46 protein-coding genes and 6 pseudogenes are annotated in these 41,269 nt (G+C 53.5%); 41 read left to right on the top strand and 11 right to left on the bottom strand.

Going from position 1 to position 41,269, the window contains the following annotated elements; genetic code table 11:
• The 12 genes and pseudogenes from ACESYO_RS13330 to ACESYO_RS13270 form a co-directional block, all read left to right on the top strand.
• Positions 1-199, top strand: a 199-nt coding sequence (locus ACESYO_RS13330; RefSeq protein WP_373210350.1) for a hypothetical protein, incomplete at its 5' end; no start/stop codon positions are given.
• A gap of 381 nt (positions 200-580) precedes the next feature.
• Positions 581-2,500: a tetracycline resistance ribosomal protection protein Tet(W) gene (gene tet(W), locus ACESYO_RS13325; protein WP_373210352.1), complete on the top strand. Its 1,920-nt coding sequence runs from the start codon at positions 581-583 to the stop codon at positions 2,498-2,500.
• Positions 2,501-2,724: 224 nt separating this feature from the next.
• Positions 2,725-2,862 (top strand): hypothetical protein, encoded by a 138-nt coding sequence (locus ACESYO_RS13320; protein ID WP_207654896.1) that lies wholly within the window; start codon positions 2,725-2,727, stop codon positions 2,860-2,862.
• 70 nt (positions 2,863-2,932) lie between these two features.
• A complete protein-coding gene (locus tag ACESYO_RS13315) occupies positions 2,933-3,016 on the top strand; it encodes a 23S rRNA methyltransferase attenuation leader peptide (protein WP_001814874.1) in 84 nt (27 codons plus the stop codon).
• A gap of 124 nt (positions 3,017-3,140) precedes the next feature.
• A complete protein-coding gene (gene erm(B) / locus ACESYO_RS13310; protein ID WP_001038795.1) occupies positions 3,141-3,878 on the top strand; it encodes a 23S rRNA (adenine(2058)-N(6))-methyltransferase Erm(B) in 738 nt (245 codons plus the stop codon).
• A 145-nt stretch (positions 3,879-4,023) separates the two neighbouring features.
• Positions 4,024-4,359: a topoisomerase DNA-binding C4 zinc finger domain-containing protein gene (locus ACESYO_RS13300; protein ID WP_096920757.1), complete on the top strand. Its 336-nt coding sequence runs from the start codon at positions 4,024-4,026 to the stop codon at positions 4,357-4,359.
• The gene (locus tag ACESYO_RS13295; RefSeq protein WP_002586615.1) at positions 4,352-4,564 is read left to right on the top strand and encodes a helix-turn-helix domain-containing protein; all 213 of its coding nucleotides are present in this window, start codon (positions 4,352-4,354) and stop codon (positions 4,562-4,564) included. The genes ACESYO_RS13300 and ACESYO_RS13295 overlap by 8 nt, the downstream gene beginning before the upstream one ends.
• A gap of 497 nt (positions 4,565-5,061) precedes the next feature.
• On the top strand, positions 5,062-5,460 hold the full coding sequence (locus tag ACESYO_RS13290) for a plasmid mobilization protein (protein ID WP_002596229.1): 399 nt from the start codon (positions 5,062-5,064) through the stop codon (positions 5,458-5,460).
• Positions 5,432-6,544 (top strand): annotated as a pseudogene (locus tag ACESYO_RS13285) (relaxase/mobilization nuclease domain-containing protein); the annotation flags it as partial. The gene ACESYO_RS13290 and the pseudogene ACESYO_RS13285, both read left to right, overlap by 29 nt.
• Positions 6,540-6,674: pseudogene (locus tag ACESYO_RS13280) on the top strand (replication initiator protein A); the annotation flags it as partial. The pseudogenes ACESYO_RS13285 and ACESYO_RS13280, both read left to right, overlap by 5 nt.
• Positions 6,671-7,513 (top strand): ATP-binding protein, encoded by an 843-nt coding sequence (locus ACESYO_RS13275; protein ID WP_002596233.1) that lies wholly within the window; start codon positions 6,671-6,673, stop codon positions 7,511-7,513. The pseudogene ACESYO_RS13280 and the gene ACESYO_RS13275, both read left to right, overlap by 4 nt.
• A gap of 14 nt (positions 7,514-7,527) precedes the next feature.
• Positions 7,528-7,722: a transposon-encoded TnpW family protein gene (locus ACESYO_RS13270; RefSeq protein WP_002596234.1), complete on the top strand. Its 195-nt coding sequence runs from the start codon at positions 7,528-7,530 to the stop codon at positions 7,720-7,722.
• A gap of 64 nt (positions 7,723-7,786) precedes the next feature.
• Here the strand turns inward: ACESYO_RS13270 and ACESYO_RS13265 are convergent, their stop codons facing one another.
• Positions 7,787-7,987 carry a hypothetical protein gene (locus ACESYO_RS13265; protein WP_002596235.1) on the bottom strand — a complete coding sequence of 67 codons (201 nt, stop codon included), beginning with the start codon at positions 7,985-7,987 and terminating at the stop codon, positions 7,787-7,789.
• 225 nt (positions 7,988-8,212) lie between these two features.
• Here ACESYO_RS13265 and ACESYO_RS13260 point away from each other — a divergent pair, with 225 nt between their 5' ends.
• The 10 genes and pseudogenes from ACESYO_RS13260 to ACESYO_RS16470 all read left to right on the top strand — a co-directional run.
• Entirely contained in the window at positions 8,213-9,829 is a 1,617-nt protein-coding gene (locus ACESYO_RS13260) for a recombinase family protein (RefSeq protein ID WP_002596236.1), read from the top strand.
• A gap of 87 nt (positions 9,830-9,916) precedes the next feature.
• Positions 9,917-10,012, top strand: a pseudogene (locus ACESYO_RS13255) (Maff2 family mobile element protein); the annotation flags it as partial.
• A gap of 66 nt (positions 10,013-10,078) precedes the next feature.
• On the top strand, positions 10,079-10,945 hold the full coding sequence (locus tag ACESYO_RS13250) for a VirB6/TrbL-like conjugal transfer protein, CD1112 family (protein WP_373210355.1): 867 nt from the start codon (positions 10,079-10,081) through the stop codon (positions 10,943-10,945).
• 12 nt (positions 10,946-10,957) lie between these two features.
• Positions 10,958-11,860, top strand: a complete 903-nt coding sequence (locus tag ACESYO_RS13245) for a radical SAM protein (protein WP_302608843.1) — start codon at positions 10,958-10,960, stop codon at positions 11,858-11,860.
• A complete protein-coding gene (locus tag ACESYO_RS13240; RefSeq protein ID WP_302608842.1) occupies positions 11,861-12,262 on the top strand; it encodes a PrgI family protein in 402 nt (133 codons plus the stop codon).
• On the top strand, positions 12,213-14,654 hold the full coding sequence (locus ACESYO_RS13235) for a VirB4-like conjugal transfer ATPase, CD1110 family (protein WP_373210357.1): 2,442 nt from the start codon (positions 12,213-12,215) through the stop codon (positions 14,652-14,654). Before ACESYO_RS13240 ends, ACESYO_RS13235 begins: the two co-directional genes overlap by 50 nt.
• A 2-nt stretch (positions 14,655-14,656) precedes the next feature.
• Positions 14,657-15,292, top strand: a complete 636-nt coding sequence (locus ACESYO_RS13230) for a hypothetical protein (RefSeq protein WP_373210359.1) — start codon at positions 14,657-14,659, stop codon at positions 15,290-15,292.
• Positions 15,280-16,296, top strand: a complete 1,017-nt coding sequence (locus ACESYO_RS13225) for a DNA cytosine methyltransferase (protein WP_373210360.1) — start codon at positions 15,280-15,282, stop codon at positions 16,294-16,296. The genes ACESYO_RS13230 and ACESYO_RS13225 overlap by 13 nt, the downstream gene beginning before the upstream one ends.
• A complete protein-coding gene (locus ACESYO_RS13220) occupies positions 16,297-18,195 on the top strand; it encodes a C40 family peptidase (protein ID WP_373210361.1) in 1,899 nt (632 codons plus the stop codon).
• A gap of 22 nt (positions 18,196-18,217) precedes the next feature.
• Positions 18,218-18,913, top strand: a pseudogene (locus tag ACESYO_RS16470) (phosphoadenosine phosphosulfate reductase); the annotation flags it as partial.
• Here the strand turns inward: ACESYO_RS16470 and ACESYO_RS13215 are convergent.
• From ACESYO_RS13215 to ACESYO_RS13200, 4 genes and pseudogenes are all read right to left on the bottom strand, one after another.
• Complete coding sequence (locus ACESYO_RS13215; protein ID WP_373210363.1) at positions 18,795-20,945, bottom strand: type IA DNA topoisomerase; 2,151 nt, start codon at positions 20,943-20,945, stop codon at positions 18,795-18,797. The pseudogene ACESYO_RS16470 and the gene ACESYO_RS13215 overlap by 119 nt on opposite strands.
• A pseudogene (locus tag ACESYO_RS13210) lies at positions 20,942-21,496 on the bottom strand (DUF4366 domain-containing protein); the annotation flags it as partial. The gene ACESYO_RS13215 and the pseudogene ACESYO_RS13210, both read right to left, overlap by 4 nt.
• A 111-nt stretch (positions 21,497-21,607) precedes the next feature.
• A pseudogene (locus tag ACESYO_RS13205) lies at positions 21,608-22,108 on the bottom strand (SH3 domain-containing protein); the annotation flags it as partial.
• Positions 22,098-22,379, bottom strand: a complete 282-nt coding sequence (locus tag ACESYO_RS13200; protein ID WP_071430338.1) for a DUF4315 family protein — start codon at positions 22,377-22,379, stop codon at positions 22,098-22,100. The pseudogene ACESYO_RS13205 and the gene ACESYO_RS13200, both read right to left, overlap by 11 nt.
• A 79-nt stretch (positions 22,380-22,458) precedes the next feature.
• Between ACESYO_RS13200 and ACESYO_RS13195 the strand changes: the two genes are divergently transcribed.
• From ACESYO_RS13195 to ACESYO_RS13185, 3 genes are read left to right on the top strand one after another with little or no spacing between them, the layout of a single operon-like run.
• Positions 22,459-22,995 (top strand): hypothetical protein, encoded by a 537-nt coding sequence (locus tag ACESYO_RS13195; protein WP_173827680.1) that lies wholly within the window; start codon positions 22,459-22,461, stop codon positions 22,993-22,995.
• 12 nt (positions 22,996-23,007) lie between these two features.
• Positions 23,008-24,861 (top strand): antirestriction protein ArdA, encoded by a 1,854-nt coding sequence (locus tag ACESYO_RS13190; protein WP_373210365.1) that lies wholly within the window; start codon positions 23,008-23,010, stop codon positions 24,859-24,861.
• On the top strand, positions 24,858-25,040 hold the full coding sequence (locus ACESYO_RS13185) for a hypothetical protein (protein WP_243282496.1): 183 nt from the start codon (positions 24,858-24,860) through the stop codon (positions 25,038-25,040). The genes ACESYO_RS13190 and ACESYO_RS13185 overlap by 4 nt, the downstream gene beginning before the upstream one ends.
• 388 nt (positions 25,041-25,428) lie before the next feature.
• Here the strand turns inward: ACESYO_RS13185 and ACESYO_RS13180 are convergent, their stop codons facing one another.
• The 4 genes from ACESYO_RS13180 to ACESYO_RS13165 form a co-directional block, all read right to left on the bottom strand.
• Positions 25,429-25,761: a DUF6050 family protein gene (locus tag ACESYO_RS13180; RefSeq protein WP_201309592.1), complete on the bottom strand. Its 333-nt coding sequence runs from the start codon at positions 25,759-25,761 to the stop codon at positions 25,429-25,431.
• Between the two features lie 93 nt (positions 25,762-25,854).
• On the bottom strand, positions 25,855-27,204 hold the full coding sequence (locus ACESYO_RS13175; RefSeq protein ID WP_201309577.1) for a relaxase/mobilization nuclease domain-containing protein: 1,350 nt from the start codon (positions 27,202-27,204) through the stop codon (positions 25,855-25,857).
• On the bottom strand, positions 27,165-27,494 hold the full coding sequence (locus ACESYO_RS13170) for a plasmid mobilization protein (protein WP_373210367.1): 330 nt from the start codon (positions 27,492-27,494) through the stop codon (positions 27,165-27,167). The genes ACESYO_RS13175 and ACESYO_RS13170 overlap by 40 nt, the downstream gene beginning before the upstream one ends.
• Positions 27,495-27,746: 252 nt before the next feature.
• A complete protein-coding gene (locus tag ACESYO_RS13165; protein WP_373210368.1) occupies positions 27,747-28,106 on the bottom strand; it encodes a transcriptional regulator in 360 nt (119 codons plus the stop codon).
• Between the two features lie 171 nt (positions 28,107-28,277).
• On the opposite strand from ACESYO_RS13165, the gene ACESYO_RS13160 reads away from it, so the two are divergent.
• From ACESYO_RS13160 to ACESYO_RS13090, 15 genes are all read left to right on the top strand, one after another.
• Positions 28,278-28,445, top strand: coding sequence for a helix-turn-helix domain-containing protein (locus ACESYO_RS13160; RefSeq protein ID WP_373210370.1), 168 nt, complete (start codon positions 28,278-28,280; stop codon positions 28,443-28,445).
• Positions 28,446-28,526: 81 nt separating this feature from the next.
• On the top strand, positions 28,527-29,216 hold the full coding sequence (locus ACESYO_RS13155; RefSeq protein ID WP_373210371.1) for a response regulator transcription factor: 690 nt from the start codon (positions 28,527-28,529) through the stop codon (positions 29,214-29,216).
• Entirely contained in the window at positions 29,213-30,244 is a 1,032-nt protein-coding gene (locus ACESYO_RS13150; protein WP_373210373.1) for a sensor histidine kinase, read from the top strand. Before ACESYO_RS13155 ends, ACESYO_RS13150 begins: the two co-directional genes overlap by 4 nt.
• Positions 30,245-30,364: 120 nt before the next feature.
• Positions 30,365-30,625: a hypothetical protein gene (locus ACESYO_RS13145; protein ID WP_373210374.1), complete on the top strand. Its 261-nt coding sequence runs from the start codon at positions 30,365-30,367 to the stop codon at positions 30,623-30,625.
• Positions 30,626-30,736: 111 nt separating this feature from the next.
• On the top strand, positions 30,737-31,402 hold the full coding sequence (locus ACESYO_RS13140) for an ABC transporter ATP-binding protein (RefSeq protein WP_373210376.1): 666 nt from the start codon (positions 30,737-30,739) through the stop codon (positions 31,400-31,402).
• 13 nt (positions 31,403-31,415) lie between these two features.
• The gene (locus tag ACESYO_RS13135; protein WP_373210378.1) at positions 31,416-33,833 is read left to right on the top strand and encodes an FtsX-like permease family protein; all 2,418 of its coding nucleotides are present in this window, start codon (positions 31,416-31,418) and stop codon (positions 33,831-33,833) included.
• Between the two features lie 164 nt (positions 33,834-33,997).
• Positions 33,998-34,381: a GntR family transcriptional regulator gene (locus ACESYO_RS13130; RefSeq protein WP_087308502.1), complete on the top strand. Its 384-nt coding sequence runs from the start codon at positions 33,998-34,000 to the stop codon at positions 34,379-34,381.
• Positions 34,374-35,234 (top strand): ABC transporter ATP-binding protein, encoded by an 861-nt coding sequence (locus ACESYO_RS13125; RefSeq protein WP_373210380.1) that lies wholly within the window; start codon positions 34,374-34,376, stop codon positions 35,232-35,234. Before ACESYO_RS13130 ends, ACESYO_RS13125 begins: the two co-directional genes overlap by 8 nt.
• Positions 35,227-35,874, top strand: a complete 648-nt coding sequence (locus ACESYO_RS13120) for an ABC-2 transporter permease (protein ID WP_122790088.1) — start codon at positions 35,227-35,229, stop codon at positions 35,872-35,874. Before ACESYO_RS13125 ends, ACESYO_RS13120 begins: the two co-directional genes overlap by 8 nt.
• Positions 35,875-35,884: 10 nt before the next feature.
• Complete coding sequence (locus tag ACESYO_RS13115) at positions 35,885-36,007, top strand: hypothetical protein (protein WP_016147279.1); 123 nt, start codon at positions 35,885-35,887, stop codon at positions 36,005-36,007.
• Positions 36,004-36,201, top strand: a complete 198-nt coding sequence (locus ACESYO_RS13110; protein WP_122790087.1) for a cysteine-rich KTR domain-containing protein — start codon at positions 36,004-36,006, stop codon at positions 36,199-36,201. The genes ACESYO_RS13115 and ACESYO_RS13110 overlap by 4 nt, the downstream gene beginning before the upstream one ends.
• Before the next feature lie 733 nt (positions 36,202-36,934).
• Positions 36,935-37,369, top strand: a complete 435-nt coding sequence (locus tag ACESYO_RS13105; protein ID WP_373210382.1) for a sigma-70 family RNA polymerase sigma factor — start codon at positions 36,935-36,937, stop codon at positions 37,367-37,369.
• Entirely contained in the window at positions 37,354-37,593 is a 240-nt protein-coding gene (locus tag ACESYO_RS13100) for a helix-turn-helix domain-containing protein (protein WP_122790084.1), read from the top strand. Before ACESYO_RS13105 ends, ACESYO_RS13100 begins: the two co-directional genes overlap by 16 nt.
• A gap of 406 nt (positions 37,594-37,999) precedes the next feature.
• Positions 38,000-38,173 carry a transposon-encoded TnpW family protein gene (locus ACESYO_RS13095; protein ID WP_164706713.1) on the top strand — a complete coding sequence of 58 codons (174 nt, stop codon included), beginning with the start codon at positions 38,000-38,002 and terminating at the stop codon, positions 38,171-38,173.
• Between the two features lie 91 nt (positions 38,174-38,264).
• Positions 38,265-39,947 (top strand): recombinase family protein, encoded by a 1,683-nt coding sequence (locus tag ACESYO_RS13090; protein WP_243115207.1) that lies wholly within the window; start codon positions 38,265-38,267, stop codon positions 39,945-39,947.
• Positions 39,948-40,057: 110 nt separating this feature from the next.
• Here ACESYO_RS13090 and ACESYO_RS13085 read toward each other — a convergent pair whose 3' ends face one another.
• Both ACESYO_RS13085 and ACESYO_RS13080 read right to left on the bottom strand, forming a co-directional pair.
• Positions 40,058-40,357, bottom strand: coding sequence for a hypothetical protein (locus tag ACESYO_RS13085; protein WP_373210383.1), 300 nt, complete (start codon positions 40,355-40,357; stop codon positions 40,058-40,060).
• 462 nt (positions 40,358-40,819) lie between these two features.
• Positions 40,820-40,996 (bottom strand): hypothetical protein, encoded by a 177-nt coding sequence (locus ACESYO_RS13080; RefSeq protein WP_373210384.1) that lies wholly within the window; start codon positions 40,994-40,996, stop codon positions 40,820-40,822.
• Between the two features lie 87 nt (positions 40,997-41,083).
• Between ACESYO_RS13080 and ACESYO_RS13075 the strand changes: the two genes are divergently transcribed.
• Positions 41,084-41,269 (top strand): hypothetical protein (locus tag ACESYO_RS13075; protein ID WP_373211294.1); only part of this gene is annotated, 186 nt, incomplete at its 3' end.

Here is a 41,269-nt window from a genome sequence, read left to right as displayed (position 1 = left end):
TTTTGTGCTGCTGTTTTTCTCCCTCCCTACATCTACAAATTTCGCTCAATTTTTGCTTGACTTTTTGTTTGCAGGCACTCCTTATATCTTTCTGTATACATTGAATTTGTATTTAGTAAAATGCAGACAACACCACGGATCGGCTTTTGGTTGGACAATTCCAACCAAACACCACAGCAGACAGCAGAAAACATTCTGAACGCTAGGAAGCCGGTATGATTGTTACATATAAGGGGAAGAAAAATTTCTTTTAGGTACTTGCTTTCCTAAAACTGATGTGATACAATGATTTAATCCAGAAAAGGAGTAAAAAATATGCGGCAAGGTATTCTTAAATAAAACTATAATCAAATAGTGGGAACAAAGGATTATGATAGCTCCTTTTGTAGGGGCTTAGTTTTTTGTACCCAATTTAAGAATACTTTTGCCTTATCAATTTTGACATATCCCCAAAAACAGCAATCACAAACAGGTGTATGCTGTATATGTGTATGTCCGCAACTTATAATCCCCAGTGGTAAAAGTATTTTACTGCTGGGGATTTTTATGCCCTTTGGGGCTGTAAAGGGAGGACAATCACATGAAAATAATCAATATTGGAATTCTTGCCCATGTAGACGCTGGAAAGACGACCTTGACGGAGAGCCTGCTATATGCCAGCGGAGCCATTTCAGAACCGGGGAGCGTCGAAAAAGGGACAACGAGGACGGACACCATGTTTTTGGAGCGGCAGCGTGGGATTACCATTCAAGCGGCAGTCACTTCCTTCCAGTGGCACAGATGTAAAGTTAACATTGTGGATACGCCCGGCCACATGGATTTTTTGGCGGAGGTGTACCGCTCTTTGGCTGTTTTAGATGGGGCCATCTTGGTGATCTCCGCTAAAGATGGCGTGCAGGCCCAGACCCGTATTCTGTTCCATGCCCTGCGGAAAATGAACATTCCCACCGTTATCTTTATCAACAAGATCGACCAGGCTGGCGTTGATTTGCAGAGCGTGGTTCAGTCTGTTCGGGATAAGCTCTCCGCCGATATTATCATCAAGCAGACGGTGTCGCTGTCCCCGGAAATAGTCCTGGAGGAAAATACCGACATAGAAGCATGGGATGCGGTCATCGAAAATAACGATAAATTATTGGAAAAGTATATCGCAGGAGAACCAATCAGCCGGGAAAAACTTGTGCGGGAGGAACAGCAGCGGGTTCAAGACGCCTCCCTGTTCCCGGTCTATTATGGCAGCGCCAAAAAGGGCCTTGGCATTCAACCGTTGATGGATGCGGTGACAGGGCTGTTCCAACCGATTGGGGAACAGGGGAGCGCCGCCCTATGCGGCAGCGTTTTCAAGGTGGAGTATACAGATTGCGGCCAGCGGCGTGTCTATCTACGGCTATACAGCGGAACGCTGCGCCTGCGGGATACGGTGGCCCTGGCCGGGAGAGAAAAGCTGAAAATCACAGAGATGCGTATTCCATCCAAAGGGGAAATTGTTCGGACAGACACCGCTTATCAGGGTGAAATTGTTATCCTTCCCAGCGACAGCGTGAGGTTAAACGATGTATTAGGGGACCAAACCCGGCTCCCTCGTAAAAGGTGGCGCGAGGACCCCCTCCCCATGCTGCGGACGACGATTGCGCCGAAAACGGCAGCGCAAAGAGAACGGCTGCTGGACGCTCTTACGCAACTTGCGGATACTGACCCGCTTTTGCGTTGCGAAGTGGATTCCATCACCCATGAGATCATTCTTTCTTTTTTGGGCCGGGTGCAGTTGGAGGTTGTTTCCGCTTTGCTGTCGGAAAAATACAAGCTTGAAACAGTGGTAAAGGAACCCTCCGTCATTTATATGGAGCGGCCGCTCAAAGCAGCCAGCCACACCATCCATATCGAGGTGCCGCCCAACCCGTTTTGGGCATCCATAGGACTGTCTGTTACACCACTCTCGCTTGGCTCCGGTGTACAATACGAGAGCCGGGTTTCGCTGGGATACTTGAACCAGAGTTTTCAAAACGCTGTCAGGGATGGTATCCGTTACGGGCTGGAGCAGGGCTTGTTCGGCTGGAACGTAACGGACTGTAAGATTTGCTTTGAATACGGGCTTTATTACAGTCCGGTCAGCACGCCGGCGGACTTCCGCTCATTGGCCCCGATTGTATTGGAACAGGCATTGAAGGAATCGGGGACGCAGCTGCTGGAACCTTATCTCTCCTTCATCCTCTATGCGCCCCAGGAATACCTTTCCAGGGCTTATCATGATGCACCGAAATACTGTGCCACCATCGAAACGGCCCAGGTAAAAAAGGATGAAGTTGTCTTTACTGGCGAGATTCCCGCCCGCTGTATACAGGCATACCGTACTGATCTGGCCTTTTACACCAACGGGCAGAGCGTATGCTTGACGGAACTGAAAGGGTATCAGGCCGCTGTCGGCGAGCCGGTCATCCAGCCCCGCCGTCCAAACAGCCGCCTGGATAAGGTGCGCCATATGTTCAGTAAGATCACTTGATACACCACAGCGAGGAAGGTTATTGTATTTCCCTGTCTTTCGTGGTAAAATGTAGTTGTAAACCACCAGAGAAACCAATCTAATTTTACCGTTGATAGCCATTTTCTTGATAGCCAAATGATAGCAAAAGTTCGGCAAGCCCATAGGATAAGGATAATAGGTATCAGGAAAAATCAAATGGTATCAAATCCCCCAAACAAAAGCGTTTAGAATTAAGTTTCATTTTGCGAGTTTTAGAAAATGACGAAGTGGTGGCTATTTTTAATGAGCAACAATATGCGCAAGATTTTATCGCTTACGAAAAGACAATTTCTGATAAGCAATTTGAAATTGAAAAAGTAGATATTGCTGCATTATCTTAAAATTTTGTATAATAGGAATTGAAGTTAAATTAGATGCTAAAAATTTGTAATTAAGAAGGAGGGATTCGTCATGTTGGTATTCCAAATGCGTAATGTAGATAAAACATCTACTGTTTTGAAACAGACTAAAAACAGTGATTACGCAGATAAATAAATACGTTAGATTAATTCCTACCAGTGACTAATCTTATGACTTTTTAAACAGATAACTAAAATTACAAACAAATCGTTTAACTTCTGTATTTGTTTATAGATGTAATCACTTCAGGAGAGATTACATGAACAAAAATATAAAATATTCTCAAAACTTTTTAACGAGTGAAAAAGTACTCAACCAAATAATAAAACAATTGAATTTAAAAGAAACCGATACCGTTTACGAAATTGGAACAGGTAAAGGGCATTTAACGACGAAACTGGCTAAAATAAGTAAACAGGTAACGTCTATTGAATTAGACAGTCATCTATTCAACTTATCGTCAGAAAAATTAAAACTGAATACTCGTGTCACTTTAATTCACCAAGATATTCTACAGTTTCAATTCCCTAACAAACAGAGGTATAAAATTGTTGGGAATATTCCTTACCATTTAAGCACACAAATTATTAAAAAAGTGGTTTTTGAAAGCCGTGCGTCTGACATCTATCTGATTGTTGAAGAAGGATTCTACAAGCGTACCTTGGATATTCACCGAACACTAGGGTTGCTCTTGCACACTCAAGTCTCGATTCAGCAATTGCTTAAGCTGCCAGCGGAATGCTTTCATCCTAAACCAAAAGTAAACAGTGTCTTAATAAAACTTACCCGCCATACCACAGATGTTCCAGATAAATATTGGAAGCTATATACGTACTTTGTTTCAAAATGGGTCAATCGAGAATATCGTCAACTGTTTACTAAAAATCAGTTTCATCAAGCAATGAAACACGCCAAAGTAAACAATTTAAGTACCATTACTTATGAGCAAGTATTGTCTATTTTTAATAGTTATCTATTATTTAACGGGAGGAAATAATTCTATGAGTCGCTTTTTTAAATTTGGAAAGTTACACGTTACTAAAGGGAATGGAGATAAATTATTAGATATACTACTGACAGCTTCCAAGAAGCTAAAGAGGTCCCTAGCGCCTACGGGGAATTTGTATCGATAAGGGGTACAAATTCCCACTAAGCGCTCGGGACCCCTTGTAGGAAAATGTCCTAAGTGTGGCAACAATATTGTATTAAAAAAATCGTTTTATGGTTGTTCAAATTATCCTGAATACCCATTTACCGTCTGCGGTCAGACCGTCCTGCTCTGCAACGCCGCCCTTGCCGACGCGATCTCTGTTTTGCCGGAGCAGACGCGGGAAGAAATCCTGCGCTATTACTTTCTGCGCCAGCCGCAGCGCGTGATCGGCGCGTGTATTGGCCGGTCACGCAGCACAGCGGGGCGGCATATCCAGCTTGCCTTGCAGCGGCTACGCGAAGAAATGGGGGTGAGCCGGTATGAGTAGACTTCTCCCCTATGAAACAATCCTCAAAGCCCGTGAGGGCGACCCAGAAGCCGTGAACGCTGTCCTGCTCCACTACGCCGGATATATCCGCTATTTCTCAAAAGTGAACGGGCAGGTCAACGCCGAGGTGGAGGACTATGTAAAGCAGCGGTTAATTGACTGTCAATTCAAGTTCCGGCTTGACGAACCACCGGACAAGTCATAAAAACTGAATACCAGCCGCCACCGACGCGGCCAGCGAAAGCAGTAAGTCTTGAAAAAGATTTACTGCTTTTTTTGTTGTCCGGCTCCGCTCCCGGCCATTTTGCCCCCTGCCGGTTGTAGTAGTAAGCGAGGAGGGAATTTTTCTGCCCTGGTGTTTGGCATTTGGAGCATTTACCCGTAGTAGAGGGCAAAGAGAAAGGATTTCTCCAACACCGGGTAGAAACCACTGCGTCCGGTGTCATTTTAGCGAAAGCGGGCAGGAATGCCCTTTACAGGATTAGTAGTAGCAGAAAAAGAGAAACAAACTTTTGTGGTTGCAGTTTTCCAAAAAAGTGGCGGACGGAAGTGAGAGAAAGTTTGCAGTCACGGAGAGCAAGTTTCTACCACGGTGCCAAAATCCGCAATTCTGCAGTTTTGCCCCTCGCGGGAAACTTGTTGGGGAGTGCCTTCCCCAAACCCTGCTCATGCGCCCTTACGGGCGAGAAAGGAGGTCACACCATGCGAAAGAAATACAACACGCCCCACCGCAGCCGCGTTGTGAAAACCCGGCTGTCCGAAGATGAGTATGCCGACTTCACAGCGCGGCTTGCGCCCTATGGTATCAGCCAGTCCGAATTTCTCCGGCAGGCGATACGGCGGGCGACCATACGCCCGGTTGTCCATGTGTCGTCGGTCAATGACGAGTTGCTTTCCGCTGTCGGGAAGCTGACAGCCGAGTACGGCAGGATCGGCGGCAACCTCAATCAGATTGCCCGGTATCTGAACGAATACGGCGTACCCTACAACACCCTTTCCGGCGAGGTACGCGCCGCCATATCCGACCTTGCCGTCCTCAAGTATGAAGTCCTCAAGAAAGTAGGTGACGCGGTTGGCAACACTCAAGCATATCAACTCTAAAAACGCCGACTACGGAGCCGCCGAGCAATATCTTCTCTTTGAGCATGACGAGTTTACCATGAAGCCCGTCCTTGATGAAACCGGCAGGCTTATCCCCCGCGAGGACTACCGGCTGTCCACGCTGAACTGCGACGGGGAGGATTTTGCCGTTGCGTGTATGCGGGCCAATCTCCGCTATCAGAAAAACCAGCGGCGGGAAGATGTGAAAAGCCACCACTACATCATCAGCTTTGACCCGCGGGACGGGCCGGACAACGGCCTGACCGTAGACCGGGCGCAGGCGTTGGGGGAACAATTCTGTAAAGAGCATTTTCCCGGCCACCAGGCCCTTGTCTGCACCCACCCGGACGGGCATAACCACAGCGGCAACATTCATGTGCATATCGTCATAAACAGCCTGCGGATTGAGGAAGTGCCGTTCCTGCCCTACATGGACAGGCCGGCCGATACGAAAGTCGGCTGCAAGCACCGATGTACCGACGCTGCCCTGCGCTACTTCAAATCCGAAGTCATGGAGATGTGCCACCGGGAGGGGCTTTATCAAATCGACCTCTTGAACGGCAGCAAGAACCGCGTCACCGACCGGGAGTATTGGGCGCAGAAAAAGGGACAGGCCGCGCTGGACAAGCAGAACGCCCCCATGATTGCCGATAGTATCACGCCCCGGCAGACCAAGTTTGAAACGAACAAGGAGAAGCTGCGGCAGACCCTACGGAAAGCCCTTGCCACCGCCGCCAGCTTTGACGAGTTTTCCTCTCTGTTGCTGCAGGAGGGTGTGACCGTCAAGGAGAGCCGGGGGCGGCTTTCCTACCTCACGCCGGACAGGACAAAGCCAATTACCGCCCGGAAGCTGGGCGACGATTTTGACCGCGCCGCTGTCTTTGCCGTTTTAGAGCAAAACGCCGCCAGAGCAGCCGAAGCGCCAGCCAGATCCCCCGATCCCCCACGCACCATAAAAGACCGCTTGCAGGTTGCCAGAGCCGAGATAGCCGCCCCGAAACAGGACGGAGTGCAGCGGCTTGTGGACATTGAGCAGAAAATGGCCGAGGGCAAAGGCCGGGGCTATGAACGCTGGGCGAAGATACCTTGCCGCCAACGGGAAAAGCTACCAGAACTATGCCGCCGCCCTGCGGATATGGGCGGGGAACGACAAAAAGGAAGCCCCTAAAAAGGGCATACCAGACTACTCATGCAAGGAGGGCGAGAGTTTATGAAGAATGAAATCAACGCGGTTTTGGAGAATATGACGACCACCATCCCGGAGCCGGAGGACTACACCGGCGAGGACGGTTTACTGTACTGCGGCAAGTGCCGCAAGCCGAAAGAAGCCTATTTTGCGCCGGATAAGGCCGCTATCTTCGGGCGCGACCGCCACCCGGCAGAGTGCGACTGCCAGAGAACCGCCCGCGAGGAACGGGAAGCCGCCGAAAAGCGGCGCAGACACCTTGACACCGTGGAAGAACTGAAACGCCGGGGCTTTACCGACCCCACCATGCGGGACTGGACTTTCGAGAACGACAACGGCAGGAACCCGCAGACCGGGCTTGCCCGCCGGTATGTGGAGCATTGGGAAGATATGCGGACAGACAATATCGGCTGCCTGTTCTGGGGCGGCGTAGGCACCGGCAAAAGCTACCTTGCAGGCTGTATCGCAAACGCCCTCATGGAGAAAGAAATCCCCGTCCGCATGACGAACTTTGCTCTTATCCTCAATGACCTTGCCGCCAGCTTTGAGGGGCGCAACGAGTACATTTCCCGCCTTTGTCGTTATCCGCTGCTGATCCTTGACGACTTCGGCATGGAACGCGGGACGGAATACGGGCTGGAACAGGTGTTCAATGTGATTGACAGCCGTTACCGCAGCGGCAAGCCGCTGATCGTCACGACCAACCTTACGCTGGACGACCTGCACAACCCGGAGGACACCGCCCATTCCCGGATTTATGACCGCCTGCTTTCCATGTGCGTCCCGGTACGCTTTACCGGCGACAACTTCCGGCAGGAAACCGCCAAGCGGAAAATGGAGAGCATGAAGAAACTGATTACCGACTGAAAGGAGTATTGCCTATGGCAGATAACAAGCAGCACGACACCCGCACCACCCGCCGCCCTGACTGTGTGACGGAAATCCGCATGGGCAATTCCGTCCTTGTCGTGTCCGGCTATTTCAAGAAAGACACCACAACCACAGCCGCCGACAAAATGGCGCGGGTACTGGAAGCGGAAGCCGCTGCTACACAGGAGCCGACTTATCCGGCGTGAACCGGGGCATGGAAAAGCGGCCATGCCAGGGAGCATGACCGCTGGAACGAAAATCGGAAGTGCTTTAGCAATTCTTAATCTCATTCTCTATAAAATAATTTGCAATTTCAAAGGCTTTTATTCTTCTCTTTGCCAATGTGATTTGTGATTTATAACGCTCGGAATTATCCTTTGATTCAAATGTTTTTACTGTTTCTCTTAGCTTGTGCAGAGTTGAATCAATTTGCCTTTTGGCCGCGGTTAATTCATCTATTGTATACTTCATGTTTTCTCCTTTAACTTCTGATTTTTTTGTTAAATCAGAGTATACCACGGAGTTATGAACTTTTCTACTGCAAATATGGGACGACAACCCATACCATAAAAATCGGAAAATTGAAAAGCTGTAAAGAAGCAAATTTAACGCTTTTGCCGCTGTACAGCCCCCGCCGTTCCGTGGTACAATGAAACCACGGAATAGTGGGGCTGGCTGTCGGAAACGGAGGATTTTATGTTAAGACAAGCCACCCAAAACCTCATTACCGCCCTTTATCCGAGATTGTCCCACGAGGATGAATTGCAAGGCGAGAGTAATTCCATATCGAACCAAAAAAGGATACTCGAAACCTACGCAAAACAGAACGGCTTTACCAATCTGCGCTGGTACACCGACGACGGTTTTTCCGGCGCGAACTTCCAGCGGCCCGGATTTCAAGCCATGCTTGCGGACATTGAAGCCGGGAAAGTGGGTACGGTCATCGTCAAGGACATGAGCCGGTTAGGGCGAAACTACTTGCAGGTAGGGTTTTACACGGAAATGCTGTTCCCTCAAAAGGGTGTGCGTTTTATCGCTGTCAACGATAATGTGGACAGTGCCAGCGAGGGCATGGACAACGATTTTACCCCGCTGCGAAATCTGTTCAATGAATGGCTGGTGAGAGATACGAGCAAGAAAATCAAGGCAGTGAAAAAGTCAAAAGGCATGAGCGGCAAGCCTGTTACCAGCAAGCCGGTTTACGGCTATGTGATGGACGAGGACGAGAATTTTATTATAGACGAGGAAGCCGCCCCGGTGGTGCAGCAGATTTACCAGCTTTGCCTTGCCGGGAACGGCCCGACCAAGATTGCCCGTATGCTGACGGAGCAGCAAATCCCCACGCCGGGGACGCTGGAATATCAGCGGACAGGCAGCACCCGCCGTTATCACCCAGGCTATGAGTGCAAATGGGCGACCAACACCGTCGTTCATATCCTCGAAAACCGAGAGTACACCGGATGTCTGGTGAACTTCAAAACGGAAAAGCCTTCTTATAAGGTCAAGCACAGCATAGAGAACCCCGTCGAGAAGCAGGCCATTTTCGAGAACCACCATGAGCCGATCATCGACAAGGAAACATGGGAACGGGTGCAGGAGTTACGCAAACAGCGCAAACGCCCGAACCGCTACGATGAAGTGGGGCTGTTCTCCGGGATTTTGTTCTGCGCCGACTGCGGCCATGTGCTGTATCAGCAGCGGTATCAGAACAAAGACCGCAAACAGGACTGCTACATCTGCGGCAGCTACAAGAAGCGCACCCGCAACTGTACGGCGCACTTTATCCGCACCGATCTGTTGACCGCTGGTGTCCTGGCAAATCTCCGGCAAGTGACCGAATACGCAGCCAAGCATGAGAGCCGGTTTGTGAAACTACTTGTCCAGCAGAACGAGATCGGCGGCAAGCGAAAGACCGCCGCAGCCATCAAGCAGCTTGAACAGGCGCAGGAACGCATTTCTGAAATCAGCCGCATTATCAAGCGGCTGTATGAGGACAATGTAAACGGCAAAATCAGCGATGAGCGTTTCATGGAACTGTCGGCTGACTACGAAGCCGAGCAAGCGGAGCTGAAAAAGAGAGCCGCCGCCCTGCAAGCCGAACTGGACAAGTCACAGGCAGCTACCGTCAACGCCGAGAAATTTATGGGCATTGTCCGCAAGCACCTTGCCTTTGAAGAACTGACCCCCACTCTCTTGCGGGAAATGATCGAGAAAATTGTGGTGCATGAGTGCAGCTATGATGAGAACGGCACCCGCAGGCAGGACATTGAGATTTATTACAGCTTTGTCGGCAAGATTGACTTGCCCGAATAACCGCCCGACCTATCCGACACAATGGCCAAGTGTCGGATAGGAACGGCAAAATTTTTTGCACTTCTATTGCTTCTTTATCACACATAAGCAAAAAGCCAGGGCATCAAGCAGCTCATGGCCGGCGGGGGTGTCGCCCTCATCGGCGTGACCCTGATCCCGCTGCTGTCCGGCCTGCTGGGCTGATGGCTCCCCATAACACCCGCGGGAGGTCCCGGTACACGGGGCCTCCCGCAAAGGAGGTGATCCCCGTTGATCTTTGACGCGATACAGGAGTGGTTCCAGGAACTGCTCATTGACGGTATCATATCCAACCTGACCGGGATGTTTGATACCCTGAATGCCAAGGTGGGCGAGATCGCCGGGGAGGTGGGCATGACGCCCTCGGCGTGGAACAGCGGTATCTTCAACATGGTCCGTAACCTCTCGGAGACCGTCATTGTCCCCATCGCCAGCATCGTCCTCACCTTTGTCATGTGCTATGAGCTTATCCAGCTCATCATTGAAAAGAACAATCTCCATGACTTCGACACCTGGATCTTCTTCAAGTGGATCTTCAAGACCTTCTGCGCGGTGCTCATCGTCACCAACACCTGGAACATCGTCATGGCGGTGTTCGATGTGGCGCAGAATGTGGTGAGCCAGAGCGCCGGCGTCATTATTTCGGACGCGGGCATCGACATATCCAGCGTGACCGCCGACCTGGAGACCCAGCTCGCGGATTGGAGCATTGGCGCCCTGCTGGGGCTGTGGTTCCAGAGCATCTTCGTGGGGCTGTGTACGCAAATCCTCTCCATCTGTATCTTCCTGGTCATCTACGGCCGGATGATTGAGGTGTATTTGGTGACCTCGATAGGTCCCATCCCCTTTGCCACGATGGCGAACCGGGAATGGGGCAACACGGGGCAGAACTATCTCCGCTCCCTGCTGGCCCTGGGCTTCCAGGCGTTCCTCATTATGATCTGCGTGGGCATCTACGCGGTGCTGGTGGAGGGCATCTCCCTGAGCGGCGACAACATCTCCGGCGCTATCTGGGGGTGCATGGGGTACACGGTGCTCCTGTGCTTCACGCTTTTCAAGACCGGCAGCCTCGCTAAGTCCCTGTTCGGGGCGCATTGAGGAGGTGGCTGTTTGAAGATCGGATTGGTGGATGTGGACTCTCACAACTTTCCCAACCTCTGCCTGATGAAGCTCTCCGAGTATCATACACGGCGGGGCGACCGGGTGGAGTGGTGGAGCCCCAAAGGCCGCTATGACCTGGTTTACAAGAGCCGTGTATTCACGGACACCTACTCCAAGGACACCATCGTGGTGAACAATGCGGACCAGGTCATTCAGGGCGGTACGGGCTATGGGCCGGGTGGCAAGGACCTCCCCTATGAGATTGAGCACATCCGGCCGGACTACTTTTTGTATCCGCGGTTTTTGGGAACGGCCTACGGCTTTTTGAGCCGGGGCTGTCCGAGAAACTGCGGATTTTGCATTGTCAGCGGCAAGGAGGGGCGCAGGAGCGTCAAAGTCGCTGACCTCTCTGAATTTTGGCGCGGTGAGGACGAGATCAAACTGCTGGACCCCAACCTGCTGGCCTGCCCGGACCATGAGGCGCTGCTGGAACAGCTTGCCGCCAGCCGGGCGCTGGTGGACTTTACCCAGGGACTGGACATCCGGCTGACGAACCCGGACAACATCGCCCTGCTGAACAAGGTGCGGACCAAGGCGGTGCATTTCGCCTGGGACAACCCGGAGGAGGACCTGACGGAGCACTTCCGGCGCTTTGTGGCGCATACCGCCATCCGAAGCGACCGGAACCGGCGGGTGTATGTACTGACCAACTACGGCAGCACCCATGAGCAGGACCTCTACCGGGTGAACACCCTGCGGGCCCTGGGGTATGACCCCTATGTGATGATCTATGAGCGTCCCACCGCCCCCAAGATCACCCGCCATCTTCAACGGTGGGTGAACAACAAACGGATTTTCCACACGGTAAAAGATTTCAAGGACTATGCTCCCATGAAAAAGGAGGTGCATTGATTGGCCTATGTAACGATCCCAAAGGACCTGAGCCGGGTACAGAGCAAGGTTCTGTTCGGCCTGACCAAGCGGCAGGTGATTTGTTTTGGAGCGGCAGCGGTGATCGGCGTGCCGCTTTTCTTTCTGACCAAGGAGGCGCTGGGCACCACCACGGCGGCGCTCTGCATGATTCTGGTCATGCTGCCTTTTTTCCTGTTCGCCATGTACCAGCGCAACGGGCAGCCCCTGGAGGTGTTCCTGGGGCACCTTATTCAGAACAAGTTTATCCGCCCAAAGACACGGATCTACCAGACCAACAATCTCTATTCCGCCCTGGTGCGGCAATACAAACTGGAACAGGAGGTGAGAAAGATTGCAGGCAAAAACGGCAAGACAAGAAAAAACGGCAAAGCCCAGGCGTAAGCTGACCCGCGCCGAGCGAAAGCAGATCGAGGCGGTGGTCCGCAAGGCCAAGGGGGACGGGAAAGCCCATACGGTGCAGGACAGCATCCCCTTCCGCAATATGTTCCCGGACGGGCTGTGCCGGCTGGAGGGCGGGACCTTCTCCAAGACCATCGCCTTTGAGGATGTCAACTACCGCCTGGCTTCGCCGGAGGACCAGCGGGACATCTTTGAACATCTCTGCGACTTCTACAACGGCTATGACCCCTCCATCGGGGTGCAGATGACTTTGAGCAGCCGGTATGTGGAGCATGGGCCGGAGGAGGACCTGTTCGGCATCCATCCCCAGGGGGACGACCTGGACCCTGTCCGGGAGGACGCGGCCGGGATACTACGCTTCCAGTATGAGCGGGGCAGCAACGGCTATGTGAAAACCAAGTATGTCACCCTGACCATCGAGGCGGAGAACCTTCTGGCGGCGCGGGCGCGCTTCGCCCGCATTGAGACCGACACCCTCAACCGCTTCAAGGTCATGGGGGCCGCCGCCCATGTGCTGGACGGGAAGGAGCGGCTGGAACTGCTTCACGGTATCCTCCACCCGGCAGACGGCCGCCGTCCGGAGGGCGGGAAGTTCGCCTTTGACTGGGACTGGCTGGCGCCCAGCGGGCTGTCGGTCAAGGACTTCATCTCCCCGTCCTCCTTCCACTTCGGGGAGACCCGCACCTTCCGCATTGGCGAGATGTACGGGGCGGTGAGCTTTTTGCAGATTACCGCCCCGGAGATCCACGACCGCATTTTGGCGGAGTTCATGGAGACCGAGGGCAATATCCTGGTGACCATGCACATCCGGGGCATCAACCAGAATGAGGCCATCAAAATGGTCAAGCGGAAAATCACCGACCTGGACGCCATGAAAATTGCGGAGCAGAAGCGGGCGGTGCGCAGCGGATATGACATGGACATCCTTCCCAGCGACCTTGCCACCTACGGCGGTGCGGCAAAGACCATCCTCCAGGACCTGCAATCTCGCAACGAGAGAATGTTCAATTTGACCTTCCTGGTCATGCACATGGCGGAGACAAAGCAGAAGCTGGAGATCGCCGTGTCCCAGGCGGCCAGCGTCGCCCAGACCTACAACTGCCTTCTGACCCGGCTGGACTTCCAGCAGGAGGACGGGCTGATGAGCAGCCTTCCCCTGGGGCTCAACCGTATCAGGATCGAGAGAAGTCTCACCACTTCGGCGCTGGCGGTGTTCGTTCCCTTCGTCACCCAGGAGCTGTTCATGGGCGGGGACGCTATGTACTACGGCCTCAATGCTTTGAGCAACAACATGATCCTTCTGGACCGCAAACAGTCCAGAAGCCCCAACGGGCTGGTGTTCGGCACGCCGGGCAGCGGCAAGTCCATGAGCTGTAAGCGGGAGATCACCTTCATCATCCTGACCACCAAAGATAACGTCATCATCTGCGACCCGGAGGACGAGTATTCGCCCCTGGTGAAGCGGCTGGGCGGGCAGGTGATCCGGCTGTCCCCGTCCAGCACCGACTATGTGAACCCGCTGGACATCAACCTGAATTATTCGGATGAGGAGAACCCCCTGGCGCTGAAAAGTGACTTCGTGCTGTCCTTCTGCGAGCTCATCATGGGTAGCAAGACGGGGCTGGAGGCCATCGAGAAAACCGTCATCGACCGGGCTGTGCAGAAGATCTACCAGCCCTACTTCGCGGACCCCCGGCCGGAGAATATGCCCATCCTGGGCGACCTGATGGAGGCGCTGCTGGCGCAGGGCATCCCGGAGGCGGACCGTGTGGCGCAGGCATTGGATCTGTATGTCAACGGCTCCCTCAACTTCTTCAACCACCGCACCACGGTGGACATCCGCAACCGGCTGGTCTGCTTTGACATCAAGGGCCTGGGCAAAAACCTGAAAAAGCCGGGGATGCTCATTGTCCAGGACGCGGTGTGGAACACAGTCACCATCAACCGGGCCATCGGCCGCTCCACCTGGTATTTCGTGGATGAGTTCCACCTTCTGCTGAAGGAGGAGCAGACGGCGGCCTATTCGGCGGAGATCTGGAAGCGGTTTAGAAAATGGGGCGGGGTGCCTACCGGGGCGACCCAGAACCCCAAGGACCTGCTCTCCTCCCCGGAGATCGAGAACATCCTGGAGAACAGCGACTTCATCTATATGCTCAACCAGGCCGCCGGCGACCGGAAGATCCTGGCGGAGCGGCTGAACATCTCCTCGGAACAGCTTGCCTATGTGACCAATTCCGAGCCGGGCCACGGGCTGCTGTTCTTCAACAATGTGATCCTGCCCTTTGCGGACGACTTCCCCAAGGACACGGAGCTTTACAAGCTGCTCACCACCAAGCCCAGCGAAGTGGAGCACGCGGCGGAAACGGAGGCGTGAATATGAAGAACAAACTGTATATCATCGAAGGAAAAACCTATCTCGACCATATCAACGATGAGGTCCACCTGTACGGCCTTCTCCATCAGCTTGCCTTCCTGGCGGGCCGGATCAAGGACGAGGAGGATGTGTTCCATGTGCTGGACACGGCGAAGCGGTACGGCGAGATCGCCGAGGAGAAGTTCCAGGGCTGGGACATCCCCGGCCGCTACCTGGTGTTCGGCGACCCCAAGGATTTGAAGGGGCTCATGGACAAGGAGCTGGACGAGGTGGAAGTGGTTCCCGCAGAGGAGCCGGCGCCCAAGAAGTACAAGGACGAGTACATCATCCCCGGCAGCGGCTTCCGTATGCTGGTGGGCGACATCCACCACCTGATCGTCCTCTACTATTCGCTGGCCCGCCGCCTGTCCGAGGCGGAAACGGAGAAGGACTTCCTCCGCCTGAAGAAAAAGGCAGGCGGCTATGAGAAGGTGCTGAAAAAGCTCTACCGCAGCCTGGGCCTCCCGGAGGACAGCAACGCCGCCCAGGACATCCTGGAGGAGTCCATCATCAAGCGCCATAATCTGGTCCGCCTGGAGGATGTGGAGGAGCCCCAGGACGAGGGAGACCTTGAAGGGGACGAGGTATGGAGCGACTGACTCATGTGAGCCTGTTCTCCGGCATTGGCGGTCTGGACCTGGCGGCGGAGGCAGCTGGGTTCGAGACCGTCTGCCAGTGTGAATGGGCGGACTACCCCTATTCCATCCTGGAACGGCACTGGCCAGACGTGCCGAAGTTCCGGGACATCACCACATTCACGAAGGAGGCGTTTTTTGAGAAAACAGGACTTGAAACAGTCACCATTATCTCCGGCGGCTTCCCCTGCCAGCCCTTCTCCACCGCGGGAAAACGGAAGGGCTTTGCGGATGAACGCTACCTGTGGCCGGAGATGTGCCGCGTTATTGCCGAGCTGCGGCCCCGTTGGGTGCTTGGGGAAAATGTTGCTGGCTTCATCAATATGGGGCTCGACAAAACGATTTTTGACCTGGCAAAAGCGGGATACGCTGTTCTCCCATTCGTATTTCCGGCTTGCGGCGTCGGCGCGTGGCATGAGCGCCAGCGAACTTTTATCGTCGCGGCTGATGTTTCCCACGCCCCTTGCCTCCGACAAATCCACCTGCAGGGACGCGGCAAACCTGGATGTGTTCCTGTCGGACAATGGGATCTTCCGCAAGCGGAACAGGGACGGGACGATCTGGAGCCTGAGCCTTTCGGCGGCGGTGTTCTACCTGACGCCGGCGGCGTCGGAGGGCTACCGCTCCACCCTGAAACCGGAGGCCTTCCGGGGCAAGTCCCCGTCCAGCAACCTTTCGGCCCAGGTGATCCACCAGGAGCAGCCCCTGTCGGAGAAGGCGGCGCTGAACCCGGATTGGGTGGAATGGCTCATGGGCTTCCCGAAAGGATGGACGGCCGTATCCTCTGGGCCGGCGAGCCGGAGGGCGTCCCCCGCATAACCGAGGACACGAAGGACCGGGCCCTGCGGCTGAAAACCCTGGGCAACGCGGTCTGCCCGCCCCAGGCCTATCCCATTTTTCACTATATCGCGGCGATTGAAACCGGGGCGTGCGCCGGCATCTGCCCCTATGGAGGAGGTGACGGATAAATGCAGGAATGGAAAGCCTCCGAGAAGGAGGCCCAGAAGATGACCCGTGACGGGGCCATTTCGGTGAACCTGGTGACCGGCGAGGCCACCCATATTTCGGACCGTCCCTCGGAGCAGGACTATTCCTCCGCTGATGACACGGCGGAAACGTCTGGCCGGGTAGTGGATGAGATGGAGGGCCATGTGGAACGGCGCCAGGCGAAAAAAGTGCGGCACAAGCGGCGCGACACCTTCCGGGAGGGTGAGGCGGCCAGGGACCGCCCTTCCTCCCTTTTGCAGTTTTCGGAGGCAGACCGGGCGGCGCCGGAGCTGAAAAAGGCTGTCCGCAAGTCCGACAAGGCAGCGGATAAGCTGGACGCGGCAAAGGCCGCCGTCCCCGTGAAGCCGCCCGGCAAGGAACACGGCAACCCGCTGGCCCGGCCGATCCAGGAGGTCAAGTCTACCCTCCACGGCGAGGTGAGCAAGGTGGAGGGTGAAAACTCCGGCGTCCAGGCCGGCCACCTGGGGGAGCGGCAGATCGAGAAGGCTGTGGGCTATGGCGGCCGCCGCTTCCACCAGGCGCGGGCAGACCGCAAGCTGAAACCCTGGCGGGATGTATCAAAAGCGGAGCAGGCGGCGGTGAAAGCCAATGCGGATTTCTATTGGCAGAAATCCGTCATGGAGAACCCCCAGCTTGCGTCCAGCAATCCCATCTCCCGGCTGTGGCAGAAGAAGCGCCTGCAAAAGCAGTACGCCGCCGCACACCGGGCAGGGACCGGCGCGACCCAGGCCGCGGGCAAGGCGTCCCAGACCGCCGCCTCCGCAGCGAAGAAGGGCGGCGGGACCATCGCCCAGAAGCTGGGCGGCTTCGTTACCAAAAACAAGCACACCCTCCTCATCGTGGGCTGGATTGGGCTGATCCTCATGCTCATCATGGGGCTGATGCAGTCCTGCACCTCCATGTTCGGGGGCGGGACTTCCGGCCTGGTGGCCTCCTCCTATCTTTCGGAGGACTCAGACCTGACCGGGGCCGAGGCCGCCTACTGCGAGATGGAGGCGGAGCTGCAAGAATATCTGGACACCTACGAGGCCACCCACGACTACGACGAATATCACTTTGACCTGGACGAGATCGAGCATGACCCCTATGTGCTGCTGTCCATCCTGTCGGCGCTTCACGAGGGGGTGTTCACCCTGGACGAGGTGCAAGGGGATCTGGAAATGCTCTTTGACAAGCAGTACATCCTCACCGAGACCGTGACCACTGAAACACGGTATCGGACAGAAACGAGGACGGACAGCGAGGGCAACGAGTACGAGGTAGAGGTTCCCTACACCTGGTACATCTGCACCGTCACGCTGGAGAATTTCGACCTCTCCCATGTGCCGGTCTATATCATGGGCGAGGACCAGCTCTCCATGTACGCCGTGTATATGTCCACCCTGGGCAACCGGCCGGACCTGTTCCCGTCCTCCGGGTATGTGGGCAAGTACATTGAGAACCCGCCCACGGCCTGGGACATCCCCGCCGAGTATCTGACGGATGAGCGGTTCGCCACTCTCATCACCGAGGCGGAGAAATACCTGGGATACCCTTATGTCTGGGGCGGGAGCAGCCCGGAGACCTCCTTCGACTGTTCCGGCTTCGTGAGCTATGTGCTGACCAATACCGGGCTGTGCAACACCGGGCGGCTGGGCGCCCAGGGGCTCTACAATATCTCCACCCCGGTATCCGATCCCCAGCCGGGCGACCTGGTGTTTTTCGTGGGGACCTACGACACAAGCGGGATTTCCCATGTGGGCATTTATGTGGGCGACAATATGATGCTGCACTGTGGAGATCCGATCTCCTACACTAATTTGAACACCAGCTACTGGCAATCACACTTTTATGCCTACGGCCGGCCGCCGTACAACTGATGGGAGGTGGTAAAGCATCAATATGGTTTCCTACGGGGGCGGTGCCAACAGCACCGCCCTTTTGATTGGCCTGCACCAGCACCGTATCCCGGTGGACCTGATCCTCTTTGCGGATACCGGGGCGGAGCATCCCCACACCTATGCCTACCTGGACATCATGGACCGCTGGCTGAAGGACCACGGGATGCCGCCCATCACCAGAGTGTATAAGACCACGCGGGACGGAAAGCGGCTAACCTTGGAACAGGAGTGTTTGCAGAGCGGCACCCTGCCTTCTATGGCCTATGGCTTCAAGCGGTGTTCCCTGAAACACAAGATCGGGCCGCAGGAAAAGTTCTGCAACCGCTACCCGCCCTGCCGCAAGGTCTGGGCGGCTGGAAAGCGGGTGGTGAAGTTCATTGGATACGACGCCGGCGAGAGCTATCGCAGCGACAAGGTGCTGCTGGGCGACCTGGCCGACCCAAAATACAGCAAGTGGTATCCCCTGATGGAATGGGGATGGGACCGGGCAGCGTGTATGCAGGCCATTGAAAATGCGGGTCTGCCCCAGCCGGGCAAATCCTCCTGCTTCTTCTGCCCCAGCATGAGGGCGGAGGAGATCATCCACCTGCGGGACCACCACCCGGACCTGTTCCGAAGGGCCATCGCCCTGGAGGACAACGCCCGCCCCAATTTGAAAACGGTCCAGGGCCTGGGCCGTAACTATTCATGGAAAGAACGATATCATCCAGCACCACCACCGCGTCATAGGAGGCGCCCTTCTTTTCAGACCACATCCCCTTGACGGAGGTGCGGCCCTTTTTCAGCAGGTCGCCGGCCATTTTCTTGGTCAGTTCCTTTTTGCGGGAGGTCCAGAAGCGGTCATCCTTCCACAGCACAAACTGGCAGGAGCGGTCGGAGCAGTAAAAATTCTTCTTGCCCTCATACACCGGCTTGCCGCAGCGGGGACAGAGACCCACGGTCTCACGCTCCGGGGCAAACAGCTTCTGGCCCTCCTCGGAAATGTGGGAGTAGTTTTTCACAAGCTCCCGCGTCATTTCAGAAATTCCCGCCATAAATGAAACGGGGTCCGCCTCGCCCCTGGCAATGCCGGTCAGCTTCTGTTCCCACTCCGCCGTGAGCATGGGGGAGGTCAGGGTATCCGGCAGGACGGTGACCAGGTTGATCCCCGCCTTGGTGGGAATAAGGCTTTTGCCCTTGCGCTCCACAAATCCGGCCGCCACCAGCTTCTCCAGGATCGCCGCCCTGGTAGCCGGGGTGCCCAAGCCGCGCCGTTCCGCATCCTCCGGGATGTCCTCCTTGCCGGCGTTCTCCATGGCCGACAGGAGGGTGTCCTCCGTGTGCACCTTGGGCGGAGTGGTGAAGTGTTCGGTGACAGAGGCCTCCACCTGGTCAAAGGTCTGCCCCTCGGTGAAGTCCGGCAGGGCGGCGGGTTCCGCCTCGTCCTCCGGCTCCTCTTTCAGGGAAGCGCGGAAAATGCGGTCAATGTCCTTCCACCCCAGGGACAGCACATGGCGGCCCTTGGCGGTGAAGGTCTGCCCGCCGCAGGTAAAGGTCGCCGTGACAGTCTCGTACACAAAGGGCTCCGCAACCACGCACAGCAGCTCCCGGCACACCAGCAGAAGGATATTGCGCTCGCCCACGGGCAGAGCGGACAAGTCAGCCTTCTCCAGCTCCAGGGTGGGGATGATGGCGTGGTGGTCGGATACCTTCCCATCGTTCACCAGCAGGGACACATCCGGGAAGAACTCCCCGCACCCGTCAAAGGGCGGCACCTTGGCCGCCAGGTGGAGGACCGCCGCAGCGGTCTCCGCCATGTCGGCGGTCAAATACCGGCTGTCCGTCCGGGGATAGGTCAGCAGCTTCTTCTCGTACAGCGATTGCGCGTAGTCCAGCGTCTGCTTGGCCGTGTAGCCGAACAGGCGGTTGGCCTCCCGCTGGAGGGTGGTCAGGTCGTAGAGCTTGGGCGGCGCCTCTTTCTTCTGTTCGCGGGTGACGGAGGTGCAGACCGCCGGACCATCGGCGCAGGCCGCCCGCAGAGTCTCCGCCTCCTCCGGGGAAGTGATCCGCTCGCTGACCGCCTCGGTCCCGTCCAGGGCAAGGCGCACATGGTGGTACTTCTCCTTTTTGAAGCTGGTGACCTTCCAGTCCCGGTCTACCAGCATGGCAAGGGTGGGCGTCTGCACCCGCCCCACATTCAGGGTGCGGTGGTAGAGGACGGAGAACAGCCGTGTGGCGTTGATCCCGATGAGCCAGTCCGCTTTCTGGCGGCAGAGGGCAGACTGATACAGCGGATCATACTCCGCGCCGGGGCGCAGGTCGGCAAAGCCCTCCCGGATGGCCGTGTCCTCCATTGAGGAGATCCATAGCCGGGAGAAGGGCTTGGTGCAGCCCGCCATCTCATAGACCAGACGGAAAATGAGCTCCCCCTCCCGCCCGGCGTCGCAGGCGTTGACCAGTTCGGTGACATCGGGGCGTTCCATGAGGCGTTTCAAGTTCTGGAAGGCGTCCTCCTTGCCCTTCACCAGCACATAGCGGAAGGGCTCCGGCAGAATGGGCAGGTCATCATACCGCCATTTCTTGTAGCCGGGGTCATATCCCGCCGCGTCCATCGGGGACACCAGATGGCCCACGCACCAGGAAACGATGAACCCATTCCCCTCAAAACAGCCGCCGGCCCTGGATGTGACACCCAGGGCCGACGCGATGGATTTTGCAACACTCGGTTTCTCGCAGATCACCAGCTTCATTTCGTTTCCTCCGTTTCTTCTTCCTGTTCCGGTTCGTCCTCGTTGATGTAGTCCTCCTCGTCCTCAAAATCATAGTCGTCCGGGTCCGCGCTGGCTTTGGCCGCCTGCTTGGGCTTGATGAACTTGATGTAGGCGAAGGCTCCGCCGCCGCCCAGCACCAACAGCACCAGGACCAGCGCCAGGGCGCCGCCACCGCCGGACTCCTCCTCCGGCTCCGGTTCGGGTTCAGCCTCCGGCTCCACGCCGGCGCACTCGCTCATGTTGACAGAGCAGACCGGGCAGGAAGTGTTCACCGCCCCGGCCTGGCACTTCTCGGCACAGGTGCAGACCGCGGGTTCCTCCTCCTGGGTCTCCCCATCCTCGATTAAGGCCATAAGGTCAGCTTCATCCACCTGGTTGAGGAAGTGAACGGTCTGCGCCCCTTCATCATCCCGGTCGATGATGAGATAAAAAACATTCCCGCTTTTTGTCTCCGCCGTGATGAACTGCTTGCCGGAGGCGGTCCCGCCGATGTCATCCACAAGGGAGAGGTTCCCGTCCGGGGTCAGGGCAGCGCCTGTCCCATCCGACAGGCCGGAAGTGAACAGCTCCAGGAGCGAGGAAAGCTCCGCCCCATCCAGGGAGAGGGAGAAGGCGCCCGTGTCCGTGATGGTCAGGTAATCGGAATGGACATAGCCCTCACGCTCCGGCAGAAGCACTTTGACCCATTCGCCCTCGGTGCCGATGACCTCCACCTGCGCCCCGTTGGGAAGCTGGGTAAATGCGTCGTTTTCCAGTCCCGCGCCGGTGCGGACATTCAGGTTTCCCCCGCAGGTGGTCACAGTCCCGATCTGCTGGGTCTCCAATCCCTCCGCGTCAGGGGTGAACTGGATACCCTCCTCGGTGACCGTGACAGTCCCCAGACCGCCCAGCAGCTCGGCAAGCTGGTCCAGGGCATCACCGTCGGCCTGCGTATCATTGTTGCCAGCAGTATCTTCATCATCGGTCACAGTGACCTCCGGGGACTCGGCATCCCACGTGGGAGCGGCCTCTGTCCCGGCCGTTTCCGTGTAGTAGGGTTCGCCATCCCCGCCGCCGGCGAAGGCGGGGACAGCAAAGGCCGTGGCACAGAGCGCCACGGCCAGAGCCGCCGTAAACAGGCGGATGATCTTCTTATTCTTCATACTCGGTATCCTCCATCTCATTCTCGCCGGGGTCCGCCGCGGCCTCCGCCTCCATCATGCCCTCCGGCAGGGTGATGAGGCCGCTGGCGTAGGCCTTCAGGAAGGCCGTCAGCTCCCGGTTGTCCATCTTCACCGCCTTGACCATGCGGACGATCTCCAGGTTCTCCTCCTCGGTGAGCTGGGCCTCCAGGGCGCGGAGGCGCTTCTGCTGCTCGGAGATTTTCTCCTTGGTCTTTTCAATGTCACGGCGGATCTTCTCAACAGTTGCCATGTGTGCAAAACTCCTTTCCATACCGGCGGGAAGTATGTCCGCTTCAAGCTGGAGTTCCCCAAACGGAAGGAGGGCGTGAATGGCAAAAAGTAAATCTGATATTTCCCTGAATGATCTGAAAGCAATGCTGCCCCAGGAGGGGAGCATTGCGGAGCAGGAGGCGGCACTTCGGGCTTTGACCACCCTTTCTCAGGAGGACCGGAACCTTCTGGCTGCTGTGCAGGAGTCTCCCTATCGTCTGACCACGCTGGAGCAATTTCGGGAGTTCCCCGCCAATACCGAGTATTTCATCCTGGAGTCCCGTGTCAATAAACTGGATACGCTGGGATGGCGCTATCTGTTTGAGCATACAGATATAGTTTTCCCGGATGAGTTGCTGAAGGCCATTGATCCCGTTCCTTTTGGCAAATACGCCATGCAGGAGGAACAGGGCTGTTTTACCAGCAGGGGCTATTTAACGCTGTCCGGGGACGAGTGGCAGCATGACCGCCCCCAGGAGAAGCAGACGGACCGGAAACCCTCCATCAAGGAACGGCTGGAGCAGAGCAAGCAGGAGTGCATGGGAAAAAACAAGGCGCCGGCGCCCCACAAGGGGAAGTCCGAGCCGGAATTGTAAGGAGGTGCGTATATGCCCCATTATGAATATGACAAGGACTATCCTTTCGCCGCCTTCATCACCAACCTGGGCAAGTACAACGAGGGCTCCCTGGTGGGTGAATGGGTGAAGTTCCCCACCACGGCGGAGGAGCTGCAAAAGGTGTTTGAGCGGATCGGCATTGGCTCCAAGGACGACTTCGGGCAGCCCTATGAGGAGTGGTTCATCACTGACTATGACTGCTATGTGGACGGCCTCTACGACAAGCTGGGCGAGTATGAGAACCTGGACGAGCTCAACTACCTGGCCTCCAAACTGGACGAGATGAGCCAGGGCGAGTACGAACAGTTCCAGGCGGCTATGGAGATTGGAGACCATTCCGGCAGCTTGCAGGAGATCATCAACCTGACCGAGAACCTGGACTGCTACGACATTTACCCCGACATCCACGACCACGACGACCTGGGCCGGTATTACATCGAGGAGCTGGACGCCATGCAGGTGCCGGAGCACCTGCGGAACTACATCGACTATGAGGCCTACGGCCGGGACGTCGCCCTGGAGGAGGGCGGCGAGTTCACCGACCTGGGGTATGTGCGGGATACCGGGAGCAGCTTCCATGAGTATTACGACGGGGAGCATGGCAGCATTCCGGAGGAATACCGGGTGATGACCTTCCAGGACGATATTCCCGAAGAAGAAATTTCGGAATGGGCAATGGACATTGCCTACGATATGGACGAGTTTTTTCGCCAGCACGACCCGCAGTACGCCGCCGAGCACCCGGAGGAACATGCGGCGAGGGAGGAAATTTACGAAAACCTGATGGCCGGCCGCATTTCCGCCCTGGATGAGAAACTGGCCGCCCTGGGGCAGACCCAGGAGGACTATCTGCCTTCCGAGATCGAGAAGTTCAAGGACGCCACCGGGTATGAGGAATTTCTTGACTTTGATCCGGCTGTAATCAAAGCGGCACTGGAGGACCCGGACAAGTCCCATGTGGACGAGATGCTGGCCTTTGCAGAGCAGGCGGGCCGGGAGTATGAGGCGGAGCTGTCCGGGCAGACTCCGGCGCCCTCCCCAGATGACCGGGAGACCGGCGAAACGGTACGGACCCCCAGGGGGACCTTTTATGTGACGGATATGAGCCGGGAGCAGATGGAGGCGGCCGGGTACGGTTTCCACCATCAGTCTGACGATGGGAAGTATCTCATCATGGGCAATGGTTCCCGCTCCTTCGCCATCCGAAACGAGGAGACCCAAGAGCACGCCGCCCCGGAGAAGATGACCGTCCTGGTGGTGGAACCGATGAAGGAGCCCTATGTGAAGGAGATCGCCCCCGGCCTCCATTCGTTACAGGCAGAAGTGGGCGGCGATATTGCCGCCACTTATCCCTTCTCCGACCCGGTGGGGCTGGTCTGTAACGATGAGGGCAAGCTCATCGGTTTGGAGCTGAACCGGGGCCTGCGGGATGAGCATGGGGAGATTTACGATATTATGGCCGGCACCTTCCTGGTGGTGGGGTTGAGTGAGGACAGTTTCACCTCCCTGACCCCGGAGCAGGTGCAGAAATACACGGAACACTTCAAGCAGCCGGAGCAGTTCATCAGTCTGAACGGGCAGATCGTCGCCCTGCCGGTGGAGCCGGAGAACCCGCTCCGCACCGCAGAGATGACCCTGGAGGATGACTACGGGATGATTGACGGGGTGCTGAACAACGGCCGCAGGGGTGAGGAGCTGGAGAAGGCCCAGGGTGAGGTGCGCAGGACCACGCCGGAGAAGAAGCCCTCCATCCGGGAACGACTGGCGGAGGCGAAAAAGGAGTGCAGCGAGCGCAAGCCCCCGGACAAGGCCCACCAGAAGAAGCCCCCGGAGCACGACCTATGAGCCGGAGCAAGAAGTGGCGGCTGGAATGGGCTTTCTTCCTGGGGGAGAACGGCCGCCGCAAGTACAACAAGGTCTGCAAGGGCTGTGTCCATCCCTGCAAGCAGAGCTTCCGGGCAGTTCTTATCTCCTGCCCTCATTACCAGTCCACACGCTCGAAAAAGTGCAGAGATAAGGGTTGAAAATAGGACGGAAAATCGCCTGTGGCGGCTTTTTCGGGAGTAGCCTTTATGATTTCCCATGTGGGCGTGCCCCTCCGATTTGAGGGGTGCAAAGCCCCGGTTTTGAACACTTTTTCATAGCAGAGCGGGAGTGCCGCCTTCGGTTTGAGCCGAGGGTGACGCTCCCGCTTCTTTTTTGTTCTCTCTTTTTCTTTCAATCAGGATCGGACAGGATAGGAAGGATATTCGCCGTAGCAGGCGCTGTGGGAATGTGAGTAAACGGTCACGCTTGCGGAGCTGTGGGAAACGATGTTTGCGGGCTGTGGGAAAGCCGGCGGCTTTTCCATCGGGCCGTGAATGTCTGTTTTCCATCGGCGGAGCGGCCGTTTTCCACATTTCCATAGTGCGGTTATCCCACGATCAGGCGGTAGATGGTGAGGGGCACATACCACGCCGCCACCAGCAGGCGCCATACCAGGACGAAGCCCCCGATGAGGCCGCCGATGATGAAGTTCAGCACGAACAGCGCGGCACCGCCGCCCAGGGAGCCGCCGCCCGGCACGATCCAGACGCACATCCGATGGATGCCGAAGGGCAGGCCGCAGAGTATCCAGAGCCAGAGAAGATCCAGCTCTCCATTCCTGATGCAGGCGGATTTGAAAATGCAGTACAGCAGCCCGGCGATGGCGACGGGCAAAACTGCCTTCTTGAAAAATTCCTTGATGGCCTCGGTTCTCGTCATTGGCGGCACCTCCATTCCTGCCTCCATTATACCGGGAAAATTGAAACGCGCCCAGGGGTTTTTGAAAAGTCTGGTAAAGGCATACAACTGCCGCTATTCCAGCTCGTTATTTCGCTGTCTCTGCGGTTCGGCCTCCCGCGGCTTTTCCAGCAGGGCCTCCACATTCTGGCGGAGGGTGTCGTACTCCCGTTCCTCCCGCTGGACCTTCCTATATTCCGATTGCAGGGCGGTCCTTCTGGCGGTGAGCTCGTCCATCTCGGCCCGGAGACGCTGGGTGGCAGGCAGGGGTACGGCGTCCAGGCGTTTCAGTTCTCTTGCCGCCGCCTCAAACAGGATGATCTCCCCCTCATGCCCCCGCAGGAATTTCTCCTTGTCCCTGGACTGGCGGTATTGGTCATACAGGGGACGGAGCTGGCGGTAGGTGGCAGCGTGCTTCATGGTGAGGGTCAGCCGCTCCATTTCCTTCTCCGTTGCCCGGAGGTCTGCCTTCACCTTGGCGGTAGCGGCCGCCGCCCCGTCGCAACGCTCGGACAGCTCCTCATAGCTGGAGATCCCGTGTTCGGTCAGGAAGTTCAGCGTTTCAGCGGCCCGCTTCAAATTCTCGATGGTCGCCCAGTGTTTGTAGCCGGCACTCTGCTGGGCTTTGAGATTGTTCTGGATGTCAATGAGCAGGCTGGGCTTCCCGGTGCGCTGTTTCGGCTGGCGGGAGGGCCTGGGCCTTTCGGCGATCCGGGCGGTCAGTGCCTCGTCGGCATAATCAGCGCCCAGGGTTTTCAGTCGGGTGAACCTCTCCTGGCCCGGAGCCCTGGCGGATATGTACTTGCCCCGTTTCAGCTCGTACCCTTCCCGCTGGAGGCGGCGGAGCAGGTCCTCCAGGTCAGAGCAGCCGGGCAGGAGCCGGTCGATGGCGGCGCGCAGCTTCGCCTTGTAGCTGGTGCCGTTCTGTTCCGCCTGATGCTCGATGTAGCTCTTGCCCTTGTCCCGGCCGGGGACGATGACAGACAGGCCGTGTTCTTTGCAGATCCGGTCACTGGTGCGGCGGATGAAGTGATAGCTCCGCTTATTGGAGTGATAGTGCTTGTGGTCCTGAAAGCTGACCGCATTGAAAATCAGGTGGTTATGAACGTGGTCTTTGTCTATGTGGGTGGTGAGGACAAATTCATATTTGCCGCCCAGGACCTCCCGCGCCAGCTCCATACCGATCCGGTGGGCCTCCTCTGGCGTGACCTCCCCAGGTTCAAACGCCTGGATGAGGTGCCGGCCCAGGTTCGTGCCCTTGTCGATGGCATGGCGGCGGGTCCAGGCAAATTCGATGTCGGCGGTCTCTGCGGAGCAGCCGAAGGAGGACACCAGCAGCTTACCGTCCGTCTTGTCGGGATTGCAGATATAGTCAATGGCCGCTTTCAGCGTTGACTTAATAGGATGCGTCTTTGTAACTGCCATATCTGGTCCATCCTCTCCCGGATCTCCTCCATGTCGGCCTGGTAGGCCGGGCCGCCGGCGTTCAACCGCTTGGCGATCTGGTTGATGTTCCGGCCGATGGCAGAGAGGGCGCGGGTCATCTCCTTGATGTCGGTGGTGTCCACCTGGATGATGTACCCATCAATCGCCATCTTGCGGAGATAAGCGCCGATCCGCTTTGTATGGAGCTGGCCCATCTTCTGTTCTATCAGGGCCCGTTCCTCTGCTGTCACCGGGCAGCGCAGGACGATGGGCCGTTTGCGGTTTGCCATAGTGTATGCCTCCGTTTCCTCATAAGGGTCTGGGACTATCCCAGCAAGCAATTTTTGTGTTTAGGGGCAAGGGGTTCCCTAAACCGAAAATTCGCAAGTGTGGCTACACTTGCTGTGCTTGCTATCGTTTCTCTCTCCGTACCTAAGTAATCCGAAACTCCTGCCTTTGGCAACCATGAAAGCAAAGAAAAACGCTACAAACGGTATCCGTTCATAGCGTTTTCTAATCATTATTCAGTTGCACTAACCGCATCATTTTTCTTCCTCCGCTCTGGCATCCAAGATGGCCTGAGCGGTGGCAATGACGATTTTCAGTTCAGTTTCGGTCATTCCATCGAGCAAGGGATCAAGCTGCCTGCGTGCCGTGGACTTACTCTCTGTCGTATCCTCAAAGAGAAGCTGATCTACGGAGATATGATAACGGGTCACCAGTTCAAAGAAAATCTGGAGACTCGGATGCTGCCCTTTATTTTCGATATTGGCAAGATAGCGGGGCGACAGAAACATTTCATTCCCGACTTTGTTGCGGGACTCCTTCTGCTCGTTTCTTGCCGATTTAATTGCCTTTCCAAAAGGCGTAAAATCATATTTTTGTACTGGTCTTTTTTCCATATTGATTCACCCTATTACATTCTACTGTTCACCTTTCTTTCTGAATATGTCTATACAGTTCGCATAGTTAGCCTATATAATTCCTTGTTTGTTTACAATAGGTGCCTTGAAGTATTCGCTTGACCGTATATAATTAAAGCAACAGATATAAAAGCGGGAGGATTGAACCGTATGGAATATATCTCTTGCCCCGAAGCCGCAAAGAAATGGGGTATTTCTGAAAGACGGGTACAAAAGTTTTGCGAAGATGGCCGCATCCCTGGCGTTATAAAGTTTGGCCGTATGTGGATGATTCCTAAAAATGCAGAAAAGCCATCCGATCCTCGCCGGAAAAAATGAAGGTCATTATTCTTAGGACATTTCTGCAACATTTCAGTTTTAAGATAAGTGATACAGCCGAAAAAGAGAGGAAGTGAACGCATGAGAAAGATACTGATTGTGGAGGACGATACCCTACTGAACCGGACTCTGGGTTATAACCTGGCGTCTGATGGATATGAAATCACAGCGGCCTATAACCACAAGGATGCTGTTTTCCATTTGAAAGAAACCGAGTTTGATGTTGCGCTCCTGGACATCAATTTGCCGGATGGCAGCGGTCTTGATCTTTGCGAAGAAATCCGGGGGCGCGGCCAGCACACCTACATTATTTTCATCACCGCCAACGACAAGGAAAGCGATATGCTCAAAGGCTATGAAGCAGGCGGCGCGGACTATGTGACGAAACCTTTTTCGGTGACGGTGCTGTGCAGGAAGGTGGCGGCGGTCTTTGCCAATCTGGAACTGCGCACGCCCCGGCACGATCTGTTTGACGATGGCTTTTTGAAAATCGACTTTTCCGAGCAGCGGGCGTCCCTTGCCGGGGAGCCGCTGGACTTCACCCCGAAGGAATACCGCACCTTGTTCCTGTTCGTGAAGAACCCCCGGATTATCCTGACCAAGCGGCAGATTTTAGAGAAGCTGTGGGACATTGACGGGGATTTTGTGGACGAGCATACCCTGACCACCATCATCAGCCGTATCCGCAAAAAAATCGAAACAGACGAGCATAAGTATATCAAGACAGCTTACGGCATGGGCTATCAGTGGATCGGTGGTGAACCAAAATGAAAATAGAAAACCTGTCCATGAAAAAGTTTCTGTGGCTTATTACTGGTGGCCTTCTGGCAACCTCTTTTCTGGTGCTGCTCTGTCTGTTTTTGGTCACGAAAAACCTACGGGTGGTTTTGTACGGCGGGTTGCTGACCGCTGTGTTTCTGGTATGGGGCGGGATTTTCCTGCACTACTTTCAAAAGAAGCTGACCCTGTTCACCGATAGCCTGTGCCGGACGCTGGATGACATGATGGACAGCGCCGCACGGCCAGAAATGGACTATGAAGCGGAAACGCTGCTGGCGAGAATCAGCCACCGCCTGGAACGGCTCTACAACATCATGCAGAAAGACCGAAATACGGTGGCAAAAGAAAAGGCCGATCTACAATCTCTGTTATCGGATATTTCCCACCAGACCAAGACCCCCATTGCCAATCTGAAAATGCTCAATGAAACCATGCTGACCCGTCCGATTTCGGAGGAACAGCGGCGGGAGTTTTTGCAGGCAACCGGCAGCCAGCTTGACAAGCTGGACTTTCTGATTCAGGCAATGGTGAAAACTTCCCGGCTGGAGGCTGGTGTGATTACGCTGGAGAAAAAGGACGCTTTAATAGAGGAAACTTTGGTGTACGCCATCAACGGGATTTTGGCTCCAATGGAGAAAAAAGGTATTGAGCTGACCGTGGATTGCCCAGAGGGGCTGACCATTTCCCATGATAGCCGCTGGACTTCCGAGGCCCTGTTCAATCTGCTGGACAATGCGGTGAAGTACACGCCTGCTGGTGGCAGCATCCATGTGTCCGTTCAGAATTGGGAAATGTACTGGAAAATTGATGTGACTGACACGGGCCGGGGCATCCCGGAACGAGAGCAGGCCACGATCTTCAAGCGATTTTACCGGGAAGAAGCGGTGCATGAGGTGGACGGAATCGGCATTGGTCTATATCTGGCCCGTGAGATCATTACCATGCAGGGCGGGTATATTCTGGTGACTTCCGAGGTTGGGAAAGGTTCCACCTTTTCGGTGTTCTTGCCACAAGAGTAATCAAGCGGCGGCCTGTGCGGGCTGCCGCTTTTTCAAAAAATTATCACAGCATGGATTTTAGGACATTTCTGCAACATTTGGGAGGTAGGCTTTTCTCAAACAATGAGAGGAGGAAGTTACATGGCTATTACAAGGACATTGATTCTCAATGCGGTCCTGCTCTGCCTGCCACCTATGATTATCCTGGGCGTTTTCAAATTCTTCTTTGTCCGGCATATTCGATGGGCAGCCGGAGTAGTGGCATTGATTGATGTTGTTATCTTTCAGACACAGCTATTTTATTATGAGAGCATCTGGCTTGTGCTGTTCTTTTTGGTGATTCAACTGGCAATTACCGGCTTGCTTTCCGTTCGGCTTTACAAAAAATACTATCAAAAATGAAATGTCCTAAAATTGAAGCAATTCAGTCCAAAACCAGAGGGCGTTTAGGACATTTCTGTAACAATTCAGCTTTAGACTACTCTTATCAAAAAACAGAAAGGCGGTATTCATATGAGTATCTTGCAGACCAATGATCTGAAAAAATATTACGGTACTGAGCCGAACATTACCCGCGCTCTGGACGGTGTGACCTTCTCCGTAGAGGAAGGAGAGTTTGTAGCGGTGGTGGGTACATCCGGTTCCGGCAAATCCACCCTGCTGCACATGATGGGCGGTCTGGATACTCCCACTTCCGGCAGCGTGGTGGTTCGGGACAAGGAACTGGCCAAGATGAACGACGAGCAGCTTACCATCTTCCGCCGCCGCAACATTGGGTTTGTGTTCCAAAACTACAATCTGGTGCCGATTCTGAATGTGCATGAGAACATTGTTCTGCCTGTGGAACTGGATGGCGACACCGTGGATCAGAAATTCATGGTTGAGGTCGTGAAGATGCTGGGCCTTCAGGACAAACTCCAGAATATGCCCAACAACCTTTCCGGCGGCCAGCAGCAGCGCGTGGCGATTGCCCGCGCCCTGGTATCCAAACCGGCCATTGTCCTGGCTGATGAACCCACTGGCAACCTGGACAGCAAGACCAGCGCCGACGTGCTGGGCCTGCTTCAGCGCACCAGCCGGGAGTTCAACCAAACGCTTGTGATGATTACCCATAACAACGAGATTGCCCAGCTTGCCGACCGTATTGTGCGCATTGAGGACGGAAAAATCAAGGCGTAAGGAGGTGGAGGATATGACATTACCATTTGAAAATGATACGCGCAGAATAATACATGGTCTTGCGAAAGCTGATCTGAAAACACACAAATTAAAAACATTTTTAACTGCAACCATTATCGTTCTGGCCACCTGTCTGATGGCAACTATTTTTTCGGTTTTAGTGAATGATGCGTTGGATCAAGCGAATCAGGCTCCATACCATGCTATGTATCGGGCAGTAAACGAAGATACCAAAACCACACTCCAATCGGATAAAGATTTTGAAGCCGTAGGCATCTACAAATCTTTTGGAAATCAGGTTGACCGTGATGGTCGTACCGATCTGGCATATATGGACGAACAGGCGCTGGCCTTTATGGGGTTCCGGCTTGTAGATGGCGTAATCCCGGACAGTGAAAATGAGGTGCTTGTGTCCGAAACCTACTTAAAGAATCGTGCTTTGTCGGTGGGAGATACTTTCCGGTTTGCTTATGTTGACAGCTTGACCAATGAAGAAAGAGAAGAAGAATTTACTGTATGTGGTACGATTCAAAACAAGGAACAAGAACGTGGAGAGCAGTTTTATGTTGTAACATCAAACAGTTTCCAAATGAAATATGCCCAACAATACAGTCAAATAACTTCGGATTTCAGCACAGAAACCGCTGCCACGGTTGATGTACTTGTTTTACTCAATTCGGATTATTCCAGTACAGGTTCCGATACCCAAAAAGACTTTTTGAAAAGCAAAGGCGAGTCTGCAGGCATCCCCAGCTTTGATGTTATCATAAATGAGAGTTACATTGATGGAGTTTACTTTGATGGAACTGTGATCGCTGCTGTCATCTTTTTCACCATATTCTTGATGTTTGCCAGCAGCTTTGTGATATACAGCATTTTTTATATTTCCATCGTAAATTCCATGCCAATGTATGCCCAACTGATCTCATTGGGCACAACACAAAAGCAACTGCGCCGGTTCTTAAATACGCAAGGCAATATGTTGGCAGTGAGATTTATACCGCTTGGAGCATTGATTTCTATTTTGCTCATTGTCTTAATCTCTGGAGTACAATGGCTTCTGTATGATGCTCTCATTACTTTATTTGCGATCCTGCTGATTTATGTCGTTATTAAATTTGCACTGAGGAAACCTGCAAAACTTTTGGCAAATGCTTCACCCATTGAAGCTATGAAATTCAGGGATGGGGAAACCGCTGGTTCTCACAAGGCACTAAAACAAATTACCCCTGATTCGTTAGCAAAAAGCAATCTGTACACAAATCGGAAGAAAAATCGAATGTCAATTATTTCGCTAAGTATCAGCGGAACATTGATGATTGCATTAGCCATTTTTGTGTCCTCTATCAATCTTCCGGCAATGATACGGCAAAGCTATCCTATGGATGAAGATTTTCAAATTGGTATTCAAATGGACAATTTCTACGAACGTTTCCCGACAATTATTCAGAACAATCCATTATCCGATGAACTGATGGGACAAATCACAGATATTCCTGGTGTCCAGAAAATCATTCTTGACGAGTGTGTTATGGGCCGTTTGGTTGAATCGGCTGTAAATTATACCTCGCTCGAAGATAACTTGGAACTGCTGAATAGCTTGTCACCAGAACTGATCGCCAATGTCAGCGAAATCGTAAGTGGAACTGTTAGCTATGATGATTTAGGTACGAATGAAATTGTAATCAATAAATACCGCACAGATCGAAGTGAACTCAACTATGGAGATTTGCAAGTTGGAGATTCGTTGACATTCCGTTTTGAAGTCGGTGGACAGACCATAGAAGAAACATTTACTGTTGCAGGTATTGCCTATTTCCCCTCGACGGGATTATTCTATTGCACTCAAGAAGCAATCGAACAGATTTCCCCGTATAATAATACAACACATATCTCTATCTTTTGTGATAAAAACTATACGGAGTCTGTAAAAGACAGACTGGCATCTCTTATCAGCGGAAATCCGAATTTACGGCTCAAAGTATATTCGGAAGAATATTCTATGATTGCAGGGTTTATCAATGTAACAATGAGTAGTCTATATGCTATATCTGCCTTTGTCGTGATATTCGGATTGCTCAATATGATAAATATGCTGATTAACAGCGCAATCATCCGCAAACGGGAGTTTGCTTTGCTACAAGCTGTTGGGATGACAAACCGGCAACTGCGAAAAATGCTCTACCGGGAGGGTATGAGTGTCAGTATCAAGTCGGCACTATTGGCAGCGGCTTTTGGTATTACGATTGGTGGACTTCTGTGCTATTTGGCAAATAAGGTAATGGCTCTGAAATTCGTTATCTTTGCCATTGATCCGTTACCTGTTCTCTTGTTTGCTGCTGTACTGATTGGGTTACAGATTCTTGTCAGCTATTGCATCTGTCGTTCAATCGAAAAAACAAGTCTGATTGAAAATCTGAGGGCAGAATAAACACTGCCTTTCAAGAAGAAAACTGGTCGGGACAGAGATTGCTTGTCCCGACCAGTTTTTGCTATTTGTAAACTTTCTTTAACCATATTGTCTTTTTGCTCGCTTTGTGTTATAGTGTTATATATAATAGCATAACAGTTAAAACAGCAAGAAGGTGAGATGGATTGAAACTAATTATTTCAAATGTATCAGGCGTACCCATCTACGAGCAAATTAAGCAGCAGGTCAAGGCGGCAATCCTATCTGGCGAACTGAAAGAGGACGAAGCCTTACCTTCTCTTCGAACACTGGCAAAAGATTTGAAAATCAGTGTCCTAACCGTTACAAGGGCCTATACAGAATTAGAGCAAGAGGGATTTGTCAAAAATGTTCAGGGACGCGGCTGCTTTGTCATGGGCCGTGGCTCTGAACTAATGAGAGAGCAGCTTATCTGCAAAGTAGAAAATGGGCTGACCGATGCAATCAAGGCGGCAAGAATAGCAAATCTTCCAAACGAGGAACTGCACCGTCTTTTAGATATTTTATTGGAGGCGAATACAGATGACTAACTATTTAGAGGTGAAAAACCTGTCGAAATCCTTTGACAGTTTCCAGCTTCACAATATCAGCTTCACCTTGCCGAAGGGATATATTATGGGGCTGATCGGGCCAAACGGCTCCGGCAAGACAACCACCATCAAACTCATTCTGAATATGCTCAAGCGCAACGGCGGCGAAATCAAGATCATGGGGCTGGATAATGTCGCTGACGAGCAGAAAGCAAAAGCGGAACTCGGTGTTGTATTTGATACCAACTATTTCAGCGATGATTGGCAGGTAACACAGGTAGAAAAATCTATCTCCGTTTTCTACCCCAACTGGAAGTCGGAGCGGTTTGCCGAGATGCTGCGGAAGTTCCACATCGCTCCCACCAAGAAAGTGAAAGAACTCTCAAAGGGTATGCAGATGAAGTTGATGCTGGCCTGTGCGTTCTCTTACGACGCAAAGCTGCTGATCCTGGACGAACCCACCAGCGGCCTCGATCCGGTTTCCAGAGATGAACTGCTTCAAATTCTCTCGGAATATATCGAGGACGGAGAACACAGTGTACTGTTCTCTACCCATATCACCGGCGATTTGGAACGCGCTGCTGACTATATCACTTATATCAGCTATGGAGAATTGTTTTTCAGCGGCAGCAAGGATGAATTTGTCGATATGTTCCGCATTGTCAAGGGAGGAACAGAAGAACTGTCTGCTGACCTGAAGGAAAAAGCTGTCGGTGTCCGCACATTCTCTACGGGCTTTGAGGCCCTGGTCAAGACCGAAGATACGGTCGCTTTTTCCTCTTTGAGTATTGAACCGGCGACCATTGATGAAATCGTTGTATTCACGAGCAAGAAAGGTGACGATTATGAGTAATACATTAAAAGCAACAAAATTAGACTTTTCGCTGGTAAAGCCCTATATCAAGGTGATCGGTTTTACCATGCTTCTTCCTATCGCTTTTGCGGCCATTAACCGTTCCATCCTGACCGGCGTTTCCTTTGCCATGTGCTTTATCGCCATGACCACAGGATACACTTTCTCTGTAACGGAGAAAAACAGCATGGAGCGTTTGTATGGGATTTTACCCATCAAGAAAAGCGAAATGGTAACAGGCCGGTATCTCTTTGTTCTTGCGCTGGGCGCGATGGCTCTGGTGGTTTCTCTTATCACACAGCCGATTGTGCTGCGGGCAATGGGTGAAAGTGTTGGAGCATTTGATATGATTAGTGCAGCCATCGGCGGTTTATTCCTGTTTGCCCTTTATACCGTATTTCAAATTCCGGGCTATTACAAATATGGAGCCATCAAAGGCCGTGTGTTCATGTATATTCCTGTGGCTGGATTTTTGGCGACCTTGTTTTTCCTGCCCAAGATGCCCGCAGACAATCCCTTTGTGACTACGGTTGTAAGTTCCCCGGTACTGCTGATCGGCCTTGTGCTTGTACTCGTTGTTGTCATGTACGCTGTGTCGATCTGGTTCTCCATTCGGATTATGGAAAATAAAGAAATGTGAGGTGAGCAATATGGATTTTACAATTTTAGCGGTAGTTCTTCTGATTGGTGTCGGTATTCCTGTCCGCAACAAGCTGATCCGAAAATATCGGGAAGAAAAGAAGCAAAAAGATAAGGATCGGGATGCAAAATGACCGATATGGAGAAAGCCGAGTTCATCCGCTGTCCCATTTGTGGAAATAAAACACGGGACAAAATTCGGGAGGATACCATCCTAAAAAACTTCCCTCTCTTTTGTCCCAAATGCAAAAGTGAGTGTCTAATTGACATTGAACAATTTCATATAACCGTTATCAAAGCGCCAGACGCACAGCCGCAGAGCCGATAACTCACAAGATCCGATTCACTTGTGATTATCGGCTTTTTTGAATGTTCTGTGCCATATACCTGACTATTTTGGCGCAACCATGTTCCTGCTCAAACGGATTATTTTGCGGTCTGAAATGCAATGAATTTAGAATTGCTACAAAAGTGAAGCAATTCGGGCTGTTTTTTTGTCGAAAGAAGTGGGCGTTAGGACAATTCTGCAACAATTCGATTTTACAGTATTGATAAAGCCAAATATATAATCTATCTGCCCGGCGGCAGAAAAGAAAAAAACGTCGCTGGGCAGACCAATTTCTATGCTCAAAATATAATTTTAGCGGCGGTTTTGAGAAATCAAGGCCGCCGCTTCTTTCTGTCCAAAGGCTAACGACGACCCTATACCTTGCAATTTGGCACGGCGGCAATAGGAGGATGCCGCCATGTGCTACAAAGCCTTTCGACATAAAACGACAAGAGCCATCTTGTCAAAAAAAGTCTGTTTCCATTATCGAGATATTCCGGCCATGAAGATGAACAGTTAAATCATGTAAATACTTCTGTCAATTCCTTTGCGCCTGTCCGCATTTTGCGGATGGGCGCTTTTTGTTGTTTATGTGGGCCTTCGTCACCTGACGGAGCCTTTCATAAAAATTTCTTTCCTTTCCAGGTTGCCAAAATCGCAAGTCTTGGATTACTGAGGCGAAAGGGAGGAAATCACCACCCCGCACCTGTGCGGCGCGAAGGGAGGTGAGAATATGAAAGACTCCCATGAGCAACGCATTCAAAATCAATTTGGCGCCTTCTGCGTCAGGGTTTTGAAGAATGAGGCCCGGCATATCCAACGTGACTATGCCAGCCTTCTGGACCAGGAAAAGCCTTTGGACGAGCTGACAGCCTCCGAGCTGGAGCAGACCGCCGTGTGGGACGATTACTTTATGGACGAGCATGTCTTTGAAGTATTGGGACTTCCGGTAGTCGTAACCGGCAATGTCCTGGCCGATGCGTTAGCGCAGTTGCCGGAGGGTAAACGGGATGTGATCCTGCTGTCCTACTTCCTGGGTATGACGGACCGGGAAATCAGCGAAAAGCTGCATATCGTCCATCAGACCGTATCCAAACGGCGGCTCGTTACGCTGAAAGAACTGTACGAATATCTGGTAAAGGAGGGATTTGAATGGCCGGACATGTAAAGCCCATTCCGGTGCCTGTGATTCTGGCAGCCGTGAACGGTGACGAAAATGCTCTTGCTGCTGTCGTCGCTCATTATCAGAAGTACATTCGGGCTCTTGCCACCAGACCGGTGAGGGACGAGTACGGTAACGAATACCTGTATGTGGACGAAGATATGCGGCTCAGACTGGAAACAAAGCTGATACATAGTATCGTGACGAGTTTCAAGGTGCTGCCGGTCTAAAGTTGTTCGGGGTAAGTTTCGCTCCCTTTCCTTGCCCCTGACGATCCGGCAGCGGAGTCCATGATCCTTGACAAAGAAAGCCTTCGGGCAGCATAAGGCAGACGGATACGATCTGTCTGTGTGGAGCCGGTCGGCCGGTGCGCCAAGACCCTGTTGCAAGTCCGCAGGACGGGACCCCTACTAAACAGGCGAGCGACAAAACCAGGCCGCAAAACAGGTGTGGCAGCCTGTGGGCGAGGATGCACAGGCAGGATAATGAGACTCCCGCGTTGAACGCCCTCAAAGCATTGCGCGGCGCACCCATCAGCATGGGCCGGGGTGAGATTCCCGTGGAGCTGCGGCCAGCAGCCGTCCGTTTTTTGCCTCTTTTATGGTTTTAATGAAATGGCATGAAAGGGGCCTTATTATGCAGAAAATTCAATCTGAAAATAAATATGCCCCGCCTATGCGGAGCAAAAAGAAGATCGGCAACACGACCTTTATCGTCAATTCCTTTTTCCCTCAAACGGGAAATCAGACGATAGCCTCCAAACTGGAGAACCTGATAAAAGCCGATATTCAGAAACAAACTGTGACTTGAAAACCTTCTAACAGGCAGACAGGGAAAAGAAAGCGCGGTATAATGAAGTTGGACTTCAATATCGTGTTTGACTGCCGGATAGGAGGTATTTATGTATTACCAGTCAAACACCGCTGCCGCGCTTCAATTCCCTTACACGGCTATGAGCTCCGAAGAACTTACAGCTTTGTATTGTCGCTTATCCCGTGACGATGAATTGCAGGGTGACAGCAATAGCATTGTAAACCAGAAAAAAATCCTGGAAAAGTATGCCCGTGAGCATGGATACAGTAATTTCAAATTCTATGTTGATGATGGCATCTCAGGTACGACCTTCAACCGCCCAGGCTTTCAGCAGATGATTGCAGACATTGAGGCTGGCCTTGTCAAGAGGGTCATCATCAAGGATATGTCACGTTTCGGACGTGATTATCTGCAAGTCGGCATGTATACGGAAATCATGTTTCCCGAACATGATATTCACTTTATTGCGGTGAATGATGGTGTGGACAGCACTCAGGGTGACAACGAGTTTACGCCCTTCCGCAATATCATCAATGAATGGTACGCCAAAGACACCAGCAAAAAAATCCGTGCCGTTATGAAAGTGAAAGGCAATGCAGGAGAACATTTGACTGTTTTGCCTCCGTATGGATACATGAAATCGTCTGATGACAAAAAGCAATGGGTGAAGGATGAAGAAGCCGCCCAGGTAGTTTATGAAATTGGTCTCTATATCATGGACGGATTGGGACCCTCGCAGATTGCAAGGAAACTGACGGAAAGAAAAATTCTTACTCCGGCTGCTTACTATGCGAGCAAGGGCAGAACAACCAATGTCACAAAGAAAGGTTCTCCTTACGCTTGGGATTCTTCTACGATTGCCGACATCATGGACCGTTGGCGTGAATACCTGGGGCACACAGTTAATTTCAAAACCCGTAAAAAATCCTACAAGAGTAAAAAGACCTTGCACAATCCAGAAAGCGAATGGAAGATTTTTGAGAATACCCACGAAGCTATCTGGACGGAGGCGATTGCCGATGCAGCAAGGCTCGCAAGGCAATCGCGGCGCCGCCCTACAAAGATGGGAGAAATGGGGATGTTCTCCGGCATGATGTTCTGTGCCGACTGCGGCTCCATCATGTACCAATGCAGGGCAACCAATTTCCGGCGCGATCAGGAATATTACCTGTGTTCCGGCTATCGGAAAAGCCGTGATGTATGTGGGCAGACACATTCTATCCGAACTGTTATCCTGGAAGAATTAGTTCTGCAAAATCTGCGCGAGATTGTTTCCTTCGCATCACAGCGCAAAGACGATTTTGTGAAGATGGTCATGGATGCGGATATGCGCCAGCGTAACCGAGGTTTGGCAAAACGGCAGAAAACATTGGCCGATGCCGAAAAGCGGATTGCAGAGCTGGACACCATTTTCAAACGGCTCTACGAGGATACTATTTCGGGAAAACTTTCTGACGAACGTTTCCAAAAGCTCTCCGCTGACTACGAGAAAGAACAGCATGAGCTTCAAGAGTTAGCGGCTGTCCTCCGTGGTGAAATCGAAGCAGAGGAACGCAAAAGTGCCAATGTGGAAAGGTTTCTCTCCGTTGTAGAACGGTATACGGAAATTCCTGAATTGACCCCATGTATCTTGCATGAGTTTGTCGAGAAGATTGTTGTCCATGCTGCCAGCGATCCGAAGGGCAAGAACCGCACTCAGGAAATTGACATCTACTATAAGGGCATTGGAGCTCTGGAAGTATCCAAAGTCACTTCATCAAGGCAAGAATGAGAAAAACGGCATAGCCGAAGCTATACCGTTTCTCTCTTGCCCCACGATGTTTTCTTATCGGGAGGCACCTTTTGCGCTTCGCTTTTTTGCTGCATGGGGGCCGGGCCGGGTCAGGCCTCCAGCCGTTTGAGGCGGCGGGGGCGGTGCCGGGCCAGAATGTCCACGGCGGCGGCCGGGTCAAAGGGGCGGCTGGTCTGCTGGGCCCATGCGGGCATGGAGTAGCTTTTGGCCGGGGCCTGTGCCGTGGGGGCCGCGTCCTCCCAGCGGCGGTGGCTCAGCCATTTGGCCGGGTGGGGGATGTACCGCCCGCCGCTTTCCTTCCATGGGGCGCTCTCGCACTGTGTGGCCAGCGCCGCCAGCATGGCGTTCACAAGGGTTTCACTGGGCCGCAGGGCCTTCCATGCCAGCAAAGCCGCCCGCTTATCCGCCTTGCGGGGATAGGCCTGCCAGAACCGCTCAAAGCCGTTTGGGGTAATGTTGGCCGGTTGGCTGGCGGTTTGCGCCGGGCCTGCCTGTGTTGCAGGTGCTGCCGGATCGGTGAAACAGGGGTTCGGTTTGCACTCAGTCTTTAGCGCAGCATTCCCGGATTTTTCAAAAAGGGGGGAGGGCGCACGCGCACCGCCGCGGGCGGTGTATGTGTGTTGGGAATCTTCTTGGGAATCTTTTTGGGTATCTTTTATTGCTCTTGCGGAATCGGCAGTTGAATGTTCCGGATTCGTTTTTTGCAAGTGACGATTCTGAAACATGGAAAGAGCGGATTCGCTGATTGCATACCACAAGGTGCGATCAAAGGCGAAACGGCCGAAGCGGCCTTCCAAAAGCGCCCCCTGCCGCACAAGGCTTTTTAACAGGCGGCGGATTTTGGGTACGCTCTAGAACGGAAAGTGTTCGGCCAGCTGGGCGGCGCTGGCGTACATCCAGCAGCGGCCTTCTTTTTTGCAGTCCGGGTTTGCCGCGTTTTTCTCGCACCAGAAGCGGATGTGCTCCAGCAGCACCGCCTCTTCCACGCCGTACCGGACGGCGGCGTTCACATCGAAGGAATAATACATTCTGACCCTCCTTTTTAGGTTAAAAATAAACCGGGAAAACAAAAACCGCCCCCCCGGCGCGCCTGATTAAAAAACAGGGCGCACCGGATGACGGTTTGCAAAAAGGCGGGGCCCGCTATCCGGCTCCGCCTTATCTTCTCAGTTTATATGGTAGCACAGGTCAAACCGGGCCTGCCAAGGGTCAAATGCCGGAAAAAAGCGGGCTTTCTAAGGGTCAAAATCGGGCTTTGGGCGGGCTTTTCGCGGCGGGGGAGGGGGCTGGCACAAAAAAGC

The sequence above is a fragment of the Allofournierella massiliensis genome, from assembly GCF_964241245.1.
Classification (GTDB): Bacteria; Bacillota; Clostridia; order Oscillospirales; family Ruminococcaceae; genus Allofournierella; species Allofournierella massiliensis.
Note: the sequence above shows the minus strand (reverse complement) of the source record. Positions and strands in the feature narration are given on the sequence as shown.

Excerpts from the sequence above, each read along its gene's own strand:
- ACESYO_RS13165 (WP_373210368.1), bottom strand. The coding sequence starts at position 28,106 with ATGGAAAAAAGACCAGTACAAAAATATGATTTTACGCCTTTTGGAAAG.
- ACESYO_RS13315 (WP_001814874.1), top strand. The coding sequence starts at position 2,933 with ATGTTGGTATTCCAAATGCGTAATGTAGATAAAACATCTACTGTTTTG.
- ACESYO_RS13295 (WP_002586615.1), top strand. The coding sequence starts at position 4,352 with ATGAGTAGACTTCTCCCCTATGAAACAATCCTCAAAGCCCGTGAGGGC.
- ACESYO_RS13220 (WP_373210361.1), top strand. The coding sequence starts at position 16,297 with ATGCAGGAATGGAAAGCCTCCGAGAAGGAGGCCCAGAAGATGACCCGT.
- ACESYO_RS13265 (WP_002596235.1), bottom strand. The coding sequence starts at position 7,987 with ATGAAGTATACAATAGATGAATTAACCGCGGCCAAAAGGCAAATTGAT.
- ACESYO_RS13095 (WP_164706713.1), top strand. The coding sequence starts at position 38,000 with ATGCAGAAAATTCAATCTGAAAATAAATATGCCCCGCCTATGCGGAGC.
- ACESYO_RS13170 (WP_373210367.1), bottom strand. The coding sequence starts at position 27,494 with ATGGCAAACCGCAAACGGCCCATCGTCCTGCGCTGCCCGGTGACAGCA.
- ACESYO_RS13275 (WP_002596233.1), top strand. The coding sequence starts at position 6,671 with ATGAAGAATGAAATCAACGCGGTTTTGGAGAATATGACGACCACCATC.
- ACESYO_RS13215 (WP_373210363.1), bottom strand. The coding sequence starts at position 20,945 with ATGAAGCTGGTGATCTGCGAGAAACCGAGTGTTGCAAAATCCATCGCG.
- ACESYO_RS13145 (WP_373210374.1), top strand. The coding sequence starts at position 30,365 with ATGGCTATTACAAGGACATTGATTCTCAATGCGGTCCTGCTCTGCCTG.
- ACESYO_RS13190 (WP_373210365.1), top strand. The coding sequence starts at position 23,008 with ATGCCCCATTATGAATATGACAAGGACTATCCTTTCGCCGCCTTCATC.
- ACESYO_RS13175 (WP_201309577.1), bottom strand. The coding sequence starts at position 27,204 with ATGGCAGTTACAAAGACGCATCCTATTAAGTCAACGCTGAAAGCGGCC.
- ACESYO_RS13155 (WP_373210371.1), top strand. The coding sequence starts at position 28,527 with ATGAGAAAGATACTGATTGTGGAGGACGATACCCTACTGAACCGGACT.
- ACESYO_RS13090 (WP_243115207.1), top strand. The coding sequence starts at position 38,265 with ATGTATTACCAGTCAAACACCGCTGCCGCGCTTCAATTCCCTTACACG.
- ACESYO_RS13225 (WP_373210360.1), top strand. The coding sequence starts at position 15,280 with ATGGAGCGACTGACTCATGTGAGCCTGTTCTCCGGCATTGGCGGTCTG.
- ACESYO_RS13160 (WP_373210370.1), top strand. The coding sequence starts at position 28,278 with ATGGAATATATCTCTTGCCCCGAAGCCGCAAAGAAATGGGGTATTTCT.
- ACESYO_RS13230 (WP_373210359.1), top strand. The coding sequence starts at position 14,657 with ATGAAGAACAAACTGTATATCATCGAAGGAAAAACCTATCTCGACCAT.
- ACESYO_RS13135 (WP_373210378.1), top strand. The coding sequence starts at position 31,416 with ATGACATTACCATTTGAAAATGATACGCGCAGAATAATACATGGTCTT.
- ACESYO_RS13140 (WP_373210376.1), top strand. The coding sequence starts at position 30,737 with ATGAGTATCTTGCAGACCAATGATCTGAAAAAATATTACGGTACTGAG.
- ACESYO_RS13260 (WP_002596236.1), top strand. The coding sequence starts at position 8,213 with ATGTTAAGACAAGCCACCCAAAACCTCATTACCGCCCTTTATCCGAGA.
- ACESYO_RS13120 (WP_122790088.1), top strand. The coding sequence starts at position 35,227 with ATGAGTAATACATTAAAAGCAACAAAATTAGACTTTTCGCTGGTAAAG.
- ACESYO_RS13200 (WP_071430338.1), bottom strand. The coding sequence starts at position 22,379 with ATGGCAACTGTTGAGAAGATCCGCCGTGACATTGAAAAGACCAAGGAG.
- ACESYO_RS13100 (WP_122790084.1), top strand. The coding sequence starts at position 37,354 with ATGGCCGGACATGTAAAGCCCATTCCGGTGCCTGTGATTCTGGCAGCC.
- ACESYO_RS13105 (WP_373210382.1), top strand. The coding sequence starts at position 36,935 with ATGAAAGACTCCCATGAGCAACGCATTCAAAATCAATTTGGCGCCTTC.
- ACESYO_RS13180 (WP_201309592.1), bottom strand. The coding sequence starts at position 25,761 with ATGACGAGAACCGAGGCCATCAAGGAATTTTTCAAGAAGGCAGTTTTG.
- ACESYO_RS13270 (WP_002596234.1), top strand. The coding sequence starts at position 7,528 with ATGGCAGATAACAAGCAGCACGACACCCGCACCACCCGCCGCCCTGAC.
- ACESYO_RS13290 (WP_002596229.1), top strand. The coding sequence starts at position 5,062 with ATGCGAAAGAAATACAACACGCCCCACCGCAGCCGCGTTGTGAAAACC.
- ACESYO_RS13115 (WP_016147279.1), top strand. The coding sequence starts at position 35,885 with ATGGATTTTACAATTTTAGCGGTAGTTCTTCTGATTGGTGTCGGTATT.
- ACESYO_RS13195 (WP_173827680.1), top strand. The coding sequence starts at position 22,459 with ATGGCAAAAAGTAAATCTGATATTTCCCTGAATGATCTGAAAGCAATG.
- ACESYO_RS13080 (WP_373210384.1), bottom strand. The coding sequence starts at position 40,996 with ATGTATTATTCCTTCGATGTGAACGCCGCCGTCCGGTACGGCGTGGAA.
- ACESYO_RS13185 (WP_243282496.1), top strand. The coding sequence starts at position 24,858 with ATGAGCCGGAGCAAGAAGTGGCGGCTGGAATGGGCTTTCTTCCTGGGG.
- ACESYO_RS13110 (WP_122790087.1), top strand. The coding sequence starts at position 36,004 with ATGACCGATATGGAGAAAGCCGAGTTCATCCGCTGTCCCATTTGTGGA.
- ACESYO_RS13125 (WP_373210380.1), top strand. The coding sequence starts at position 34,374 with ATGACTAACTATTTAGAGGTGAAAAACCTGTCGAAATCCTTTGACAGT.
- ACESYO_RS13150 (WP_373210373.1), top strand. The coding sequence starts at position 29,213 with ATGAAAATAGAAAACCTGTCCATGAAAAAGTTTCTGTGGCTTATTACT.